Annotated in this window: 49 protein-coding genes; 10 read left to right on the top strand and 39 right to left on the bottom strand. The window is 47.6% G+C overall.

Going from position 1 to position 43,150, the window contains the following annotated elements; all coding sequences use genetic code 11:
- A partial coding sequence (locus QMA35_RS10920; RefSeq protein ID WP_281647186.1) for a hypothetical protein occupies positions 1–1,399 on the top strand: 1,399 nt, incomplete at its 5' end.
- A 63-nt stretch (positions 1,400–1,462) separates the two neighbouring features.
- Here QMA35_RS10920 and QMA35_RS10915 read toward each other — a convergent pair.
- The 19 genes from QMA35_RS10915 to QMA35_RS10825 form a co-directional block, all read right to left on the bottom strand.
- On the bottom strand, positions 1,463–2,374 hold the full coding sequence (locus tag QMA35_RS10915) for a flagellar motor protein MotB (RefSeq protein WP_281647185.1): 912 nt from the start codon (positions 2,372–2,374) through the stop codon (positions 1,463–1,465).
- Position 2,375: 1 nt separating this feature from the next.
- Positions 2,376–3,233 carry a flagellar motor stator protein MotA gene (gene motA, locus QMA35_RS10910; RefSeq protein WP_281647184.1) on the bottom strand — a complete coding sequence of 286 codons (858 nt, stop codon included), beginning with the start codon at positions 3,231–3,233 and terminating at the stop codon, positions 2,376–2,378.
- Entirely contained in the window at positions 3,227–4,003 is a 777-nt protein-coding gene (locus tag QMA35_RS10905; protein WP_281647183.1) for a sigma-70 family RNA polymerase sigma factor, read from the bottom strand. The genes motA and QMA35_RS10905 overlap by 7 nt, the downstream gene beginning before the upstream one ends.
- 4 nt (positions 4,004–4,007) lie before the next feature.
- Positions 4,008–4,454 carry a flagellar basal body-associated FliL family protein gene (locus tag QMA35_RS10900; protein WP_281647182.1) on the bottom strand — a complete coding sequence of 149 codons (447 nt, stop codon included), beginning with the start codon at positions 4,452–4,454 and terminating at the stop codon, positions 4,008–4,010.
- Positions 4,455–4,465: 11 nt separating this feature from the next.
- The gene (locus QMA35_RS10895) at positions 4,466–5,653 is read right to left on the bottom strand and encodes a hypothetical protein (protein ID WP_281647181.1); all 1,188 of its coding nucleotides are present in this window, start codon (positions 5,651–5,653) and stop codon (positions 4,466–4,468) included.
- A gap of 4 nt (positions 5,654–5,657) precedes the next feature.
- A complete protein-coding gene (locus tag QMA35_RS10890) occupies positions 5,658–6,074 on the bottom strand; it encodes a flagellar protein FliS (RefSeq protein WP_281647180.1) in 417 nt (138 codons plus the stop codon).
- Positions 6,071–7,444, bottom strand: a complete 1,374-nt coding sequence (gene fliD, locus QMA35_RS10885; protein WP_281647179.1) for a flagellar filament capping protein FliD — start codon at positions 7,442–7,444, stop codon at positions 6,071–6,073. The genes QMA35_RS10890 and fliD overlap by 4 nt, the downstream gene beginning before the upstream one ends.
- A 65-nt stretch (positions 7,445–7,509) precedes the next feature.
- Positions 7,510–9,030: a flagellin gene (locus QMA35_RS10880; protein ID WP_281647178.1), complete on the bottom strand. Its 1,521-nt coding sequence runs from the start codon at positions 9,028–9,030 to the stop codon at positions 7,510–7,512.
- Between the two features lie 78 nt (positions 9,031–9,108).
- Positions 9,109–10,035 (bottom strand): flagellar hook-associated protein FlgL, encoded by a 927-nt coding sequence (gene flgL, locus QMA35_RS10875; RefSeq protein WP_281647177.1) that lies wholly within the window; start codon positions 10,033–10,035, stop codon positions 9,109–9,111.
- Between the two features lie 162 nt (positions 10,036–10,197).
- Positions 10,198–11,859, bottom strand: a complete 1,662-nt coding sequence (flgK, locus tag QMA35_RS10870) for a flagellar hook-associated protein FlgK (protein WP_281647176.1) — start codon at positions 11,857–11,859, stop codon at positions 10,198–10,200.
- The gene (locus QMA35_RS10865; protein WP_281647175.1) at positions 11,852–12,145 is read right to left on the bottom strand and encodes a hypothetical protein; all 294 of its coding nucleotides are present in this window, start codon (positions 12,143–12,145) and stop codon (positions 11,852–11,854) included. The genes flgK (QMA35_RS10870) and QMA35_RS10865 overlap by 8 nt, the downstream gene beginning before the upstream one ends.
- Before the next feature lie 2 nt (positions 12,146–12,147).
- Complete coding sequence (locus tag QMA35_RS10860) at positions 12,148–13,245, bottom strand: flagellar basal body P-ring protein FlgI (RefSeq protein ID WP_281647174.1); 1,098 nt, start codon at positions 13,243–13,245, stop codon at positions 12,148–12,150.
- 15 nt (positions 13,246–13,260) lie between these two features.
- A complete protein-coding gene (locus tag QMA35_RS10855) occupies positions 13,261–13,971 on the bottom strand; it encodes a flagellar basal body L-ring protein FlgH (RefSeq protein ID WP_281647173.1) in 711 nt (236 codons plus the stop codon).
- A complete protein-coding gene (flgG, locus tag QMA35_RS10850; RefSeq protein WP_281647172.1) occupies positions 13,964–14,749 on the bottom strand; it encodes a flagellar basal-body rod protein FlgG in 786 nt (261 codons plus the stop codon). Before flgG (QMA35_RS10850) ends, QMA35_RS10855 begins: the two co-directional genes overlap by 8 nt.
- Before the next feature lie 35 nt (positions 14,750–14,784).
- On the bottom strand, positions 14,785–15,555 hold the full coding sequence (gene flgF, locus QMA35_RS10845; RefSeq protein ID WP_281647171.1) for a flagellar basal body rod protein FlgF: 771 nt from the start codon (positions 15,553–15,555) through the stop codon (positions 14,785–14,787).
- Positions 15,556–15,590: 35 nt separating this feature from the next.
- Positions 15,591–16,787 carry a flagellar hook protein FlgE gene (locus QMA35_RS10840; RefSeq protein ID WP_281647170.1) on the bottom strand — a complete coding sequence of 399 codons (1,197 nt, stop codon included), beginning with the start codon at positions 16,785–16,787 and terminating at the stop codon, positions 15,591–15,593.
- A 12-nt stretch (positions 16,788–16,799) separates the two neighbouring features.
- Entirely contained in the window at positions 16,800–17,453 is a 654-nt protein-coding gene (locus QMA35_RS10835) for a flagellar hook capping FlgD N-terminal domain-containing protein (RefSeq protein WP_281647169.1), read from the bottom strand.
- Between the two features lie 10 nt (positions 17,454–17,463).
- Complete coding sequence (locus QMA35_RS10830; protein WP_281647168.1) at positions 17,464–17,865, bottom strand: hypothetical protein; 402 nt, start codon at positions 17,863–17,865, stop codon at positions 17,464–17,466.
- A gap of 16 nt (positions 17,866–17,881) precedes the next feature.
- A complete protein-coding gene (locus QMA35_RS10825; RefSeq protein ID WP_281647167.1) occupies positions 17,882–18,256 on the bottom strand; it encodes a hypothetical protein in 375 nt (124 codons plus the stop codon).
- 214 nt (positions 18,257–18,470) lie between these two features.
- Here QMA35_RS10825 and QMA35_RS10820 point away from each other — a divergent pair, with 214 nt between their 5' ends.
- Entirely contained in the window at positions 18,471–18,764 is a 294-nt protein-coding gene (locus QMA35_RS10820) for a hypothetical protein (RefSeq protein WP_281647166.1), read from the top strand.
- Positions 18,757–19,188 (top strand): hypothetical protein, encoded by a 432-nt coding sequence (locus tag QMA35_RS10815; protein WP_281647165.1) that lies wholly within the window; start codon positions 18,757–18,759, stop codon positions 19,186–19,188. The genes QMA35_RS10820 and QMA35_RS10815 overlap by 8 nt, the downstream gene beginning before the upstream one ends.
- Here the strand turns inward: QMA35_RS10815 and QMA35_RS10810 are convergent.
- The 7 genes from QMA35_RS10810 to QMA35_RS10780 are packed head-to-tail and all read right to left on the bottom strand — an operon-like array spanning position 19,157 to position 25,655.
- On the bottom strand, positions 19,157–19,477 hold the full coding sequence (locus QMA35_RS10810; RefSeq protein WP_281647164.1) for a hypothetical protein: 321 nt from the start codon (positions 19,475–19,477) through the stop codon (positions 19,157–19,159). The genes QMA35_RS10815 and QMA35_RS10810 overlap by 32 nt on opposite strands.
- 25 nt (positions 19,478–19,502) lie before the next feature.
- Positions 19,503–20,978 (bottom strand): FliI/YscN family ATPase, encoded by a 1,476-nt coding sequence (locus QMA35_RS10805; RefSeq protein WP_281647163.1) that lies wholly within the window; start codon positions 20,976–20,978, stop codon positions 19,503–19,505.
- Positions 20,959–21,696, bottom strand: coding sequence for a FliH/SctL family protein (locus QMA35_RS10800; RefSeq protein ID WP_281647162.1), 738 nt, complete (start codon positions 21,694–21,696; stop codon positions 20,959–20,961). Before QMA35_RS10800 ends, QMA35_RS10805 begins: the two co-directional genes overlap by 20 nt.
- Positions 21,693–22,772, bottom strand: coding sequence for a FliG C-terminal domain-containing protein (locus QMA35_RS10795; protein ID WP_281647161.1), 1,080 nt, complete (start codon positions 22,770–22,772; stop codon positions 21,693–21,695). The genes QMA35_RS10800 and QMA35_RS10795 overlap by 4 nt, the downstream gene beginning before the upstream one ends.
- Complete coding sequence (gene fliF / locus QMA35_RS10790; RefSeq protein WP_281647160.1) at positions 22,769–24,418, bottom strand: flagellar basal-body MS-ring/collar protein FliF; 1,650 nt, start codon at positions 24,416–24,418, stop codon at positions 22,769–22,771. Before fliF ends, QMA35_RS10795 begins: the two co-directional genes overlap by 4 nt.
- A 2-nt stretch (positions 24,419–24,420) precedes the next feature.
- Positions 24,421–24,771, bottom strand: coding sequence for a flagellar hook-basal body complex protein FliE (gene fliE, locus QMA35_RS10785; protein ID WP_281647159.1), 351 nt, complete (start codon positions 24,769–24,771; stop codon positions 24,421–24,423).
- 17 nt (positions 24,772–24,788) lie between these two features.
- Entirely contained in the window at positions 24,789–25,655 is an 867-nt protein-coding gene (locus QMA35_RS10780) for an OmpA family protein (protein WP_281647158.1), read from the bottom strand.
- Positions 25,656–25,909: 254 nt separating this feature from the next.
- On the opposite strand from QMA35_RS10780, the gene QMA35_RS10775 reads away from it, so the two are divergent.
- Genes QMA35_RS10775 through QMA35_RS10745 form a run of 7 tightly spaced genes read left to right on the top strand, consistent with a single transcriptional unit; the run spans position 25,910 to position 32,262 of the window.
- Complete coding sequence (locus QMA35_RS10775; RefSeq protein WP_281647157.1) at positions 25,910–26,695, top strand: FliM/FliN family flagellar motor switch protein; 786 nt, start codon at positions 25,910–25,912, stop codon at positions 26,693–26,695.
- Positions 26,696–27,163: a FliM/FliN family flagellar motor switch protein gene (locus tag QMA35_RS10770; protein WP_281647156.1), complete on the top strand. Its 468-nt coding sequence runs from the start codon at positions 26,696–26,698 to the stop codon at positions 27,161–27,163.
- 1 nt (position 27,164) lies between these two features.
- Positions 27,165–27,929 (top strand): flagellar type III secretion system pore protein FliP, encoded by a 765-nt coding sequence (fliP, locus tag QMA35_RS10765; RefSeq protein WP_281647155.1) that lies wholly within the window; start codon positions 27,165–27,167, stop codon positions 27,927–27,929.
- 2 nt (positions 27,930–27,931) lie between these two features.
- Entirely contained in the window at positions 27,932–28,198 is a 267-nt protein-coding gene (locus tag QMA35_RS10760) for a flagellar biosynthetic protein FliQ (RefSeq protein WP_281647154.1), read from the top strand.
- Between the two features lie 9 nt (positions 28,199–28,207).
- Entirely contained in the window at positions 28,208–28,987 is a 780-nt protein-coding gene (fliR, locus tag QMA35_RS10755) for a flagellar biosynthetic protein FliR (RefSeq protein ID WP_281647153.1), read from the top strand.
- Positions 28,988–28,990: 3 nt separating this feature from the next.
- Positions 28,991–30,136, top strand: a complete 1,146-nt coding sequence (locus QMA35_RS10750) for an EscU/YscU/HrcU family type III secretion system export apparatus switch protein (protein ID WP_281647152.1) — start codon at positions 28,991–28,993, stop codon at positions 30,134–30,136.
- A 17-nt stretch (positions 30,137–30,153) separates the two neighbouring features.
- Positions 30,154–32,262, top strand: a complete 2,109-nt coding sequence (locus QMA35_RS10745) for a flagellar biosynthesis protein FlhA (RefSeq protein WP_281647151.1) — start codon at positions 30,154–30,156, stop codon at positions 32,260–32,262.
- A gap of 13 nt (positions 32,263–32,275) precedes the next feature.
- Here QMA35_RS10745 and QMA35_RS10740 read toward each other — a convergent pair whose 3' ends face one another.
- From QMA35_RS10740 to flgB, 13 genes are all read right to left on the bottom strand, one after another.
- Positions 32,276–32,743, bottom strand: coding sequence for a flagellar protein FlgN (locus tag QMA35_RS10740; RefSeq protein WP_281647150.1), 468 nt, complete (start codon positions 32,741–32,743; stop codon positions 32,276–32,278).
- Positions 32,744–32,778: 35 nt separating this feature from the next.
- On the bottom strand, positions 32,779–33,189 hold the full coding sequence (gene flgM / locus QMA35_RS10735; RefSeq protein WP_281647149.1) for a flagellar biosynthesis anti-sigma factor FlgM: 411 nt from the start codon (positions 33,187–33,189) through the stop codon (positions 32,779–32,781).
- Between the two features lie 20 nt (positions 33,190–33,209).
- The gene (flgL, locus tag QMA35_RS10730) at positions 33,210–34,370 is read right to left on the bottom strand and encodes a flagellar hook-associated protein FlgL (protein ID WP_281647148.1); all 1,161 of its coding nucleotides are present in this window, start codon (positions 34,368–34,370) and stop codon (positions 33,210–33,212) included.
- 46 nt (positions 34,371–34,416) lie between these two features.
- Positions 34,417–36,372, bottom strand: a complete 1,956-nt coding sequence (gene flgK, locus QMA35_RS10725; protein WP_281647147.1) for a flagellar hook-associated protein FlgK — start codon at positions 36,370–36,372, stop codon at positions 34,417–34,419.
- Positions 36,373–36,395: 23 nt separating this feature from the next.
- Positions 36,396–36,716, bottom strand: coding sequence for a rod-binding protein (locus QMA35_RS10720; protein WP_281647146.1), 321 nt, complete (start codon positions 36,714–36,716; stop codon positions 36,396–36,398).
- Entirely contained in the window at positions 36,716–37,822 is a 1,107-nt protein-coding gene (locus tag QMA35_RS10715; RefSeq protein ID WP_281647145.1) for a flagellar basal body P-ring protein FlgI, read from the bottom strand. The genes QMA35_RS10720 and QMA35_RS10715 overlap by 1 nt, the downstream gene beginning before the upstream one ends.
- A gap of 11 nt (positions 37,823–37,833) precedes the next feature.
- On the bottom strand, positions 37,834–38,532 hold the full coding sequence (locus QMA35_RS10710) for a flagellar basal body L-ring protein FlgH (protein WP_281647144.1): 699 nt from the start codon (positions 38,530–38,532) through the stop codon (positions 37,834–37,836).
- A 17-nt stretch (positions 38,533–38,549) separates the two neighbouring features.
- Positions 38,550–39,335 (bottom strand): flagellar basal-body rod protein FlgG, encoded by a 786-nt coding sequence (gene flgG / locus QMA35_RS10705; protein ID WP_281647143.1) that lies wholly within the window; start codon positions 39,333–39,335, stop codon positions 38,550–38,552.
- A 141-nt stretch (positions 39,336–39,476) separates the two neighbouring features.
- Positions 39,477–40,217: a flagellar basal body rod protein FlgF gene (locus QMA35_RS10700; protein WP_281647142.1), complete on the bottom strand. Its 741-nt coding sequence runs from the start codon at positions 40,215–40,217 to the stop codon at positions 39,477–39,479.
- A 23-nt stretch (positions 40,218–40,240) separates the two neighbouring features.
- Positions 40,241–41,485, bottom strand: coding sequence for a flagellar hook protein FlgE (flgE, locus tag QMA35_RS10695; protein WP_281647141.1), 1,245 nt, complete (start codon positions 41,483–41,485; stop codon positions 40,241–40,243).
- A gap of 26 nt (positions 41,486–41,511) precedes the next feature.
- Complete coding sequence (locus QMA35_RS10690) at positions 41,512–42,162, bottom strand: flagellar hook capping FlgD N-terminal domain-containing protein (RefSeq protein ID WP_281647140.1); 651 nt, start codon at positions 42,160–42,162, stop codon at positions 41,512–41,514.
- Positions 42,163–42,184: 22 nt separating this feature from the next.
- Positions 42,185–42,613, bottom strand: coding sequence for a flagellar basal body rod protein FlgC (flgC, locus tag QMA35_RS10685; protein ID WP_281647139.1), 429 nt, complete (start codon positions 42,611–42,613; stop codon positions 42,185–42,187).
- Positions 42,614–42,639: 26 nt separating this feature from the next.
- Positions 42,640–43,023, bottom strand: coding sequence for a flagellar basal body rod protein FlgB (gene flgB / locus QMA35_RS10680; protein ID WP_281647138.1), 384 nt, complete (start codon positions 43,021–43,023; stop codon positions 42,640–42,642).
- Between the last annotated feature and the right edge of the window lie 127 nt (positions 43,024–43,150).

Here is a 43,150-nt window from a genome sequence, read left to right as displayed (position 1 = left end):
TAAGAATGATGTTGATAATGATAAATCTCAGGAGAGTTCAAGCGATCAGGCTTCTTCAGCAGAAAAAGTAGTAAAGCCTGTTGAAGATGAGCAAGTATCGTTCGTAGAAGTTAAGGAGCCTACCAGTCAAGAAAGCCAGAACATTCGTAAGAATGATGTTGAAAATGACAATGCACTTCAGTGGAAGAAAAGTGATCCTGCTTCAGAAGTATGGCCGTCTGAAAAGATCATTCATGAAAGCCTGGTAAAGGGTGCTTCTTATGATTTATCAAATCAAACAGATGAACCACCTTTAGATATTGATGATGCTGAGATTGACAATAAATTAAGCAGATCACTTAGGGCTTCTATTGATGGTGTAGACACAAGTGTTGTTACTTCTTCAGACGATGTGGACTCACTTTTATCTTTACTTAAACAACATGTTCATCGTGGACGTTATCATTCTGCGTACATAACTTTTTCCGTATTGATGGGTCACTATGGGAGAGATTTTCTTGCTTTGCCTGCAAGTTTGCAGATGATGACAAGCCAGATCATGCAAGAGGTGGAAGCTATAGCTAAGAAGGGTGGTGTTAGTGGTAGTTTGATGCAAGAAATTTCTGATATAAACACGAGAATTCACTTATGCGAGCAGTTTCAGGCAAGATTTCAGGACTTTAATTCAACTTACATTCCCGGTGAAGACAGAACTAAAAAGATTCATGCCCTTCAGAGTGAACTGCGGAGTTGCCTTACTCTGTGGAAAACAACAAGTACTGACTGTATTGATACAGATTTGTTTGTGAAGAAAGTTAAAGATTTCTTTTATGGTATTCAGAAGTTTGTTGAGTTTCATAAGGCTCCAAAATATATCCCCAAGTCTAAACCCCCACCTGTTACACCTGTAGTACAAGACAAAGTAGTTGATCAGACAAAGCTACTTGAGCTGGAGAAGCGGAAGAAGCTGAAGGAGCTGAAGGAGCTGAAGGAGCTGGAGAAGCTGAAGGGGCTGGCTAGCTTGGTAGACAACGGTAAAGCCGTCAGCGAACCTTTAATCTGGTATCTGGATGTTCCATTACAAGAAGATCAGAGAAAAAGGGTTAATATTCCGGTCAGTGGGGTTTCTGAAGCATACAAGCCTTATATGTTTGCACTCAGGTTAAGCGAATGTGTTAAATGGCTGAATCAGCATAAAAAAGCTAAAAACTGCTGTAATGACGACTGGCACTTTATAAATAGTCTTATAAGAGACGCGAGAAATGCACCATTTGCCTTTAACGACAAGGTTACCGAGTTAATCATAAAGCTCAGAGAAATATTAATTAATATTAAATTTGAGTGCCATGATGATTTCAAGGCCGAATTCGATAAGATACGGAAAAATCTGTTATGGATTATTAATGTCAGAATCAATTGATTATTTTAAAGACAGTTTTATTTGACAGGAGCTACAACTTACAAAACCTGTGTCGCACAAATACTAGATTTCCCGCTGGTTAGCTTCTGCTGAATAAATCGCTGAGTCCACTTCCGTTTGAGTCATCAGGTCATCCATGTCGTGAATCATATTCCATTGTTTGAGTAATTGTTTCTCACTTTTCTGGGTCAGTATTAACAGGTCAACCCTGCGATTAATGGGATCAACCGCGGGTTTTCCCTGAACCGGTGCCCTGTCACCCATCGAAGTTGTGCCGATTATCAGGTTTGGAGACACTCCCCCAAATATAAGAGTCTGTCGAACTGTTTCAGCTCTTTGGGCCCCAAGAGACCAATTGCCGTTCTGATACCTTTGGTCATGAAAGCTTGAACTGTCACTGTGACCAACAATCACAACACCACGGGCTAGTTTTTCAATCATCGGGCTTAATGCCAGTACAAAGTCCTCATAAAAAGGAGTCAAGTCACTGTGGCCAGTACCAAAAACAGCCCCGTGATCTCCCTGAACAATAGTTACCATCAGCCCTTTGGGTAATGAGCGTACTTGTATACAGCGCCGCATTCCTCCCAGCCCCCGGGCATCATTCACACCGGAGAACAGCGCATTCATACCCATCGTTTCATCGAGGCCTGGTGATTCTTCTCCAGCAGGTTCAAAACCACTTTTCCCAGAAGGTGAGGCATTAATTGGTTTAGGCGTGCCCTCATGAACAGATGTCGCTCCCTGCATGGGAATTGGATTCCGACTGGAGGGCTTTCGGAATATTCCCGGGTTGGAAAAATAATGAGATATCGATTTCTTCTGAACCTCATTCGTTGCAGCTACCAGCCAGAGAACCATGAACAGCGCCATCATGGCTATAGCAAAATCGGCAAACGCCACCTTCCAGGAACCACTGCCATGATCATCATGATCCCCTCCACTTCTGGAGCGAACAATAATTACATCAGCCATATCAGCGTTCTCCTTTGAGCCAGGTCTCCATCTCAAAAAATGACGGTCTGATTTCGTCCCAAAGAACCCTTCGCCCGGCATCCACCGCCATAAGGGGTGGACGGCCACTCAAGCTGGCAACCAGTGTTTCCTTCACGCACTCAAAGGCCTGAACTTCATTCTTGGCGGTGTGATCAATCGCAGAGGCTAGTGGCCCCAATATGCCGTAGCAAAGAAATATTCCAAAGAATGTACCCGTTAGTGCAGCCGCAACTTTTACCCCTATAAGTTCAACCGGCCCATCAATGGACTGCATAGTAATAATAATGCCCAACACCGCAGCGACAATGCCGAACCCCGGGCAGGCATCAGCCGTCTGCTGCAAAGCTTTGGAAGAGCGTTTTATGTCATTACCAAACGTGTGAACTTCCTGCTCCATCAGGCTCTCAAGATCATGGGAGCTGATATTTCCCAGACTGGTCAAACGAAAGTTGTCAGTCACGTAGTGGAGTAGGCGTCGATGACTCGATATTCTCGGATAAGCAACAAATACAGCGCTATTCTCGGGTGTTTCAATGTGTTCCTCCAGGGCATTACCACCTTCCCTTCGAGAGATTTCCAGCAACTGGAAAATCATTCGGAGCAGATCCATATAAAAATCACGGTCGAAATCATATTTTTTTATAAACGCAAACTTCAGGTGCTCTAATACCTGCTGCTGAACAGACTTGGGATTCGCCACCATAAAAGCACCTACCGCAGATCCAGCAATCACTACAATCTCTGCTGGCTGCCACAAGGCAAGCATCTTGCCACTGGCCGCGACAAAACCACCAATTACACTACCAAAGAGAACCAGAAATCCGACAATTTTCAGCATGAACAAGTACCACTTTTCCCTGATGAGCGTGACTGCATGAAAGCTCTCAACCTCAGTAAAGCCTGTTTGTGGAGCTGACTGATACGAGCCTCTGTTACCTGAAACACCACAGCGATTTCACACTGGTTCATTCCCTGCCGGTAAAAAAAGTCCAAAAGCTGCTTCTCGTTAACCGGTAGTCGATCAATACCCTGGCTGAGCAAAGCAGCCTGTTCCTGTCTGAGAATTTTCTGTTCATTGTTCGTCTTACTGTCCAAAGGCTCATCAATCAGGGATTCAAGTTGGCCACACTCAATGTTTTCCAGCTCTTTTTGATAATCAGACACAGAGCAACCGAGACTGTCTGCCATCTCTCGTTCTGTGGCCGCCCGTCCCAGTTTCTGCTCAAGCACAGCCATACGATTGGAAATATAGGATGCAGAACGACTGATTCTGCGGGGGCGCCAATCCATACGACGAATTTCATCGACCATTGCACCCCGAATGCGCAGTCGAGCAAACCGTTCAAACTCACCGTTACCAGCACCATAACCTCCGTCATAACGACGGGCTGCTTCTACCAGACCAAAAAAACCGGCCTGCAGCAGGTCATCCATGGTATCCAGCCGCTGAATTTGTTCCGCAATACGCCGAGCCTGTCGTCTGACCAACCCAAGATGATCTTCTACCAGAGTCTGCCAGTTTGGCTGGATGTCAGGCCTTGTCTGTAAGGTGTAACGATCCCGCGTAATAACGCGAGCATCATCCGCCGAAGAAGTTCGTGCCAACATAGTGTTACTGGATCACAAGGCTGGTGAACAACACATCTTCAACCTGCGCCTGCTTCATTTTTCTTGATGCAACCTTCAGCACAAGTTCCCGGGCATCCGCTCTTAATTGCGCCCTGTTTTTGGGAATCAACATGACTTTATAGGACTGATTAGAGAACAACTCCAGCAAGGCATTTCTGAAAACAGGCACATAAGATTCAAGAGTTTTGGCGTATTTGGCATTGCGGGTCATCAAGACAACATCAACCTGCATGTAGTGAGTTTCCTCGTTCTCATCAATCAGGTTAACCACCAGCGTGCCAAGGTTTTGATAGAGAGGGACAATGGAAACCTGTGGAGGAGCTTCTGGATCAATACTGTCTTCATCCATCAACATCCATGCAACAACAGCCAGTGCAACAACGGCCAAAGCAGCAACAATGATGATATTTCTACGACTGGCTAGAGCCATGGCCGGTTACCTCAGGCGTAGGTATCAACCAGTGAATATGAGTCACTCAATTTAGAAGGGCTTCTCTCCTGCCCGTTTCCCTGAAGGGTTCTGCCTTCATACCCCGCCGGACAATCCTGTTCCCGATAATGTCCCGCATTGGCTGAATGTTCTGGTGTGTCTTTATGACCATAATCCGATACCGACACATCAACCCGCTGATAATCCTGATAGCTGCTTTCCACAACCATGCGGAACGCATCCCTGTGGCTCTTCAAAATATCCACATGACTTTCAGCCCCCTGAATATTCAGACTGATACTTCGCTCTCTCTGCTTCAACTGGGCTTCAATGATTCCCATATGTTCCGTACTCATCGTAAACCGGGCTTTCCTGTCCTGCCCTAACCAAACGGTATGAAGACTTTCAGAAATCTCACCGGTATTAGGATCATTCTGAGCAGAGATTGCTAAAGAGTCAGAACCGATCTCTAGAGTCTTTGAACTTGCGGTCAAAGAAGTGGGCTTAACTCCAACACTATCTCTAGCATCAGAAATCACAGGAGAAGGATCGGTCACAAATTCCTGTAGCTGTCTCGACTGGACAGAAGATGTTTTCAGGTGCGTTTCTGTTTCCGCAACGATTGGGGCTCTCTCTTGCGTTTCACTGATTGCACTCGACACAGTGGCTTTTACTGGCTCTACCTGTGCAGAAGCCATGGCTTTGTTCAAATGGTTATTAGCCAGAGCTTCATTCACATCGGTTGTTTGTTCAGCCTGATATCCAGATACAAACTCAGACCTTTGCCGTGTACTGGAATAAAGCCCTTCCCCTTCAGAGACTGAATCCATGACCTGTTTGTCTGCAACAGTAGGCATCTCTAATGTTCTGCCAGATACAGGCAGAAGGTCTGTTTCTCCCACCTCAAAAGTGAATGGATTCAGATGACCACTCTGCTCAACGGGAACGCTCTCTGGGGAGCTGCCTTCCAACAATTGGGTTTCTGGTAAGTGTCCATCAAGAGTACTGCGTAACTGCTCACCAAATGTCTGGCCTGGCAGGCAATTCAGAAGCAAGGAGGTTATATCAGTGTCGAGAAACTTTTCGTCATCACCTATACCAACAGTTTTACCGGTTTTACCGGTATTGTTTTCAACATGGCCTAGAGCAGCTGGCGCAGCAGAGAGCTGGGAATGGTTACCGGTCACGGATATTGCCATTGCTTCAGTGTCCCGTATTGAGAGGCGTTGCCTCCCAGGCATCGATCAATGTCTTCACTACACCCTGAACAGCCTTCAAGGCTTCCAGATTGTCTTCAAGAGTAGTACGAGACAAAAGAAACAGACAATGATCATATAGTTGATTCAGCTGCCCGGTCATTGCTCCCAGTTGTGGCTTTATATCTAAATGAGAATCTGCGGAGGCGAGGTTCTGTTTCAAGGTAATAAAAATATCCATACACCGCCCAACAAGCTCACCTTTACGGGCAATCTGCCTAGATTCAATGCAGCCTTCGCACTGATAGAGCATATCCAGCAACCCCCTCAGCAGAAGCTGTAACCTTTCAATCTGACCGGTTTCACCGGCACGCACGTACTGGCTATGCCGGTAATGGCTTTTCGCCAGTTTTGCTGCGCTCAACGTGAGCGCCCTCTACCAGAGGAATTGCCGACAAGCCTGTTACTCATCAACTCAAGACTGCTTCCTACTTGTTTAAGCTGGCCAACACGCTGATCCATATCGACATACTTTCGAAGGAGCCGGTCTGTAATCTTTTGTCGTTCAATATCAAGACTGACATGCTCGGAAGAGAGCTTCCTGATATTTCTCTCCAGTGTTGCTCCTCTTATCTGTAAGCCGTTAGATGGTTTATCCATAGCACGAATAAACTCGCTCACCTTAGCGACAGGGCTTTGTCTGCCAAACAACAGCGGTGGAATATCTTCAGGGTGATTCTGGAAACTTCTGTTCAGTTTGATCCTATCCAGAGAAAAGAAGCCATCACGCATACGTGTCAGCCCAATCTCCGCCAGCGAACGGTAATGTGGCGAATCAGCTCGGTTAACCTGCCCCAGTATCCGATCCAATTTCTGAAAAAGGTTTCTGACCGTTGGGCTACCCGGCTGACCTTCCTTAACATCTCCCTGTGCTGCGGCATGAGCAGCCTTCATAAATACGTTGCAACTGTCAGAAAAAGCACTGATTTTGGCGGCTAAAGCTTCAATATTGTAGGTAACAGAAAGCAGTATTCTTCGGCCGACTTCCGCTTTCAAAAGGTTCAGCTCAAGCCCCTCTATCACATCCTGGATCAGGTGATTCCGGCTGGTATGGCTTGTGCCATTCACTCGATAAATACAATCCTGCCCAGCTTCACTGACCGAGAATGAATCAGCGAGCGCCGTAAACCCACCAGTTCCTGCAACTGTCACTGCGATATTGGCTCCTGACTGTCTGGGAGCAATAACCAACCGTTCACCAGAGGCACCTGTCTCTACTCTCGCCTGAAGCTTTTCGAATGTTTCCAGCTCAATACTTTCAGCGACCTGAAGCAGTGATTTTTCATCAGAAGGTGCTGCCGATACCTGAACAGTCCATGTCAGGGTCTGAGCCGTTCCGGTTCCAGTATCTGTATAAGTCAGTGACAGATCACCGGAGTACCTTTGTCCTGCCGTCATATAATTCGACGCAATCTCAACAGGTGATGCAAGCTGCACAACCTCAACGACATGTGACCTTTCTACGGGCATACCAGTAGCAAACACATCAACATGATCGGGTTGCGATGACTCTGCGATTGGATCAATCTTGTGATGCAAGAGATTCTGACTACTATTGAGAAACTCCCCTCCAGCACCAAAAAGCTTTCCCAGTGCAGACAACTCTTTTTCGGCCCTGCTCTCCTGACGCTTTATAGCCTCTTCTTTCGGGGCCATTTCGCTGTCAGCAATAGCTTTGACCATAACCTTAATATCAAGGCCAGAGCCAATTCCGGGGATATCCAAACCGCTCATAAGGGCATCAGCTATATAGGAAAAACAAAACCGTGGTTCTGTAAAAAACCACGGTTCTTATCGCATTATCGAAGAAGATGGAGAACGTCTCTGGCCAGCTCATTGGCCTGAGCCAGGTTAGCGATACTCGCCTGTTTCAGGATCTGCTGCTTGGTCATCTCAGCCATTTCCGCAGCATAGTCTGTGTCCTTAACCCGACCACGGGATGCGGTCATATTTTCCCGGATGCTCTGGAGGTTAAAGATGGTGTGCTGAAAACGGTTCTGAATCGCACCGAGATTACCACGCTGATCGTCTATATCGGATATAGCTGAGTCGATAATGCCAATGGCACGTTGCGCTCCGTGATAATCTGTAATATCTACAGTGGCAACCGTTTCACCTGGTACCAGTTGTGTGGGATCAACGGTTCCCGCAACAGGGTTTGTTGTTGCTACTCCGGTCAAAGATTTCGTAGCGTCTGCATGGGAAGTATCGACCTGATATATAGCGCCTGCATCCTGAGCAATAAAGGTGACCATACCTCTCACGGCTACTGGAGAAAGTCCCGTTGCATCAACAGCGTCAGCTGCTGCCCCCGCATTTGTTGTTCCATCACTTTCAAATCCAATAACTGTCACGTCATTTGCAGCAAGCGCATTACCTGTAGATTTATCTCCATTCACGAGCACTTCAAAGTTATCACCTGTCGTGTTAGTCAGGGTTATCACATTACTCGTATAGGTTGCGGAAATATCGGCATCAGTTAACTGAGCAGTTAACTTCTGATAGGTTGTGTCAGCGTCTGTATCCCACCCTTGACTGAACACAGTCCCATTTACAACCAGATTTAAATTCGCTCCTGCAGCAATAGCGGCAGTTGTAAAATCAACATCAACTTTGTTACTTGCTGAAGCACTCAGCTTATCAACATTAGCGGCAATTTCGCTGGCAAGATATTTTGCCGAAGCTCCGTCGATAATGGCAATACCTGTTGTTTTACCATCAATATCAAATGTAAGAGCCTGAGGTTCCAAAGTATCGGCACCCAGCATTGTGAAGTTCGCAAAAGTCAGCTCATAACCGGAGTCAGAACTGCCCAGCTTATTACTGGTCACACTAGTGATGGTTATCGCAATTGTTTCATTGGCGTTGGCACCAATCTGGAAGTTCTTCTCTTGGAAAGTTCCATCAAGAAGTTTCTGACCACCAAACGTTGTGGTGTCCGCGATTCGATCAAGCTCCTCTATTAGCTGGGCCACCTCCTTCTGCAGAGCCCCCCGGTCCGCGCTGTCATTACTGTCATTAGCAGACTGTACTGACAGGTCACGCATACGCTGAAGAATTGCAGTGGACTCATTCATCGCACCTTCAGCGGTCTGGGATACTGAAATACCATCATTGGCATTTCGTACCGCAACCGTCAGACCATTAATCTGAGCCGTCATCCGGTTGGTGATCTGCAAACCGGCAGCATCGTCTTTTGCACTGTTAATCCGGTAACCAGTGGACAACCGTCGCATGGATGTTTCCAGTGCTCCGGTTGCTCTTTCTAAACCCTGCTGGGCGGTCAGGGATGGGACGTTGGTGTTTACACTGAGGGCCATAAGAAGCTCCCCTCGATTGCTGAGAAATGTCGAGCGAACTGGCTCGATGCCGCTTTACTCGACCAGTGTCGGAAACAGTTAAGGGTTTATATAATGAAAAAGTGAAAGGCCAGAAACAGTGGTCAGGCTTTTGCGAGCAGCATCCATAGCTGCTGAAGACTGGTTTAACCGGGACACTGCTGAGGCATAATCAAGATCTGCCAGATCAGAGACCAGCTTCTGGCAAAACAACTTGTATTGCTGGTGTCCTTCAGCAGTGTTATCTAGCATTTTCATTCTTGACCCAAGATCTGTTTGAAATCCGTTAAAGGAATCAGCGGCCAGATCGACTTTCTTCAATCCCTCAATCAAAGGCGCAGAGAGATGAGCAGGTGGAGATTGCAGAACATTTTTCAGATCAATCAACACATCGAGAAAGTTGAATGTGCCTCCGGCACTATCTGGAATGGCAAAACAAAGGCTATGGGCAGTATCTGTGGCTTCAACGCTAGCTGTTTCAGTAACCATCACTTGTCGACGATTAGAGTCATTATTATTGATTTGAGGTAATCCATTAGTATCAAACACAACGGGAGAAAGGAAAGTTTTATAGCCACCAAAAAGATAATTCCCGTCAGCGTCTCTGGTATTCAGCACCGATACCAGGGAATCAATAATATGGGTCACCTCCAGCCCTAAAGCTTGCAAACTCTGGTTATCCAGTGAGGCATTATTGGCCTGCAGGATAATATCTCGTGTTTCCCCAACCCTTGATACGCAATCCTTGAGAAGAATATCTTCATGCTCAAGCAAACTGTTTAAGGCGTAGATGTTTTCCAGAAATATATCTGTTGTCGTCATACGACGATTAACTTCCATTATCTGGACGGCGGTTAACGGATCATCGGAAGGCTGATTCAGCTTTTTACCACTGGCAACACGGTTCCACTCTTCCAGAGTCTGTGATGTGGCCTGCTGGAGGCTGGAAACCATTGAACTTTGTTCCTGCAGCGTGCTGATACGCATAAGAATTAAGCTCTATTGACATAGATTTATCGAACCAGCATTCACAATGCGCTTTTACAGGTTACAGTACCACCGGAGCGCTGGCTGCTCTTCAAGGGGCTGTAACGACGCCGTAGACGCCGTAGACGCCGTAAAAGTGCTTTGAATGCCCTTAGGGTGACTCTAAAACAGAGTTAACAATTCATCGATCACCACATTCCCTGTAGCAATCACGCGAACATTGGCCTGATAGTACTGCTGGAAACGGATCAGGTTGGCGGCTTCTTCATCGAGATTGACACCTGAAAGATTATCCCGCTCTGCTCTGGCGCTATCTCTGAGGGAAAGTTCTGCCTGTTCCCGGCTGGTAGCCTGGCGGGCATCTGTTGCAATACGGGATACCTGGCGATCATAAGTCACCGACAAACTACTGCTTAAGCCTTCACCATCAAAGTAATCAAGCAGTTTTCCAAGGTTGCTGTTATCCCCAGAACCCTGACTTTTACTTGGGTCTGAAGAGTCCGGGCTGGCAAACCCCAACTTTTTAGGGTCACTCAGTACCACCTGTGCGTTACCGGCTTCGTATCTCCACGGGGTTAATAAATACTTATCTCCAGTAGCAGGTGTTCCGGTGGTGAGAGACAACGAGAGACCATCAAATTCAAACGGCGTTGCCAGATTCAAGAAGGTGTAAACGTGCTTATCGGTCAAACGCGTTACAGTGCCTTCTGTTGGAGAAGTGAATTCCAACCTGTAATCACTTGCTTTCAGATCACCCAGCTTACTGTCATCAACTGTAAGCTCTAGCTGACCATTTCCTGCCGCACTTTCCCGGACAATGCGCCGCCCGATAACGGCAGGATCATTCAACTCACGAAAAAGTTTATTTCCAGTTGTGTCATCAAGGCCGAAACCCTCAGAGAGAACTCGGTTGCTGCCACCGGTAAGCAGTGCCGACTGAACCCCTAAAACATTTTGTTCTCTCATAAGTACCTGATAAAAGCCTGCAATACCTCCTAATACGCCTCCCCACTGGCTGACATCCAACTCTGAGCCTGAACCGGACGAGGAGGCTGTCACACTCAATTTATTACCGTTATTGCTCTTCTGACAGACAAACTCGAAGCTTTTGTTTCCTGTCACCAGGGCTGTGCCTTCAGCCAGAACAACATCAATCATGTTGGAGCTACCGCTTTCTGTGACCTTTGCTCCGGTGAGCTCACTGAGATGATCGACCAGACGGTTACGGGTGTCCTGCAAGTCTCCGGTATCGCTTCCTGCGATCGTAGCTGTACGAATACGATCATTCACAGTTGCAATGTTTTCCGCCAGCTGATTCACCTCTGCCAGTAAGCTCTCAACCTGAACCTCCATCTGTTCATGAAAGGCTTGAAATCGCTCCTGTAGAGTCACCAGCTGCATAACAGCCAGATTGGCGTCTCCTAAAACCTGCTGGCGCACAGCCAATGCCTCAGGAGTTACAGCAGCCCGCTGAAAAGAGCGATGCAGCTGGTTAAGTGGCTGGGAATATCCGGTATTTTCCCCACCAAGAATGCCATCCAGCTGGTGCATATAACTGTCCATAGTTTTAGCCTGCTGGTATTGACCGCTGGTATACCAAACCCGTGTGGTCACAAAGGCATCTGTGATCCGCCGAACTTCAGTAACGGTCACCCCGGAAGCCAAAACACCATGACCACCGCCGTGTGTCTGTACCGACTCAAGAACATTTTCCCGCCTGCTGTACCACTCAGTAAGAGTATTGGAAACATTCTGTGCGGTATTATCCAGATTGCTACGGCCAACTGTCAGAGCACTCTGACCGATATTCAGAAGGCTACTCATTCACAACCTCCCCAGTGCTATGCAACCCCCAATCCGCCTGTGCGCTGATCGTTGAGATAACCTGATTCCAAAAGGTCTCTGTCAGAGCTGTTTGTTTGGACAGAGAGAGAGGAGTATCAGCAGCAATCGTTTTATTCACCCGCAGGCTTTCTTTGCAGACTTCAGATAACAGGAAACTGTGAAACTGCTGCCGGATCATACCTTTGTCACCAGACAAGCCTTTTACTCTGGACAGTTCTGACGACAGATCCGCTGTATTGGATACAGGTGATATTTGAGGAATCATAATCAAAGAATTTCCAGTTCAGCCTCAAGCGCACCGGCTCTTTTCATAGCCTGCAGAATAGCCATCATTTCACTGGACGTGGCACCAATACTGTTCAATGCCGCTGTCACTTCCTCAAGTGAGATAGATTCGGGCAAAAGCTTTAAAGCCCGCGAAGGTTCACTGACACTGATAGCACTGCGTTGGGTAACCTGTGTTGTACCGCCTCTGGCGAAAGGCCCTGGCTGGCTGACCTGAGGTTCTTCGTTCACAGTAACGACAAGGCTTCCGTGGGTAATCGACACAGGTCGTATACGAACATTTTCCCCTATGACAATGGTTCCAGTACGGGCATTAAAAATCACTTTTGACAGAACAGGACTACTATCCACATTCAACCCTTCAAGAGCAGACATAAAGGCTACCCGTTGGTCCGGCTCAACCGGGGTTTCTACCAGCACCTGTCGTCCATCCACAGCAGAAGCCGTACCCTGCCCAAACAGTTCATCAATCTTTTTAACGATGTTTCTGGTCTGGCGATAACTGGTTTCCTTCAGGTTGAGGGTGATTGCCGTTCTATCCTGCAGGTAGGGAATCACACTGCGTTCGATGGTGGCTCCGGAGGGAATCTGACCTGCGGTCGCAACATTGACACTGACTTTTGAACCACTGGCTCCTTCTGCCGAAACCCCACCAATAAATAACGAGCCTTGTGCAACGGCGTAAACACGCCCATCAACGCCCTTCAAAGGTGTAGCCAAAAGACTCCCACCACGTAAGCTTTTGGCATCTCCTAAAGACAAAACTGTGACATCAAGTTTTTGCCCAACACGGGCATAGGTTGGCAAGGACGCAGAAACACTCACGGCAGCAACGTTTTTCAGGCGGGGTTCAATATTGTCTGGAATCTGAACACCAAACTGGCGCAGCATGTTGATAATGGATTGGGCGGTAAAACGAGTTTGCCGAGTTTGATCTCCGGTTCCCTGCAAACCAACAACCAAACCATATCCAATCAGCTGATTGTCACGAATACCTTCGATATCCACCAAGTCAAACAGTTGTGTGGAGTAGCTTGCAAAACTCCAGAACAAACCAATCACAATAGCCAGCCACTGCATAATTTTGCTGCTCGCTCAAAAAGGGAATAACCGACTGTTCAACAGCCGACTCAGCCATCCCTGGGTATTAGCCTCGGCAAGATCACCTTTTCCTGTGTAGCTGATTTTGGCTTCAGCAAGTCTTCGGGATGACACCCGGTTGTTCGATGAAATATCCTCAGGCCGAACTACACCACTGATAAACAAAATCTCATCTCCCTGAGTCAGCCGGATTGTTTTTGTACCTTTAACAAACAGGCTGCCATTTTCCAAAACGGCCTGCACCATCACGGTGACAGAGCCCACCAGCATATTGCTCTGACCGGTTCTTCCATTCCCGGTGAACTGCCTGTCGACGACAGCGTTGCTCGTCAGTGAGTGTCCTCCTCCTAATATATGTGCACCAGTCTTTCCGAAAATCGTAGGGTCAGGTATATCAATTTCATCTGTTTTATTAATTGTCGTGTCGGCTCTTTTGCTGGAACGAGTCAACTCATCCAGTGTCACAGTAAGAATGTCACCGACACGATAGGCTTTCAGGTCATTAAACAGACGTATTGCAGAGGCTTCGCTGTATAAACTTCCCGGTGAAAGCTCTTCTGTCACCCTCACTGTATAGGGAAGCTCGTCAAGGTCGGTTTCCTGTTGAGTCAAAGGTTCAGTGGTTTGGCAACCACCCAGTAAGCAAACAGTCACCAACAGATAGCACCAGAACCATCGATACTGCCTGATAATGAGATCAGACATTACGAATCAAGTACTCCATCATATGGTCAGATGTTTCAATGGCTCTGGCATTCATCTCATAGGAGCGCTGAATCATAATCAGGTTCACCAGCTCTTCTACGGCCTCAACATTGGATGTTTCGAGAGCAAACTGGCGAATAATACCCATACCATTTTCACCGGCCACACCTTCCACCGGATCACCGCTGGCTTCTGTCTCCAGATAGATATGACCACCTTTGGGTTTTAAACCGCCGGGATTCACAAAATTCACTAACGTCAGTTGCCCAACGTTTTGCGGTTGGGATTCTCCCTGCATCGTCACACTCACAGTGCCATCTTCTGCAATAGTCACAGTTGTACCTTCTGCAGGAATGGTGATTGCAGGTTCGATAGGCAAGCCATCAGACATCACTACCACACCTTCAGAGTTCAGCTGAAGTTGACCATTACGGGTATAACCCATGGTGCCATCCGGCATCTGAACCTGAAAAAAACCCTGCCCGACAAGAGCAAGGTCCAGAGCCTGCGTGGTGGTTTGAATATTCCCGTTGGTAAACACCTTCTGCATACCATCCACTCTGGCACCTGTGCCCATCTGCAAGCCAGAGGGCAGGTTATTCTGCTGATCGACTTGAGCACCAGCCTGACGAAACTCCCGGTAAAACTGGTCAACAACCATAGCCCTGTCTTTTTTAAAGGCATAGGTACTGACATTGGCTAGATTGTTCGAGGTCGCCATCAGCTGACGATCCTGAACAGAGAGCCCAGTCTGGTTTATCCACAATGCAGGATGCATGGAGAGAAAACTCCTGAAAGATCGAAATAAAGCGGTCAGCTATTACCTTCGTGAAGCAGTTTGTCACCACTCACCGTCATATCGCTGAAGGCCGCCATCATCCTTACATTCATTTCAAACTCTCTTCCAAGAGCCAGAAAGTCCATCAGTTCAGCAACACTGTCAGTATTGGCTCCTTCCAACACACCTGAGTTAATTTCCACATCAGGATCAGAGGCTAATGCTGCATTACCCACATAACGAAACATACCGCCGGTCTGGCGCTGCAGTTGATCTTCTGGTGGGTTCACCAACATAAAACGGCCTGCTTCAACAATCTCAGACTCCTGCCCACCTCGAGGTACGATATTGATCACACCATCTGTGCCAATAGTCAGCTTGGAATATTCAGGCAATACAACCGGACCTCTCAGCCCCATAACCTGAAGGCCGCCAGCCGTAAGAACCTCACCTGTTCCAGTGACTTCCAGCTGGCCATTACGGGTCAGCATTTCCACTCCGTTGACATCAACAACCAGCCAGCCTTTTCCGGGTATAGCCACATCCAAACCCCGCCCTGTATGCTTCATGGGCCCTGGAGTAAAGTTGGTTTGACTTCGGGCAGGTAATGGCATTTGTCGGCTGTCATAGCGAGGTTGACTTTCAACCTCTGGCTGAACAGCCAACGCTTGTTGTAGTCGCTCGGCAAAGGGTATTTCCGCCTTAAAACCGGGAACAGAAACACCCGCCAAATTGGAGGCCCGCACTGCCTGAAACTGCATAATCTGATCTGCAGAGCCAGACGGCATATAAACACCAAAATCCATGCCACACCTTTTGATCGGTTAAAGGTAATTTACTCTTACAACTGATTGATCAGTGTCTGGCTCATGGTGTCTTCTGTTTTTATGGAGCGGGCATTGACCTGATAGTTACGCTGCTCCATCACAAGGTTCAGCAGCTCTTCGGTAATATCAACGTTGGATTGCTCCAGAGCACCACCTTTCACCTGCCCAGCTCCGCCTTCACCGGAAAGATTGAACATCGGTTCACCAGAGCTCAGTGATTCTGTCCAGCAATTATTGCCATAAACCGTCAGGCCAACAGTACTTGGAAAAGTCGCCACCATCACCTGCCCAAGACGCTGCCTTTCTCCGTTGCTGTACAAGGCTTCAAGAATGCCTTCGTCTCCAACAGTTACCTGATTAAGCGTGCCGGACTCCTGCCCGTTTTTATTGATATTGCTCACCGAGAAGTCATCGGCATACTGGGTGATAGAAGAAAAATCGAGGTTAACATTCATGGCCGCAGCACCATTACCCGGGGCAAGGGCGATAGTTGCCTGAGCATCTCCGGTTCCGGGATCCAGTGCGCCGGTGGAGTCAAACACCAGATTCATATAATCCGGGTCCGCCGCGTTTGTGGAGAAGTTTGTGTAAGTGGTAGCGTCATCCAGCTTATAAGCGCCAGACCATGAACTGGTCGCATCTTTGGTGAATTTTACGCCGAGGTGATGCTGGGCTCCCAGACTGTCGTAAATTGTAAACGACGTTGCCCAGTTACCTGTTACCTCATCATTAGCATCCAGATTGATGCTGGCGCTCACGGCATCTGTCGCAGAACCTTTTATATTCGATGCACCGGATTTCAGGTCTCCACGACTGGCAGCTGAAATAGTTCCATCGGCTCCAGGAAGAAAGCCCTGTAGTTTGTAACCATCCTGATTGACAACATAGCCATCTTTATCCAGCCTGAAATATCCAGAGCGGGAAAATAACTGGCTGCCATCGTTATTCAAAGTAAAGAATCCTTTCCCCTCAATCGCCAGATCAAAACTGTTGCCGGTCAGTTTTAACGCGCCCTGGGAAAACATCTGCTCCATGGCAGAGACACGCACGCCGGACATTTCCACATTAGAGCCACTGGTCTGGGCATAACTGTCACTGAGAATATTGCGGAACAGCTTGTATCCGGAAGTTTCAACATTGGCGATATTGTGGCTGGAGGTTTCCAGTCCACTTTTGGCCATTTGCAGGCCACTCAGCCCGATATAAGACATTACTCACACCTCTTAACGAACCGAACGCACTTGAGACAGCGCTACCGGAACACTGCCGTTTAAAACCAGCTGTGGCTCCACGCCCCCTTCAGGGAGCACAACACTGTGCACACTGGCCTGAATATAAGGTACGGAAACTTCACCATTTTCTCCCCGAGCCACAAGACTATAACTGCCTTTAGGAAGTGAGCTGCCAAACAGGGAAGAAAGTGTAGACGTACGAATCTCGCCAGCTTTGCCCTTCTGAATACTTTCTCCAGCCTTCACACCCAGATCATTAACCAGCGTAAGTACCAATGGGCCACCAGATTCCGGCAGGCGATAATCCACAGACAAATCAGCCGCGTTTCCCGTTAAAGAGAAAACACCGGCATCCAGCCCCACTGTTTTCCCCAGCAGATTACTGGCAAAAGACGCATTAACCGTTTGTTGCCCCTGGTTCATGGAACTCAGCAACAGACGTATGCTTTCAAGATGTTCAACATTGCTGATGGTTGCCAGCTGATTAACCATCTCAGTACTTTCCATAGGGCTTAGGGGATCCTGGTTCTTTAACTGGGCAACCAGCAATCTCATAAATGTTTGCCGGGAATCCATCTCACGACCAACCCCGACACCGGATATATTCTGGGGAGAATCTGCAGATAACACGGAAGAGACGTTCACATTCACAGGCTCACAGATTGATTAAGTCAACAACCCGATCCTGCATATGACGTCCTGTCGAAAACAGTGATACGGCGGTTTCAAAACTGCGAGCCGAAGACATCATGGCAGCCACTTGTTCAACAGTGTCTATAGCAGGATAAAACACCTGACCTTCGTCGTTTGCGAGGGGGTGATCTGGCTGATAACGGACATTAGCGGGTTTGTTGTTTTTTACTATCTCCGAAACCATTACCCCGAATGAGTTTTCTACCCGGGTTGAGGTCATCACTACATCCTGTGACTGAAAAACAGCGTTTTCACTGTTAGCTGCCACTTCAGCATTTGCCAGATTACCTGCCACAAGATTGATGCGTACATCCTGGGTAAACATGGACTGGCTGGATATTGCGTACAGCGCCTGAAAGCTCATGTTGTATTCTCGTTCCTTAGCGACCTGTAATCGCTGAAGATAATGTCATCAGCTGATGGCGAATAAATGATGTGTTCACTGCATAATCCGCCAGCGTTCGGGCGATCGTTGACTGCTCCAGTGGGACATCCACACTGTTGCCTTGAATCAGGCTCTGGAGCTGCGGGCGCTCGGTTACAACGCCATGAGCGCCGAGGTTGGGGGCTAAATGCCGAGCATTAGTTTTATTCATGGCAAGAACTTCATTATTGAAGGCAATATCAAAATCACTGGCGCGATAATGTGGTGTTTCCGAATTCACCAGATTGCTGCCATAGACGGCTACACGATCTACCTGAAGGTTCAAAAGCTCCGGATGATTCCCAAGTGCGTCAGAAAAAGAAATGGCCATAATAGCTGATACCAGTCCCCTGCCGTTTGAATAGGCTAATGAACGACAGCATAAAAATAGACAATAAAACGGTTTTCTTCCCGGAAGTTTTTTCCTCAAGAACATGACTTAAAATTCGAGTGGCACTGTCTATATCAGACCATATCAGAGGAAGGGCTAAACTTAACGGTGTTTTGGTCGAGTAAACTTGCTCCCGGTTCACGGTTCTCTTTCTATGTCGATATCTTCACTGCCGCCGGCTGCTATACAGAAAGTTGCCTCGAGTTCTGCAACACCAGAGATAAACAAACATGCGGAAGCTGTTCCTCACAAGGTTGCTGGTGCTTCTGAAACCAACACCACGGAACCCACGGCTTTAACCAAACAGTTTCAGCGGCTGAAAACCATGGGCGATACTGATAACAATCTTGTACTGCAGGCAAAGCAGAGTTGCTCGGAGAACAGCGCTGTATCATCTGAAACAATTGCCAGAGCTATTCTGAATACGGGTAGGTTATCTGATGAGTAGTGAGGCTAGTGAAACTATAGACATTGCTCTGAACTCTTTGCTGGAGCAGGTGAAACAACTGATACATGTTCTGGAAAGACAGGAGCAATGTTTAGTTACCCGGGATTCAGAAGCTTTGCAGAAAACGTCAGAGCAAAGCTTTGCCCTCAGCCAGAAGATTTCGAAGTTAACAGCAACACTGGAACAAGAGGAGTTATTTCAGACGACAAAAGCAACAGGTCATCAGGGCTGGGGGCAGGTTTTCAGGCTGGCAGCACAATGCCAAGTTCAATACTCCCGAAACATGGAACATCTGGAAGATATGTCTCAGTATTGCTCTGACTTCTCCAAGATGCTGTTCTCTGCAAAAAACACACGTTACCTGAGCAAAAACGCCTCCGAAAAAAAAGCTATTAAAGCGAGCTGCCTTCTTGTCCGCGCGTAACCCACTCCTCATTGATAACCGCCAGTCGCCTTCTTATTTTGGCTCGCCTTGTTGCTAAAACAATGGATTCCAGATGCTGAACCACTCGCTTCCTCGTTAACAATGACTCAGCCATTTCCCGACACTCCCCTTGAAGAGTACTGGCCTGCTGCAACCTCAAACTAAGGCCGGTATAGAGCAATGATTTAAACTGCCCATTATTATTCAGGGAAATTCCAGACAGTGCTTCACCTGCAGACAGTTTTAAATCCGCATCGCTCATCAACCCGGAAAGCAGATCAGAGACCATAAGCTCTCGCTCAAGGGCCGAACGTTTATCCCGCAAGGCTGCCTGATGTTGATCGAGCCATCGTGTTTGCAGACTCAGATGAAGTGCCAGCTTCTGCTGCATGCTGCGTTTTAATCTCAGGGGACGACTCATTAAAAAGCTCTCTCAGACTATTAACACTGTCTTCCATAGAAAAGCTTTCTGACATTCCCTGTTGCAGATAACCGCGCATGGTTTCCTCGAAAGCCAGGGCCTGGTCTATTTCAGGGTCATTTCCGCTCTGATAGGCACCTAACATAGTGAGCTCACGCCCCATTCGGGCTTTTTCATAGAGGTAACGAAAGCGGCTGGAAAGGGAAAGTTGTTCACTGTTGATACATGCGGTCATTGTGCGACTGACCGAAGCCGATACATCAATAGCCGGATACAACCCACTGATAGCCTGATCGTGGCTTAAGACAATATGCCCATCAAGAATAGCCCGCGCCGACTCCGCAACCGGGTCTTCACTGTCTTCACCTTCAACTAACACGGTATAGAAAGCCGAAATAGAGCCAGAATCTTCTCTGCCATTTCCTGCTCGCTCAACTAAACGGGACATCATGCTGAATGCCGATGGTGGGTAGCCTCGGGCAGATGGAGGTTCTCCCACAGCCAGAGCAATTTCTCGCTGAGCCTGTGCATAACGGGTGAGAGAGTCCATAAGCAGCAGAACATTCAATCCCTGATCTCGAAAGTATTCAGCAAACCTGTGAGCTAACAGTGCAGCACGCAGTCGCATAATGGGAGCATGGTCGGCAGGAGCCGCCACAACTATGGCTTTTTTCAGGTTATCTCTGCCAAGAATGGTTTCAACAAATTCCCTGACTTCACGCCCCCGCTCGCCAATCATCGCCACGATAATAACGTCGGCAGTCGTATTCTTGGTCATCATTCCCAGCAGCGTGCTTTTTCCAACACCGGATGGAGCAAATAAACCCAGACGCTGACCGCAACCCACAGTGAACAAACCATTGATTGAGCGCACACCCACATCCAGTGATTTTCTCACCGGATAACGATCCAAAGGGTTAATCACTGGTCCGTGAAGACGAAGAAAATTTTCACAGTTAAGAGGGCCTTTTCCATCAAGCGGGCTGGCAACACCATTCACAACACGCCCAAGAAGTTCGCTGCCAACAGGAACAGAAGCTTCACGCCCCAGAGGAATCACGCTATCCCCTGGCCCCAGACCCTCTGTGTATTCAATAGGCATCAAAAACAGGTACTGGTGATCAAATCCCACGACTTCAGCTTCAACTCTGATGCCACTGCGGCCTTTCACCAAACAACGCTGCCCGGTATCAAGCTGGCAACCTTTGGCCTTCATAGTCATACCGGCCAGCCGTACAAGTTCCCCGGTTACCTGAACGGGCGAAAGACCATTGTGTACAGCCTGCCGAGCATTTCGAACTCTTTCAAAAAGTGTGTTCCACTGTCTGTCTGTACGTTCAGACAAAGTTTCAAGGTCTGGACTCTGCATTTTTTTCCAGACTCTCTTTCATTTCTTCGAAGCAACCGTTTAATCGTGTTTCTACCCGAGCGTCAGCTGAGCCAGAACCCACCTGAATCGTGCACCCTCCAGGCGTTATTCCTTCGTCGGTTATAACTTGCCACTGTTCCGGGTATTTATCAGACAGCCGCTCCACTGTTGATTTGTCTTTGGGGTTAACAAATATCCGCAAATCCGCTTCTCTGGGCAGTAACTCCAAAGTTTCCTGTACCAGCACTTTCAGTGCAGTTGTTGATGTTTGAAGCTCTTCACGTACAACCTTTCGGCAGATACACTCCACCACCCCTGTAAGTTCAAACTCAAGCTGTTCCCAGTACTGTTTTTCCAAGCCAGATACGTGCAGCCAGAGCTGATTTAAAATAGCGAGAAGGTTTTGAGCCTCAGACTCTCCAGTCTGAAATCCATCACCATAACCAAGCCTGTAACCTTTCTCCTGACCATCCTCAAAACCAGCGGCATAACCGCTCTTTTCACCTTGTGAACATCCATGTACCTCTCCACGCCTCACACCACACCGATAACCGCGCCGGTAAGCTTTCCAGAACGCTTTTCGATAATGAATATTAACGACACCTGACGGTAAATCCGGCACCAGAGGATCCTGCTCAACCTTTGCCTCCAGCTTGGAAGCTTCTATAAAACAGTCCGGAAAGTGATAGCGCTTTAGAAGAAGGTAGCGACGACTCATTCCACAAGCTCATCATCTTTGGACTTCATCTCGATCTCATTAGCCTGGAGCATAATCAGCATGTGATCGCGAATTTCTTTACGCGCTTTATTCACGATACTCATGGGAACCCTTCCGATACCCTCAAAATCATCCCGTAAATACTCCGCAGCCCTTCGAGCCATAACAGAATAGATCAGCTCCTGAAATTCAGAAGAAGTTCCTTTCATAGAAAGAGCAATCTGTTTCTGATCAGTCTTGGAAACCACTTTACGAATAGAGTCTGGAGTCAGGCGGGATATATGCTCAAAGGAAAACATTTTCGACTCTACGCCTGCTGCCAGGTTCTCGTCTTTATTCCGCAACTGATTCATAAGATCATCAACCCGACGCTTATCCATCTGGGTGAGAACTTCTGCTGCCAGATTCTGCCCCTGAAGGGTAATAACTGTCTCCTGATGAGATTCCTTTAAAAAGTCTTCCAGAAAATCTGCTATTCGTTGCAGTGCAAGCTTTGGAAGATAATCCATACGCGACATTCGGCGTATTATTTCTGACTGGCTGCTCTCCGGCATAATTGAAAGCACATCTGCAGCCTGCTGTGGGCTTAAACAGGAAAGTATAGCCGCCTGCATCTGCACCTGTTCTTTTTTGATTACAGCTGCCAACAACTCTGGCCGTACATTTTGCAGCCCTGTAAGGCGATCACTTCCCTGACGGTCTTCCATAGAGTTCAATAATGAATCAGCATGCACCTTGCCTAATGCATTTTGCATAATCCCTTGAATATGGCTTCGGGCGTCAGTGCTGATAAACGACGTTTTAAGGTAATCCTGCTCAAACCTCTCAACAGCGTGGATAAAATCTTCAACTAACAACTGTGGAAAATTGTTGATAGCCTCGCTGATGGCTCTTATCTCTGCCGGAGCAAGACGGCGAATAATGCTGGCTGCATATTTTTCACCCAGCATAAAAATGATGGCTGCGGCTTCTCTTTGGCCACAAGCCCCCTTTGTGCTTGTGCTTGTGCTTGTGCTTGTGCTTGTGCTTGTGCTTGCGCCAGCACCTGAGTTTTTTGAACCGGGAACGTCACTCACTGATCTTCACTCTGCATCCAGTTTTTCAACACCATTGCAACTCGATCGGGTTCACTGCTGGCATAAGCCATCAGCACTCTTTTACGTGCCTCCAACTGTTCATCACTGAGAGAAGCAGGTGCACGCCCTACCATCTCGAAGCTGCTCTCATCATGGGAAGCAATCTGGGCCTGGGCTGCCGCCAGTGCTTTGGCACGAACCATTTTCCTTTTGGAACGCATTCTCACGACAAGGCCGGATAACAATAGAATCAAAGCAATAGCAGCGCCCGCTATCAGGTAAAGTCGGTCAGTATCAGCAGGCATTTTTGGCAGAGACCCGGATAGCGCAGCACTGCTTTTGGCGGGATGGAAGAATGGCATACTCTGCACTGTTACCCGATCAGACCGATCATCCCTTGCTCCAACGGCCTGTTCGATAAGGGATTGCAGGCTCATCAACTCTACCTCACTCCAGGGCTCCAATGAGCCATTCTCACCAGCCCTGTAGTCAAGCAATACGGCCACAGATAAATACAACAGGCGTCCGGGAACACGAATAACTTTATTCACCTGCCTGTTAACTTCGTAGTTGCGTACTAAAGGAGTATTCACGCCGTTAATCACAGAGCTGCCTGTTGCCTCGGTAATATCTGCTGTTGCTGATTTGTTAACAGAGCTGATGGACTCACTTCTCAGTACACCGCTTTCAGGCCCAAAATCCTCCCAGGCACTTTCTTGATTGCTAAAATCCATATCAACTGATACATCAACCCGATATCTGCCCGGCCCACTGACAGCCTCCACCAGTTTTGCTACCTGGTTTTCCAGATGTATTTCTATTTGTGACCTAACAGCAAGCTGCTGACTGGTTGCAGAAACACCTTCATCAATGTCATTGACCTCAGCACTAAGAAGCTTGCCTGACTGGTCAACAACCGCAACGGAACTACTATCCAAACCCGCCACACTTCCCGCGACAAGTTCAATGATGCCTTTGACCATAGCCCGTGAAATGGCCTCTCCCTGATAAATATCCAGAGAAACTGAAGCTCTTGAACTTGGCGTATCCCGCAGAAAACTACTCTGTTCCGGAACAGCCAGATGCACCCGAGCCAACCTAACGGCATCAATACCCTGAATTGTTCTACTCAGCTCATCTTCCAGCCCCCGTATGTAACGCGCTCGTTCGGTAAAATGGCTGACACCAAGAGAGGAGCCTTTATCAGAGCGTGATGTTTGGCCTCTAACAGGAATAACTATACCGGCCTGGGCAAGAGCCATTCTGGCTGAAGATATATCATTGGCATGCACCAGAACCTGACCGCTGTCTGGATGAAGGCGATAAGAAATACTCTCCCGCTCCAGACACTCAATGACAGCAGCAGTGTCGTAGGACTCATTACGTCCATAGAGTGCACGGTAGTCTCGATCTTGCAGCCACAACCATGAGCTGAACACTATCGCAAATAGAAGCAAGCCACCGCTCCACCATAAATATCCTGCCCGCTTAGAAGTCGTTTGTTCTCTGGAGTATTCTTTATTATCAGTAGAACGCTGCGCTTCCGTGGCAGTACCTTCTGAACCGAAAATCCCACGACCATAGGCAGATACCCGTTGCCACAACTCCGACAGTTTCCCCAAACCGATTGAAAATGCTGAAGCCATAATCAGATCTGCTGGTTAAAAAGTTCGTGGTAGCCTTCTACAAACCGGTTTCTGGCTTGCAGCAAAAATTGAAAGGACAGGCTGGCCTTCTGTATCGCCATAACAGTTCCTATCAGATCATCTGACTGTCTCTGGGAAACAGCTGCCATAGCGCTGGAAGCGTGATTCTGGTTAGAATTCACAACATTCAATGAGTGACTGAAAATTTTGGAATAACTTTGAAAGTTATTGACCGGGAACGAGTCCGTTGGGGAATATTCAGAGCCCGTATGTTCAAACAGCTGAATACGCTCAAAAGACGGAGAAATCATTGATGGAAAAGCTACATTCAAAGATTGGCTAATTTCACTCATAGTCGATAATGACGTCTCTATAAACCTTGCATTGAAAAACTCAAACTACTGCCCAATTGGTCGCTCCGCTTCAGGTTTATCTCTACCCGGCGATTAAGCTCCCGTCCCTTTCTGGTGACGTTATTTTCTGCCGGATAGCGCTGACCATGGTGACGTAGATCAAGAACCTGGGTCGGCTTTACTCCCTTGGCTATAAAATAACGATAAACAGAGTTTCCCCGTTTCTCTGATAGCAAAAGATTATCCAACCGGTAGCCAGAGCTGTCTGTATAGGCATCAATCGACATACCTACAACAGAACCATCCCATTCAAGATACTCGGCAATATCGGCCAGTTTGAGACGCTGACTGTCAGTCAGCTGTGCTCTTCCCGGCTCAAAATATAGAACTGTTTTTTTAAGCTGGTCGAAATTATAAGGAAGAAGATCAACCAGACAGTCCGTCATATTCGTCAACTGAAAAGAAAAACCCGTTGTCGGTATCTCCAGCGCCGCGATCCTTTGTTGATCTTTATCGTATATTTCCAACAGCAGCTGATAAGGACGGCACATCATGGTGATCCACTTTAGTGGATGAACATCCAAAGTGAACTGCATGCCCTGGTCGCTTTCTCTATGCTCTACACCCAGCTCCACTTCGTGATCTTTGTGATTCCAGACTTCAGGCTTCATAAAAAACCGAACCGTTCCATCGAAGTTACGAACTGAAAGAGTGTTTAACACTAACGTTGAAACCAGCCCGGCGCCGGTAACCATAGATATCTCGCCAAAGCCTTCTATATGCCGGGAAAGACGACATGCGAGCCCCCCTACCCGTTCGAAGTCCCAGTTATAATCATCAATAGGCAAACGAAATCTCGCACTATAAGTAACTGCAGCCTGCATACTGAAAACCAGCAACAGGGTACGTAAAAACAAAACATGTAAAGCCGACGATTTCATGATCTGCCAGAGAACCCTATGAAAAAGTTCGTTGACGATTTTAGTTCAACTATATTTCTCTGAAACTTGATGACCCAAGAAGTCTGTCTAACCAGATGAACGACAACTTGCATGAAAATGATTCTGCCGTCAGTGCACCCTTGAAAAAAAACAGCGGTTCTCCAGAGCCCTTTTCACTGATCAAGTCTGCACTTAGTATGCAGTCGGCCCTGCAGGCTCAACGAAATGTTTCAGAACTCTTTAGAGAAAGGGCCATAGCACCCTTTCTGGAAATGTTGGACTGTTCGATCAAAGCTTTTGATCTGGAATCTGTCGACTTTTACCAGAAAACGATTGCCCCTCTTAGCCGGAACAAACTCATATTTCAGTTCCAGATAGACAGCCAAACGTTTGGCTACCTTCTTATGGACGGCAGTGCCCCAGGAAATATGTCGGATCTTTATTATGGCGGAGAAGGCGGAGTCGACACCCAAGGCAAATCTATCAGCAAAGCTGAACACCAGCTTATCCATGATCTCGCAACAGTCATCGTGAAAACCTGGTTGAAAGCCTGGCAAACCTGGATCCCTGTTGAAGCGGCAGAATTAAAACCAGTACCGTGCTTGCCAAAGGGGTTAGATCCCCTACTTATCAGTATTTTTGCTTATCAGATGGGTAATTACAAAGGTGAAATGATAATAGCCATGCCCGCATTCTTTGTTAGCGCAGCCGTTAACCGTGATGACCGGGACGTGGTATCTGACCCTGCTGAACTTTTAAAAAACATCCAGAAAATCTCTATTCGGGTACGGGCAGAGCTGTCCCGAAAGTGGGTATCTGTTAAACAAATCAAACACCTGAAAGAGGGCGATATCCTTCCTGTCGAATGGCCTGAAACAGCCTATCTGAGATCAGGTCGCAGCCTTCTTCATACTGCCGAGCCTGCCATGCTAACGGACAAACTGGTCCTTAAGATCGTTCGCCAAAAGAATCAGGAGCTGTAAGTGTCTGACGATAAAACTGAAGTTAATGAGTTCACAGATGATCAGGCAGAAGAAAGCGAAGCAAGTGAGGTAACACGCGAAGAAGAAAGTATTGATACGCTTCTGGAAGACAGTCTTGTAGATGATCCGTTAAATGCTGAGTCTGTCAGGGATGATCAAGATAGAGAAGCGGAAAAAACTGAACGAGAAGAAACGACACCCGGGCTTCCAGACCTGTCTATTATTGGCGACATTCCTATTTTACTCACATTGGAAGTAGGCGACAAAGAGATGGCAATTTCCGAGGTTTCATCTCTTCGGGTAGGTTCCGTTGTTACCCTGCAACACAAGGAAAGCGAACCTCTGGATGTAAAAGCCAATGGTGTGCTGATTGCCAAGGGAGAAGTTGTGCTTGTGGGAGATTATTACGGTGTACGAATCCTCAGCTTGACCAAAAACCAAACCAGCGATTTCAAGCTGAGTCCTTGATATGCCATTGACGGTTTTATGGAACTTATCAACGAAAACCTGCACAGCAATTTGGGGGGGAGGACTATTACTTATTTGCCCTGTCAGTTTCGGCGCAGGAAGCTTACCATTACTTTCGATCACCAGTGGAGATGCTACCCAGGATTTCAGTGTCAGCCTTCAAATACTTTTCGTTCTAACGGCGCTGACATTTCTGCCTACGGCCTTAATGGCCATGACCAGCTTTACCCGAATACTGATTGTTCTTGCGATATTACGACAGGCTCTTGGGCTTCAGCAAACACCACCAACCCGGCTATTAATCGGATTGGCTTTAATCCTGACTCTTTTTATTATGCGCCCGGTTTTTGAAGACATTCGCGACCATGCCGTAGAGCCATACCTGAATGATCAACTGTCTTTTCAGGATTCGGTGAAAGAAGGCGTTATCCCTCTGCACAGGTTTATGCTGAACCAAACCCGCAAAGCTGACCTCGAACAATTTTTTGTTCTCAGTGGGGAGAAACCTCCAGGTAATTTATCCGACACGCCGCTGACAACACTGGTTCCAGCGTTTCTGACAAGTGAACTGAAAACCGCTTTTCAGATCGGCTTTATGATTTTTCTGCCATTTCTGGTTATCGACCTGATTATCGCCAGCATCCTGATGGCTCTGGGTATGATGATGTTGTCTCCCCTGATTATTTCTCTGCCTTTCAAACTGATGTTATTTGTTCTGGTTGATGGTTGGGGAATGACCATTGGCAGTCTTGCCAGGAGTTTTTAACGATGGAGCCAGACCTTGCTGCCGACCTGCTTACCGATGCGCTCTATCTGGTAACGAAAATTGTTGCCGTGCTGATACTGCCTGGCCTTGTGACGGGCTTAATTATCAGTATTTTTCAAGCAGCAACCCAGATCACAGAACAAACGCTCAGTTTTCTACCACGGTTGTTGATCACACTTATCAGTATGGCGCTGGCAAGCCACTGGCTGATTCAAGAGCTCAGTGACCTGTTTATACGGCTTTACACATCAATCCCTGGTTTTCTCTGAGGGTTGGTAATGGCTGTATCCATCTCCTATCTGGAACACTGGCTTACCCTGTTTGTCTGGGCGTTTGCCAGAATCTCTGGTTTTCTGCTGACCTTTCCTGTGACCGGATCGTTTCTGCCAACCTCGGTGCGCCTGCTTCTGGCTATCGCTCTTTCCGTTACAGTCTTAACTTCCCTTCCCATAGATGCTGTTCAGAACAGCATCTATGGGCTCTCGCTGAGAAGTATTCTCTGCACTTTGGGCGAGTTTCTAACCGGGGTTATTTTCGGCATGGTGTTGAGCCTCTGGTTTAGCCTGTTCTCCATGGCGGGCCATATTACTGGCCTGCAAATGGGGTTGGGTATGGCACAGATGAATGATCCGGCAGGAGGCATCAGCGTCACAGTTATCAGCCAGATCTATCAGTTTGCCGCCTTGATTATGTTTTTCCTTATGGATGGTCATGCCACGGCTATTTCTATACTTCTGGAAAGTTTTCGCACCATCGCGCCAACAACATTTCTGGAAATTCTGCAATCAGCCGAACGCCTCATTCATTATGCTGGTTGGATTTTTTCAGCTGCCCTGATACTGGCACTACCTGCATTAATGGCTCTGCTGGTGATCAATCTGGCTTTTGGATTTATGTCCAGAGCAGCTCCTCAGCTCAACCTGCTCAGCCTTGGTTTTCCACTATCTCTGTTATCTGGACTATTAATAATTAGCTTCAGCTTTGAACAGTTTTCAACACCCTTTCGGCGTTTCACTCAGGAAGCCATTCTTCTCTTACGACAACTGGCGCTTCTCTGAATCATGTCCAGAGAACATGACTCGGCTCAGGAACCCACCGAACCGCCCGGTGAGCGAAAACTTCGTCAGTCCCGTGCTGAAGGTCAGGTTCCGCGCTCCAAAGAATTGGTTATGGCTTTACAGCTACTGGCATTCAGTTTCTTCCTGCTGATCATCGGTCCGAGTGCCCCTGATTCTCTGGTTCAGCTTTGCCGGTTAACACTGGGGATGCATCCGGCAGAAATTGTTGATGCCAGCTATATGATAAGTCGCTTGCAGTTTTCCGGTTCCGTTATTGTCGGCTTTGCTCTTCCCTTATTAGCAATTATTACAGTGGCAGCCATAGTCGGCTCTTTGATGACTGGAGGACTGATTCTCAGCCTGAAAGCTGCACGCCCTAAATGGGAACGCCTGAATCCCATTGCAGGACTCAAGCGCCTGATGTCTCTGCAAACACTGGCCGAGTTGGTCAAAGCTATTCTGAAAACCGTCGTTTTCTCCCTTATCCTGTTTTTATTTATGCGCCATAAATTACCAACCATGATGGCCGCTGGACAACAGGATCCAAGACCGGCAATTGAGGTTCTGCAGACTCTCGTTGTGAACGCTATGGTTTGCTTCTCTTTAGGATTTCTTGTTATTGGATTACTGGATGTTCCCTGGCAAATTTACCGCCACAACCGCCAGCTGATGATGACTAAACAAGAAGCAAAGGAAGGGCATAAAGAGGAAGAAGGCTCACAGGAAACCAAAGAAAGAATAAAACGAGTTCGCAAAGAACAAAGCAATCGTCGGATGTTGCAGGTGGTTCCTGACGCCGATGTTATTATCACTAACCCCGACCATATCGCTATTGCCCTTCGCTACGACCCTTTTTCCAAAAAACGACAAAGCGCACCTATTCTTATTGCTAAAGGCAGTGACCTTATAGCAGAAAAAATTGTGGAAATAGCGAAGAAATCCGGGAAACCGGTCATCTGTCAGCCACCTCTGGCAAGGGCTGTATTTTACAACGTTGAAATCGATCACCCAATTCCTGCAGGGCTCTATACTGCTGTGGCAAGGGTGATGGCTTATGTGTATCTGCTCAATAATTATCTGGCCAAAAGACAGGGAGAGCCACCGTCAATGATGGATATACCAATCCCCAAACAATACCAGCACGAATAAAACTCTGGCTGCTGTACATGACAGAACACACACAAACGACACACACAGTCCGCGCTGCATTTTCCAATTATCTGGCACCACCACTTTTACTGCTGGTTGCGCTGGCTATGATTATTCTCAGAATTCCACCTTTCTGCCTGGATGTTCTGTTTACCTTCAATATTGCTCTATCTCTGATTCTGCTGTTGCAATCTATTTATATTAAAAATCCTCTGGAATTTACGGTTTTCCCAACCCTGCTGCTGATCACTACCCTTTTGCGCTTGGCGCTGAATATTGCATCTACACGGATTGTTCTTCTGCAGGGGCATACCGGGGGAGCGGCTGCCGGAAAGGTTATTGAGTCCTTTGGTGAGGTGGTTATCGCCGGGGATTACATTGTTGGCCTGGTGGTTTTTATTATCCTGATCATTGTTAACTTTGTGGTGATCACAAAAGGCTGTACCCGTATTTCAGAAGTGACTGCCCGCTTTACTCTGGATGCCATGCCCGGAAAACAAATGGCCATTGATGCCGACCTTAATGCTGGCCTGATAGCTCCCGATGAAGCCAGAGAACGACGAAAAGAAGTAGGGCAGGAAGCTGATTTTTATGGCGCGATGGACGGTGCCAGTAAATTTGTACGGGGAGATGCTGTTGCCGGGCTTCTGATTCTGGCAATCAACCTTCTGGGAGGATTGGGGGTTGGCATACTCCAACATGATATGCCTGCAGCAGAAGCTTTCCACACCTATTCCCTGCTAACTATTGGCGATGGCATTGTTGCTCAACTTCCAGCATTACTACTTTCCACAACAGCGGCAATCATCGTGACCCGGGTGTCGGGGATGCACGATATGCAACACCAGATTCGGAAAGAGCTATTTGCTTACCCTAAAACAATTCTGGTGACTGCCGGACTATTGATCACCATTGGGCTTGTACCAGGAATGCCCCATGTCGCTTTTGCCGGTATCGGCATAATCATTCTTGCAGTGGCACTACTTTCCATGTCTGCGGCCAAAAAGGAAAGTCAGGAGCCCACACTCCCTGAACAATCACAGGCGCATTCAACTCTAGGCTGGCAAGACCTGGGAACTGTTGATGCCATTGGGCTGGAGATAGGATACCGGCTGATTCCTCTTGTAGACGAACGTTCTGGAGGCGAGCTGACACAAAGAATCAGGGAAACCAGAAAAGAACTGTCTCAGGAGCTGGGATTTCTGCTGCCTGCCGTTCATATTCGAGACAATATGGATCTCGACCCTGAAGCCTACATGATCACTATGCAGGGTGCGGATCGAGAAGGTTTTCAAATTAAAATGGGGCAATCTCTGGCCATCAAAACCGATGATGGGTTGGCCGCTTTGGAAGGCATCCAAACGCTGGAACCCGCCTATAAATTACTAGCAACATGGATAGACAGTAATGAGCAGCAGGAAGCCTTGAAAAAAGGCTATACCGTCGTCGATCCGGTTACCATTATTACCACACATCTCGGCAGGTTAATGAAAGCCCAGGCCAGCGAACTGTTTGGCTATGACGAAGCCCAGCAATGGCTTGAGCAGTTGCGCCCAACATCCGCCCGCCTTTGTGATGAGCTGATTCCCGACAAAATATCTCTCGGGCAACTGATGAAAACATGTCAGCAACTCTTACGGGATAATGTTCCCCTATCGGATCGAAAATCAATTGTGACTCGCTTGCTGGATAACCAGTTGCAACAGCAGGCCTCTGCTATCCAAATGGCGGAGCATGTTCGCAGCGCTTTGCGTTATCAAATTCTTGCCCCGCTCACTGAACGACAGAAGCCGGATGACCCTTTATTGCTGAAGGTTTTTACTTTGTCAGCAGAGCTGGAAAAAACCCTTCTGCAATCCTCTGAACAAGCCAAACAGACAGGTCATTACAGCGAAGAAGCATTTCCTGTAGAACCGGGGCTTACTGTGAAACTTCAACAAAGCCTACCGGAAGTGATTAACCGTTCTAGCAGTGCCAATACACCTGCAGTTTTACTGGTCACACCACAACTTCGGCCCATGCTGGCAAGATTTTCCCGTTTGTCAGCAGTGCGGGAGTTAACCGTGCTTGGGCTGACGGAAATACCGGATGAGTATCGAATAGAAATAATCGGTCAGCTGGGCTAGGTGGCGTTCTCAATTAGGCGTCAGAAATACTTTTGGGGGTAGAAATTTTATCCATTTGCCCAGTGCAATTATAAGCTCGCCCGGGAATTTGCCCCCAAATCATCTCCAGCAGTTTTGATGTAACTGCCCGCAAGCGCCCCTGCAGGCGACCGTTAACAATATTTAGTTCTCGACAACGGCCAACTCTCGCCTCCAGATCCTGCCAAAGTTGTTCTGCATTTTTCTTATGAGAACCTGATAGTGACGAGATGTAGTGGCGCATACCCGTTTCATCAGCCGTGAATTCGCCAGAAATTAACTGCTGGTTGCGACGATGGGCATTCAGGCGAATTCTATCCACATAAACCCGCAATTGTTGGGCAGAGCTTTCCACTTCTACCATATTTCTTTCCAGCAGATGGCGATGCTGAGCCAGAAGGGCACTTTCCAAAGTTTCAAAGAGCGTACGGGCATCAAGAAGATTACGGGCAATAGCATCCATGCTTTTGGCCTCCGGTAATAGGCGTTGAAAAGAGTTTATGGGTTGTCTTTATCTGCGGGCAGCTGGTTAAAGAGCCACTGCATTCGGTTGGCGAGCTGTTCATGATCAACAGGCATTTTTCCCTGCCGGATCACTTCCTGAACTTCTTCAACCTTCTCAAGGTCAACATCCTGCAGCGGCTCCAACTCTCCACCAAGGGCTTCGAGAAGGCGGGCACCGGTGCTGAGTTCAACCTTGTCGGCATTCTCCTGACTTCGGGCAGCCGGAGCTGATGCTTTGGAAGAAGCAGAACCAGAAACAGACTTGCGTATAACTGACGCAGGCCCTGAACGAGATCTTATTCTGTCTGAATCACCCATGTCTGTTCCGGAGGTGGTGCTCTTATAATCACTCTTCGGACTATTTCCGGCGGAGCTTAAGCCTCCAGACAGATTTATTTCACTCATATGACAGATTTCCTATCGTTCTACAGGAAATTAAACAGAGATAAACCCTGAATATTCACATAGGCCTGCTGACTGGCCGTTAATGCGGTCTGCTGGAGATTCAAACGGGAAATCGCCTCGCTGTAATCCAGATCTTCCAGCTCTGAGCGAAGTACCTGATCCATCAGTACCACATCAGAATGGCTGTTAAAGGTTGAATCCAGGGTGTTCAGCCTTCCCCCAACTGCTGTTTGGGTCTGTCCAAGGTTGCCGATGGTTTTATCAATAACACTGAGAGCCGTACTGATTTCCTGTTGCAAATCATCACTGTTGGATTTCAGGGCAGAACTCAGCCGAGTAAGAGCCGTGAATGTATCGAGATTTTCAATGGTGAACTGATCACCATCCGTTGGAGTGCCGGTAAACTCTGCACTGACCAACCCGCCAATATCGAGCTGATTACCTGTTGGTGTCACAGTATGGGATGTTGTTGAACCATCCCAGGCTGTAGCCGTTGCACTCCAGGTACCAGCGTTAAATGTCAGGGAAATATTTGAGTAGGCTTGGAACGCAATCTCGCTTTCCACTTTTACATTGTTCACCCCTGAACTGTTAGATGACAAACCATCAGAACGTATACCGGTATTGAAGAAAAGATCCTGTCCGGAATCATTACTGGCAAGCTTTGTGGATGCACTGATAGCCACAAACCTCTGCCGATCATCTCCATCGTAGAAGAAGCGATCAGGAGTCAGGCTTTGGCGAATCGGTTCAATCAGAGTATTGCTTCCAGCAAACATATATTGCCCATCAGCCAACCGATAGTTCGCCAGACTTTTTAACTCTTCAATCTGTTCATCAATCTCACCAGCCAGTGATTCAAGGTTGTTAGCATCGAAAGCTCCGTTACCAGCCAGCAATACGTTTTCTCTTGCTCTCTGAGCGACGTTCACCATATTCGTAAGCAGAGTGTCTTCCTGCTGGAGCACACCTTGCAGCGCATTCACATTGGCAATGTATTGATTGAGAGATGAGATTTCTTTGTTGAGATGCTGAATCTTCACGGTAGCCAAAGCATCATCACTGGGTTGCTGAATACGCTTACCGGAGCTAATGTCGCCGAAAGTTCGCGCCAGATCACTGCTCTGCCGTTGCATAACAGTCATCATCATATTACTGAACTGTGTTGTACTTACCCGCATGCGTCCGTGCTCCCGTTCAGATTTACTGTTCCGGAATAACAAATATTTAAAACAGCCTGAGCAAAGTGTCGAAAGTGCTCTGGGCTACCGAAATAATCTGGGCACTGGCTGCATAAGCCTGCTCTGCCCGTACCAGATTCATAGCTTCCTCATCCAGATTCACACCGCTGAATCCATCCCGCGCATCCCGGGTCTGCTCAAACAATGACTGACTGGTATCCAGTTCTGTTTTTACCTGTGATGTCATTACAGCAACCCGCCCGACCAGACGGGTATAACCTTCACCAAGGCTCACTCCACCATCGACAACAGAACCATTCACAACGCCATCACTGACCAACCCTGCATTTTGCAAATCTACAAGCTTCTGCAGTTGTTTATTGTCACCTGCAGAGTCAGGAATCTCTGCAAAAGCCAGAGCGCGGGCGTTATCAACGGCAACACCAATTTCGTCGGCCGCTCTGCGGGAAGGTTGTATCAGGTAGATATCACCATTATTTAATGCGCCCTTGTTCAGGCTGATATCCAATCCGTCAAAACCCTGTAAATCATTGTTGGGACCAGCGGGAACCGATGCCCAGGGAACAACGACCTTTCCGTCACTTTCCCGGGTTATCTGATAATTACTGCCATCTACCCGGAGTACATAATTTGTGGCCTGTAGTTTGCTGGAGTCATCCACAGCCACCAGCAGGGTAGCATCGCCTTCAGCAGCCAGAACACGATCGGCGGCTGGTACACCACTGAGAGGGAATGAAATCTGAAAGGAATCTCCCGCTGAAAAGCTGGCATCATGAACAGCAAACTCCAGCCCCTGGAAGGTTTGACTATCCAAAGACATCCATGGACCGGCTATTGAAGCCCCGGTGTCGTCATGAAGAGTAAAATTTGTGCCATCGTAGCGAACTTCGAATGTATCGCCAGTTAAGGCAGACATATCTGATACGTTTACACTGAAACGGGCATTGCCAGCATTACTGACATCCGAACTGACTCTGTTATTCGCTGGCAGCCAATTCACATCATTCATCAGCTGGCTGGTCGCTTCACCCTGATGGCCATCCAGATCATATCCCTGCCCCAGCAATTTGTTCACATTATCTGAGAAAACAAGTGCAAGACGCCCAACTTCATTCTGAACCTGGGGAAGCACACTGGTCTGGTAATCCTGCAAACCGCCAATGGCTCCTCCAAGATTACCAGCCAGCGGAATCGTTGAATTCGAGGTTTCCAGAAACAGCCCGGCAATATTAGGGTCTACAGGGTGGTTACCAACTTTCAAGGCATTGGTCTGGGTTCCCAGCACCAGAGGGTGGCCAGACTGAAGATATACATTGACCATACCATCGGGCTGGGGAAGAACCGTAATACCTGTGAGTGCCGCCAAGTCCTGAATGGTTTTTTCCCTCTTATCCATCAGGTCATTGGGGGTGCTGCCATTACTCAGAGCTTCCTGAATCTGTTTGTTATACCCGGCAACTCCTTGAATGTAAGCGCTAGCTTCCGATGTCGCTGTTTCCACCTGCACACTGAGCAAACGACTCTGGGAATCCAGTTGCTCCTGTACTGTGTTAAAACGTTGACTCAGAGAAACAGCTTCACTGATTACTTGCTGGCGGGCAGCCAGTGAAACCGGGTCAACACTAGCGGCGTTGGCTGCAGCAAAGAATTTATCCAACCCTTTGGTGATAACCGAACTTTCATTTCCCAGATAACTGTCAATCTGGTTCATATATTGGGCACTGGTGGATTTCTGATTATAAAGACTGGTGCTGTCTCTCAGCTGCCCTATCAGAAAACTATTCGCCAAACGCCTAACGTCGGTAACCAGAACGCCACTGCCAGCACTGGCCGAACCAGGGAAGTTAGTTGATATAGACGACAGTTGAACTTCCTGCCGACTGTAACCCTGAGTATTCACATTGGCGATATTATTACTGGTAACCGCCATAGTCTTCTGAGCAGTCAGCAGACCGCTTATGCCAATATCAGTAAGACTCATAACACACTCCCTGTGTTATTCATTCAGCTCTCTGTGTCCAACAAGCTGCCTGTTTCACTTGTACCGCCCAATTGCTTAACCAGCATATCGGCCAAACCAAACTTTCCGGAATGACTCATTTCCTGTGCGATCTGGCTATCAAACAGTGACTGGTACATATCCATCTGGGAGCTGTCCAGCAAACTGTTTTTTGCCAGCACTGCATTCGCCTCCCTGGCACTCTTTAACATCATATTAATAAACAGAGATTCGAATGCTTCTGCTGCTTCCCGCAGATCTTTGGGGTTATTTTTATTCCCCATTAGATCAACACTTGCTATTAATGAACTGCTATCAATATTCATCAGATCACCACCAGTTCTGCTCGCAAAGCACCGGCTTCTTTCAGTGCCTGGAGGATGGACATTAAGTCCGTTGGGGAAGCTCCTACACCATTAATGGCGGTCACAATTTCCTGTAGAGACACACTTTCCGGCACATAAAACATTCGCCCTCTTTGTTCCTCTATAGCAACCTGGCTTTCATCTGTTGTTTCCGTAGTACCCGAAGCAAATGCATTAGGTTGGCTAACACTCTTCGACTCCTGAATCGTCACAACCAGACTGCCATGGCTCACTGCTGCAGGGGAAACGCGAACATTCTGCCCCATAACGACTGTACCGGTTCGTGAGTTAAATATGACTCGAGCAGGAGGAGTGGAAGGTATAATTTCCAGCCTCTCCAAAACAGACATAAAGGTCACACGCTGGCTATTATCCACAGGGGCGGCAATAACGACTGATGCGCCGTCGTGGGCTTTGGCAACATCTGGTCCAAAGTGCTCGTTAACTTTACGAACAATTCGACGGGCATTGGTGAACCCGGGCTCTTTCAAAGTCAGAACAATTTCCTGACCATTGTTAAAACTGCTGGGCACGGTGCGTTCAACAATAGCCCCATTGGGAACACGCCCAACGGTCACCGTATTAATCGTCACTTTTGAGCCACTTGCCCCACCAGCCGAAGCACCTCCAACAACCATATTCCCTTGGGCAATCGCGTAAATTTCACCATCAATGCCTTTAAGGGGCGTCATCAGCAAGGTCCCCCCTTTCAGACTAGAGGCATCTCCAATTGACGACACCGTGACATCAATTTCCTGCCCTGATCGAACGAAAGGTGGTAAAACTGCGCTCACAGATACGGCGGCAACATTTTTGAGTGACGGGTCGCTGGAACCCAGAGAGATTCCAAACTCACGTAACATGTTAACTAGCGACTGTGATGTGAAGTGACCTTTCTTGGTTTTGTCTCCAGTACCATCAAGGCCAACAACTAATCCGTACCCCAATAGTTGATTGGTGCGGACGCCCTGCACATCAACAATGTCCATTAACCTCTCAGCTCTGGAAAACCCAGAACAGAACAAAATAAACAGGCAAAAGAGTTTCAGGCATTCCTTGCCTTGCATAAGCCCACCCATCAGAACAGAAACCATGGACTATTCAGTGCCCGTGTCAGCCATCCTTGTCTGTGAAGATCCTGTTCAGGACCAACACCGGAATAGGTTACATTGGCTTGGGCAAGGCGCTTGGAAGACACCTCATTATTGGTATCAATATCTTCTGGGCGAATCAGGCCCGACACCTGCACAAATTCAGCATCATTGTTGAGTCGCAGCCATTTTTCACCAGCAACTCTCAATGAACCATTAGGCAAAACTTCTATCACCTGAACACTGATATAGCTTTTTACAATCTCGTTCTTCCGGCTCAGGTTTGATTTGCCGTTGAAGTTACGTTTGGGCTGCAGATCAAATCCCAGGGAACGCCCTCCACCGAGAATATTTGCGCCTGTTTTTCCGAAAATAGTGGGATCGGGAATCGTAATACCACTGTTTTTATCAAAGGTTGTGCCAGAGTCTTTTTTGATTTCTGTTTTGTCTTCCAAAACCACCGTAAGAATATCGCCAACCCGGTAAGCCCTTCGGTCTGAGAACAACTGCATGGAATACGATTTTTGAAACAGGCTGTCTTTGACCGTCACCAAACCACTTTTTACTGCAGGCATAGGAGCCAGTGGCGTTTTATCAGCCACTGGCACTTTTTCGGGTTTGTGATCCTGCATAGCTGCACAGCCATTCAGCAGAATAACCAAACTTATCCACAGAATGCGCATCATATTAATGATTCCTCTGTTTAAAGTGTCTGGTTAGCAAATTGCAACATTTCATCCGTGGCAGAAATCACCTTGGAATTCATTTCGTAGGCGCGCTGCACGGAGATCATATTCACCAGCTCTTCCACAACTGTGACGTTGGAAGTTTCCAGTGTGTATTGTTTGATATTGCCTAAGCCTTCTGCACCGGGCACGCCTTCAACAGGGTCTCCACTGGCTGCAGATTGCAGGTAGGTATTGCCACCTCTTGACTCCAAACCAGCAGGGTTCACAAAGCTCACCAGAGAGAATTGGCCCAGCTCCAGAGGATCAATCTGGCCGGGTATGCTGGCCATAATCCGACCATCTTCACTGATAGTCAGGCTGGTAGCATCAGCAGGAACAACAATGTTGGGTTCTACTGGCTGGCCTGCAGCCGTAACAATGCTTCCATCAGTGTTCAGGTGAAACTGGCCATTACGGGTATAACCGGCCGAGCCATCGGGTAAAGTGACCTGAAAAAAACCATTTCCAACAATTGCCAGATCGAGAGCCTGACTGGTGGTTTGATAGCTGCCCGGAGTGAATACTTTCTGGGTACCGGTAATTCTTACACCACTGCCCACCTGCATACCCGAGGGCAGAGTATTCTGCTGATCTGAAAGAGCACCTGGCTGCTTTTCTATATGGTAAAAAAGATCTTCAAAACTAACCCGATCCCGCTTAAATCCCACCGTATTCACGTTGGCCAGGTTGTTGGAAATAATCGACATCTGGCGATCCTGTGCCGCCAGACCTGTTTTACTAATCCATAACGCTGGATTCATACGACCTCCTTGTCGTGTAATCCACATCGGTATTTTTCAAAGGAATCTTGGATGCTGTTATTAATACTACGGCTCTAAGGTCATCCAGACCTTCGCAACAGCAACCCAACCCCTTTTTACAACCAACGCTGTTCTAAGTTGTTATTCGTCTCTGATCATTCGATCGCCGCTGGCAGCCATCTGCTCTGTACTCTGCATAGTCTTCAGCTGCATTTCGTACTGACGGGTAAGGTTCATAAAATCCACCATCTCTTCCACCGCTCGGACATTACTGCTTTCAAGATATTCAGGTCGTAATTGGACAGTTTCATCCTGATCGGCCTCTTCGCCATCCAGTCTTCGAAACAGACCGTCTTCACCTTTAGATATTTCCCCAGAAGGTGGGTTTACCAGTTTTAATTGCCCAACTTGCACTAACTGATTAGCACCTCCACCCGCAGGAACCACACTCAAGGTGCCGTCATTTCCCACAAGAATTTTTCTGTAAGCGGGAACATTGATAGCTCCACCGACTCCCAGAACGATATGGCCTGCACCATTTTTTAAATCACCTTCTGCAGACACAAGCAGATCACCTGCACGGGTATAAGCTTCATTGCCTTCCCGATCTTCAACCGACAGCCAGCCTTCGCCGGCAATGGCGACATCCAGACTTCTACCAGTATGATCAACCGCTCCAGCAGTCATACGACTACCAACGCCTTTAGGAACAGTCATCACCCGGCTGCTTAAACCATCACCACCAAGATCCACGTGATCAGAAATCACGAAATCTGCACGAAAACCTGTGGTACTCATATTGGCAAGGTTATTGGCATGAACCAGCTGTGCCTTCATTGTACGGCTGGCACCAGATAACCCAACGTAGAGAGACTTATCCATTTATCCCGCCCTTAAATCGCTCATTAGATTATGTTCAGCAGTGTCTGGGTCAGGTTATTGGATGTCTCAATGGTTTTCGCATTAGCCTGGTAGTTTCGCTGGGCTTCGATCAAGCGAACCAGTTCAATAGAAAGATCAACGTTTGATTGTTCTAAGGCCCCGGCCTGAAGGGCTCCCAAGGTTCCAGAACCAGCCAGACCATAAAGAGGTGCACCAGACTCAAAACTGTTACGCCATAAACTATCGCCTATTGGAGTAAGCCCTCCTTCATTGGCAAAACCAGCAAGAATCAGCTGTCCCTGAACACGAGTCTGACCATTGGAATAGAGAGCACGTAAAGTACCAGATTCTTCAACTTCAATACCCGTTAACTTTCCGGATGGGTAACCATTCTGAAGCGCCTGGTTTACCGAGAACTCCGTACCTAACTGGGTGAGTTTGCTGAGGTCCAGATCAAAATCCAGATCAGCTACACCGCCAACTGTTAAGCCGGTAATAGCGATATCTCCACCAGAGGCCAGGGTTCCATCGTTATTAAAAACCAATGGGCTTTGAGCAATAGCTGGAGGAGTTATCACTGAACCACCAACACTTGTTCCGCTTGGTAAATCAGCACCATCAAACTGGTAATGAACATTCCAGTTGTTGTCTGAGGTCTTACCAAAATACATGCTGAGGATATGAGGGTTACCCTGACTGTCATAAATATTGAAAGCCATGGTGGAGTTATAAGATGCAGGGTCGCTGGCATCAAACGGAGAGTTAGCGGGAACAGTATTCCGAGCATCAAGGTTTAACTGGCCAATCAGTTCATTGGTTGCGCTGGCCTGCATATCCGCTGCACTCACCTGTAAATCCTGTCGGGTACCAGTAAGAATATTTCCGTTGGCATCAGCCGCAAAACCCTGCAACCTTAATCCTTGGTTGTTTACAAGATAATTGTCCTGGTCCATAGAAAAATACCCGGCCCGGGTATAAGCCTGCTGACCATTGTCATTCAGTACAAAGAAACCATTACCACTGATAGCCAAATCAAGGGCACTGTTTGTATAAGTAAGGTTGCCCTGACTGAACAGTTGGGAAGTGTTGGCAACCTTAACACCCGCTGCTTTACTGCTGCCTCCGCTCAGAGAAGAGGCATACAAATCCGCAAACTCACTACGGGATGACTTAAAACCAACAGTGTTGGAGTTGGCAATATTGTTACTGACAACTTCAAGATCCTGCTTGGCGGCTTTCATTCCGCTCAAACCAATTCCGAATGACATAATTCAGCTCCTTCTGACTTCTGTCGTTATCCGCCAATCCTGGCAATCTGGGAAAGTGGCATGGCACCAATTCCGGCAATATTCACTTCGACTTCCGAACCACCACCGGGAATCACCACACTTTCAACCTCGGAAGAGATAGCTACCGGCACTTTCAGCTGTTCATCGCCATTACTGGCTATCGCCGAAATGGAGTACACACCAGCATCAAGGTCCAGGCTTGAGGTATCAAAGTTCACGAGGCCTTTGCTGGCTTTGCCAAGATCAACTTCACCCACAATCTGACCATTAGCATCACTGACAATCACTCTCAGCTGGTCAGCATTGGAAGGGACAGCTACCTCACCAGACACAGACTTTCCTTCTTCTACTTCAATCACACTGGTAGGAACGGTTACCGTTTTGCCAACCAAACCAGTCGCCTGCATGGCCTGGGAGTACTGCATGGAGTTCACCGCACCGGTCATGGTTTGGTTCAGGCTTTCCAGGTTTTCCACACTGGTGATTTGCGCCAGCTGGGCAACAAAATCTGTACTGCTTTTTGGCTCCAGTGGATCCTGGTTATTAACTTCTGCCAGCAGCATCTGCAGAAAGTCTCTCTGCTGGAGTCCATTGCTTTCCCCCAGCTGAACACTGCCGGAGTTGGTTACGCTTTTGGAAATGCCGTTAACATCCATTTAACTGGCTCCGTTTTGATATTTATTGTCCAAGGGTCAGCAAACGCTGTTGCATCTTTTTGGCTGTGACCATAATTTCGATACTGGTTTGGTAACTGCGGGAAGCAGACATCATGTCTGCCATCTCTGAAACGATGTTGACGTTGGGGTAATAGACATAACCATTCTCGTCAGCATTGGGGTGACTGGGTTCGTACTGGCGCTGTTCCGTCGTTGCGGCAATACGTTGAATATCAGAAACCTCAACCTGCATAGAGGCATTCCCCACGCCACTGTTTTGCAAAGCCTCGCCCTGAATCACTGAGAACACCGGTTTCATCACCTGATAGGCTTCTTCCGGTGTAGAGCCTGCACTGCTGGCGTTGGCAAGGTTACTGGCCACAGTATTCAAACGAATTGTTTGAGCAGCGGCTGAAGAACCTGCTATTGAGAAAATCTGGTTTAACGACATTAAGCAATCCCTGCTTGGTGTTCTTATCAGCGACCATTAATAGCCCGGGCCAGCCCCTGGAATTTCATATTCAAAAAGGAAAAACTGGTTTGAAAGGCCAGTGCATTCTCAGAGTAATTAGCTTGTTCAACGCCCAGCTCCACACTGTTGCCATCCGTTGTTTGCTGTTGAGGAATACGGTATTTCACAGAGCCATCCAACCCTCGATCAATACTGCTAACGTGCTGTCCAGAAGTAGAAGCCATACGGCTGCTTTCCAGTTCCAACACATCGCCAAACTCAATATCTCTGGCCTTGTATCCGGGGGTATCCACATTGGCAAGGTTACCAGCCAACAGAGTTGCACGCTGAACCCTGAAATCCAGAGCCTGCGGATGAATGCCTAATGCGTTTTCAAAGCTAATTGCCACGTTCTCTTCCTTGAGTCACATTACTAACAGTTAATTCTATTGCGATATCTGTTGCGATACCTGTTGCGATATCTGTTGCGATATCTGTTGCGATATCTGTTGCGATATCTGTTGCGATATCTGTTGC

The organism is Parendozoicomonas sp. Alg238-R29, from assembly GCF_947331445.1.
Lineage (GTDB): Bacteria > Pseudomonadota > Gammaproteobacteria > Pseudomonadales > Endozoicomonadaceae > Sansalvadorimonas.
The sequence above is the reverse complement of the archived record's forward strand: the minus strand, read 5'-3'. Positions and strand labels throughout refer to the sequence as shown.

Bases quoted from the DNA above. Each gene is read 5' to 3' on its own strand.
- QMA35_RS10915 (WP_281647185.1), bottom strand. From the start codon at position 2,374: ATGGCTGATGTAATTATTGTTCGCTCCAGAAGTGGAGGGGATCATGAT.
- motA (WP_281647184.1), bottom strand. From the start codon at position 3,233: ATGCTGAAAATTGTCGGATTTCTGGTTCTCTTTGGTAGTGTAATTGGT.
- QMA35_RS10905 (WP_281647183.1), bottom strand. From the start codon at position 4,003: ATGTTGGCACGAACTTCTTCGGCGGATGATGCTCGCGTTATTACGCGG.
- QMA35_RS10900 (WP_281647182.1), bottom strand. From the start codon at position 4,454: ATGGCTCTAGCCAGTCGTAGAAATATCATCATTGTTGCTGCTTTGGCC.
- QMA35_RS10895 (WP_281647181.1), bottom strand. From the start codon at position 5,653: ATGGCAATATCCGTGACCGGTAACCATTCCCAGCTCTCTGCTGCGCCA.
- fliD (WP_281647179.1), bottom strand. From the start codon at position 7,444: ATGAGCGGTTTGGATATCCCCGGAATTGGCTCTGGCCTTGATATTAAG.
- QMA35_RS10880 (WP_281647178.1), bottom strand. From the start codon at position 9,030: ATGGCCCTCAGTGTAAACACCAACGTCCCATCCCTGACCGCCCAGCAG.
- flgL (WP_281647177.1), bottom strand. From the start codon at position 10,035: ATGCGTATCAGCACGCTGCAGGAACAAAGTTCAATGGTTTCCAGCCTC.
- flgK (WP_281647176.1), bottom strand. From the start codon at position 11,859: ATGAGTAGCCTTCTGAATATCGGTCAGAGTGCTCTGACAGTTGGCCGT.
- QMA35_RS10865 (WP_281647175.1), bottom strand. From the start codon at position 12,145: ATGATTCCTCAAATATCACCTGTATCCAATACAGCGGATCTGTCGTCA.
- QMA35_RS10860 (WP_281647174.1), bottom strand. From the start codon at position 13,245: ATGCAGTGGCTGGCTATTGTGATTGGTTTGTTCTGGAGTTTTGCAAGC.
- QMA35_RS10855 (WP_281647173.1), bottom strand. From the start codon at position 13,971: ATGTCTGATCTCATTATCAGGCAGTATCGATGGTTCTGGTGCTATCTG.
- flgG (WP_281647172.1), bottom strand. From the start codon at position 14,749: ATGCATCCTGCATTGTGGATAAACCAGACTGGGCTCTCTGTTCAGGAT.
- flgF (WP_281647171.1), bottom strand. From the start codon at position 15,555: ATGGATTTTGGTGTTTATATGCCGTCTGGCTCTGCAGATCAGATTATG.
- QMA35_RS10840 (WP_281647170.1), bottom strand. From the start codon at position 16,787: ATGTCTTATATCGGGCTGAGTGGCCTGCAAATGGCCAAAAGTGGACTG.
- QMA35_RS10830 (WP_281647168.1), bottom strand. From the start codon at position 17,865: ATGAGCTTTCAGGCGCTGTACGCAATATCCAGCCAGTCCATGTTTACC.
- QMA35_RS10825 (WP_281647167.1), bottom strand. From the start codon at position 18,256: ATGGCCATTTCTTTTTCTGACGCACTTGGGAATCATCCGGAGCTTTTG.
- QMA35_RS10820 (WP_281647166.1), top strand. From the start codon at position 18,471: ATGTCGATATCTTCACTGCCGCCGGCTGCTATACAGAAAGTTGCCTCG.
- QMA35_RS10815 (WP_281647165.1), top strand. From the start codon at position 18,757: ATGAGTAGTGAGGCTAGTGAAACTATAGACATTGCTCTGAACTCTTTG.
- QMA35_RS10810 (WP_281647164.1), bottom strand. From the start codon at position 19,477: ATGGTCTCTGATCTGCTTTCCGGGTTGATGAGCGATGCGGATTTAAAA.
- QMA35_RS10805 (WP_281647163.1), bottom strand. From the start codon at position 20,978: ATGCAGAGTCCAGACCTTGAAACTTTGTCTGAACGTACAGACAGACAG.
- QMA35_RS10800 (WP_281647162.1), bottom strand. From the start codon at position 21,696: ATGAGTCGTCGCTACCTTCTTCTAAAGCGCTATCACTTTCCGGACTGT.
- fliF (WP_281647160.1), bottom strand. From the start codon at position 24,418: ATGGCTTCAGCATTTTCAATCGGTTTGGGGAAACTGTCGGAGTTGTGG.
- fliE (WP_281647159.1), bottom strand. From the start codon at position 24,771: ATGAGTGAAATTAGCCAATCTTTGAATGTAGCTTTTCCATCAATGATT.
- QMA35_RS10780 (WP_281647158.1), bottom strand. From the start codon at position 25,655: ATGCAGGCTGCAGTTACTTATAGTGCGAGATTTCGTTTGCCTATTGAT.
- QMA35_RS10775 (WP_281647157.1), top strand. From the start codon at position 25,910: ATGCAGTCGGCCCTGCAGGCTCAACGAAATGTTTCAGAACTCTTTAGA.
- fliP (WP_281647155.1), top strand. From the start codon at position 27,165: ATGCCATTGACGGTTTTATGGAACTTATCAACGAAAACCTGCACAGCA.
- QMA35_RS10760 (WP_281647154.1), top strand. From the start codon at position 27,932: ATGGAGCCAGACCTTGCTGCCGACCTGCTTACCGATGCGCTCTATCTG.
- fliR (WP_281647153.1), top strand. From the start codon at position 28,208: ATGGCTGTATCCATCTCCTATCTGGAACACTGGCTTACCCTGTTTGTC.
- QMA35_RS10750 (WP_281647152.1), top strand. From the start codon at position 28,991: ATGTCCAGAGAACATGACTCGGCTCAGGAACCCACCGAACCGCCCGGT.
- QMA35_RS10745 (WP_281647151.1), top strand. From the start codon at position 30,154: ATGACAGAACACACACAAACGACACACACAGTCCGCGCTGCATTTTCC.
- QMA35_RS10740 (WP_281647150.1), bottom strand. From the start codon at position 32,743: ATGGATGCTATTGCCCGTAATCTTCTTGATGCCCGTACGCTCTTTGAA.
- flgM (WP_281647149.1), bottom strand. From the start codon at position 33,189: ATGAGTGAAATAAATCTGTCTGGAGGCTTAAGCTCCGCCGGAAATAGT.
- flgL (WP_281647148.1), bottom strand. From the start codon at position 34,370: ATGCGGGTAAGTACAACACAGTTCAGTAATATGATGATGACTGTTATG.
- flgK (WP_281647147.1), bottom strand. From the start codon at position 36,372: ATGAGTCTTACTGATATTGGCATAAGCGGTCTGCTGACTGCTCAGAAG.
- QMA35_RS10720 (WP_281647146.1), bottom strand. From the start codon at position 36,716: ATGAATATTGATAGCAGTTCATTAATAGCAAGTGTTGATCTAATGGGG.
- QMA35_RS10715 (WP_281647145.1), bottom strand. From the start codon at position 37,822: ATGCAAGGCAAGGAATGCCTGAAACTCTTTTGCCTGTTTATTTTGTTC.
- QMA35_RS10710 (WP_281647144.1), bottom strand. From the start codon at position 38,532: ATGATGCGCATTCTGTGGATAAGTTTGGTTATTCTGCTGAATGGCTGT.
- flgG (WP_281647143.1), bottom strand. From the start codon at position 39,335: ATGAATCCAGCGTTATGGATTAGTAAAACAGGTCTGGCGGCACAGGAT.
- QMA35_RS10700 (WP_281647142.1), bottom strand. From the start codon at position 40,217: ATGGATAAGTCTCTCTACGTTGGGTTATCTGGTGCCAGCCGTACAATG.
- flgE (WP_281647141.1), bottom strand. From the start codon at position 41,485: ATGTCATTCGGAATTGGTTTGAGCGGAATGAAAGCCGCCAAGCAGGAT.
- QMA35_RS10690 (WP_281647140.1), bottom strand. From the start codon at position 42,162: ATGGATGTTAACGGCATTTCCAAAAGCGTAACCAACTCCGGCAGTGTT.
- flgC (WP_281647139.1), bottom strand. From the start codon at position 42,613: ATGTCGTTAAACCAGATTTTCTCAATAGCAGGTTCTTCAGCCGCTGCT.